This window comes from Rhizobium sp. GW821-FHT14E12 (genome assembly GCF_058803745.1).
Window position 1 is genome coordinate 1 of the sequence record NZ_JBXAPH010000001.1, and the last position, 55815, is coordinate 55815.

A 55815-nucleotide genomic window follows, 5' to 3' on the forward strand; every position below is an offset into this window, starting at 1 on the left:
GGACTACTCCTAGTGTTTGCACTAGGACTTCCGATGTTCGTCTCAACCTCGCAAGACGGCCCTCACCGGGAGCTTACTTTAGCGCCGACGTTTCGCCGAACTAAATAATCTCCGATGGGCCGCTTCTTCCATGTTGTCGGTCTGGTGAACCGCCTGGAAACGGAAACGCGTAGCGGAAAGCAAGGGCGAACGGCGGACTATCTCAATCGCCTGGAGAATGGCCGACGATATTCGGCGATGCAAAGATGACGACGGCGCCTCTCGACCGCCTGACCCATCACTGCGAGATCGTCAAGACCGGAAATGAATCTTGGCGCTCCAAGAACCGCTCTCAGAGCTAAAGGCCAAGCGATGATCTACCGCAAATGGGGCGCGAACTTGGATAAGCAAAAGGGGTCAATGTTCAGTGCTGATTGACAATCCGCTCTGCTGGCGCTGCAGATGGATTTCTACACTCGCACCACCGCCCGTCCGGTTCGCAAGCTCTAGATGTCCTCCATGAGCGATTGCTATTGCCCTTGCCACCGAGAGCCCAAGCCCTGTTCCGCCAGTTGCGCGCGAACGCGACGGATCGCCCCGCCAAAAGGGGTTGATCGCCACCGCCTGCATGTCCTCCGGAAAGCCCGGGCCACGGTCGAGAACGCGGATGACGGCGCTTCCATCCGCCAGTTGCTCCGTTTCGCAACGCAGCTGACCACCGCTTGCTGCATAGCGGCAGGCATTTTCCAAAAGAGCTAGCACAGCCTGACGGATACGGGACGAGTCCGCTGATATCCAGGCCGGCTGAAGATCGGTCTCGACTTGAAACTTGGATGCGTCGACTAAGGGTTTGGCCGATGCAAGAATGGCATTGACGACCTCGGCAACATCGAGCCTTTGACGCTGCATCACGAGTTTCTGGTCTATTGCCAACGAAAGCGTGCGCAAATCCTCGACAATTCTTGCCAAGCCTTCGACCTGAAGCAAAAGATCGGAAATGGTCTTCCGCCTCATGGGGAATACACCGTCGAGCATGCCCTGCAACGATCCCCGTAGAATCGTCAGTGGTGTGCGCAGTTCATGCGCGACCGCCATATTATTGAAACGCAATCTTTCTTCCATTGTCTCAAGACCCGTGGCAAGAGCATTGAAGCTCTCCACAAGGCTGGATACTTCACGGGTCCCGTTGAGAGACGCGGCGACCCGCACTGAAAAATCTCCCGTTTCCAGGGCTTTGGCGGCGGAGGTAAGCTCTTCCAGGGGACTTACGATCCGTCGTACCAGATATATCCCGATGACGGCGCATGTCAGAGCGGAAAACAGGCTGAAGATCACTATGGAAAGCTGAATTCTCAGATCTGTCTGCGTTTCGATGTGAGCGAGCAGAATCTTGAGCGCATCTCTGTCATCAACGGCACCCTCGTTCAAAGTCCTGAAGGCGGCCTCGGCACTCGGCGGCAGGTTGTCGGTTGCACTTTGCTCGATATAGGAGGCATACCAGCCGACCCCTAGACCAGTCATGCCGACGCTGAGAACGAGCATGGTTGCAATTACAGTCGCGGTGACCGTGGCCAATGACAGGTTGGAAAATCTGGGCATCTTCACTCGGGATCGAAGAAACGGTAGCCAACTCCGCGTACCGCAGGGAAAAAGCCCTTCTGCCCCATATCCTCCAGCTTGCGTCGAAGATTGGAAATATGCATGTCCACAGTGCGAACCAGGGCATCGCTGTCGGGCAGGCAGGCGTCGAGAATATCGGACCGCGCAAAAGCCCGGCCCGGATGGCGGATCATATGGGCGAGAATTCGGAACTCGCTTAACGTCAGAGACAGTGGCACGCGTTTTCCGTCCTTGTCGACGACTGCGGAGTAGCTGCCGAAATTCACTTCCAAGGCGCGAAACCTTTGGATTGTATCCTGTCTTTCTCCCAGGGTCCGACGCAGAACCGCCCTGACCCGGGCAACGACTTCCTGCGGGTTAAATGGTTTGACGACATAGTCGTCGGCACCAAGACGCAGGCCGCTCAGGCGGTCGAGGTCATCGGCGACAGCCGTCACCATAATGACAGGCGTAGAACTGGTCTGACGCAGGCGACTCAAAACGGCAAAACCGTCGAGTTTCGGGATACGCACATCCAGTAGCACGATATCGGGCTTCAGTTGAACATGATGCTGAAGGGCGGTTTCGCCATCGCTGGCCCGGACAGTACGAAAGCCATCTCGCGACAGATACCCTTCGAGTATTTCCGCGATTGCCGGTTCATCCTCAACGATCAGAACGAGACTGTTGTCCACGCTAATTCCCTGCAATTCTTTCGTCTGCCTCCGTCTCGACGCCGAAGGCAAAATTATGATGGACAACGAGGACGTCTGCAAATTCCAAACCGCGCTGCCACGACAATACCACCGTTTCCGGACAATATCTTGATCTCGTCTTGACCATTCCTTGATCGTCTCGCTGCAAACCGTTGGTATCGGAACTTTCGGAGACGTCGGCATGCGACTTGCATTTGATTACTTGAGCTCCGTCCTCGTCGAGGAGCAGCAGCCAGCCGCGCCGAGGGTCGCACGATTCGGCTCAATGAGAAGCTTACTGGGCGCAACATCCGGAATGTGGCCAACAAGATCTTCGCGCGTGAGCATCAAGCAAAAGTGGAAGAGAGCTATGCTACTTTCAACGGCGACCGCATTTTTTGGTGCGGCATCCTTTTCTGTCGCGCTTGAGAGCGCCGGGGCCGCCGCCGCCGAGCAACCGAAATCGATATCGGTGATAGCGTTTCCGAGCCCCCACAATTGGCCGATCTGGGCAGCGCAAGAGAAAGGCTATTTCGATCGCAACGGTATCGCGGTGACGCTGACGCCGACGCCGAACTCGGAGTTCCTGATGACCGGCCTTATCGACGGCAGGTTCGACATTGCCATGGCAGGGATCGACAATGTGGTCGCTTATATGGAAGGGCAGGGCGAAGCGCCGACAAAAGAGAAGCCCGACATCTTTGCCTTCATGGGCGCCGGCAACCACGGCTTTCTGCAGTTCGTAACTGTGCCGGAGGCGAAGAGCTACGCGGATCTCAAGGGAAAGCAGCTCTCCGTTGACGCCGTCACGACCGGTTATGCGTTCGTACTTCGCAAGCTGCTGGAGAAAGGCGGTCTCAAGGTCTCCGATGTGGAATTCGTCAGCGTCGGCGGGTTGCAGGAGCGTTTCCAGGCGCTAATGAAGAAACAGCAGGCTGGCACTCTCCTGATCTCGCCAATGCATGCGGCCGCGCAAGCCAGAGGCTTCAATCTGCTGGCCAATGCTGACGATGTTCTTGGCCGCTATCAGGGCACGGCTTTCTCCGTACGTCGAAGCTGGGCGAGAGACAATGAGGCGGCACTAGTCGGCTATATACGCGCATATCTTACCGCTCTCGACTGGCTCTATGAGCCGGCCAACAAGGCTGAGGCTATCGCAATCCTGCGCAGGAATATGCCGAATATGTCGGAGACGTTTGCCGATGTGAGCTACGAAATCCTTCTGCATTCCGAAACGGGGATCAACCGAACAGGTGATCTCGACATCGCGGGAATAAAAACCGTGCTGGCCTTGCGGAGCGAGTATGGGGAGCCACGCAAGGTGCTGACGAACGTCGAGAAATACTACGACCTTCAATACCTGGCAAAGGCTGCTGGTCCGTCAAGGCAGCCAACGAACCCGTAGATCGATTTGCAAGAGTGCAAAGCGTCATCATGCATGGCTGCGGCCGCGGAATCGCGCGTGCCAGCATCTGCGTCTCATTTGACCCCTATAGAGCTGAAAACAATGGCCATTTACATGACATCGTCTGATCGACCTTTCAAGCAAAAGTCGCGAATCTGGGCGCTTTGGGCACTCACTGCCGCGTTTATCACTTTCCATCTTGTCGTCGGCCCGGTCTTCCCCCTGGGAAGCGTCGCTCTGACGCTGTTCGCCCAGATTGGAACATTATTGATTGCGTTTGGCGTCATGGGGCGGATCTGGTCGATCGTCTATGTTGGCGGCCTGAAAAATTTGGAGCTTGTAACCGAGGGGCCATATTCGGTCACCCGCAATCCTCTCTATCTCTTTTCCCTGATTACGATCAGCGGCGTCTGCCTGGTGTTTGGAAGCCTGCTTGCCACGGCGATTTTCACACTGCTCGCCTACATCGTGTTCCGATATACGGCGAAGCGGGAAGCACTATATTTGGCGCATCTGTTCGGCGAACAATACGCAGAATATGCCCGTCGCACACCATTGCTCTGGCCCGATCTCTCAATGTTCAAGTGGGGACAGGCCCACGCCATTTCTCGAAAAGCGCTGCTGGCGACAGCCCGAGACGCACTTTTCATTTTGGCCATGATTCCCTTTTCCGAATTGGTCGAATATCTCCGCGAAAGCCGCCTCCTTCCGCTGTCGATTATCCTCCCCTAAACGCAATCAGGCGGATCGCCACGCTATCTGAGCGCCGCATCTCAAGGCGTATCGCGGATGTCACGACGTCTTTCCCCTTCGTCTGGCCGCGCAAGTTTTTGCGCCCAGGTGCCGCCAAAACTGCTTCGTTGTCCCACTAGGAGTTTCTCATGCCAGTAAATTTTTTGGGTTTTTCCCGTACTGCTTTGGTTGCGCTAACGGCTATCGCGGCTGGCTGCGCTAGCACCGATCCGGTGGCCTACCAAGGCATCGCCTCTTCCAGACAACTATCTGTGAACACCCACAACAAGGATGGAAAAGTCCCACTGCTTTATTCCGGTGGCGGTGTGAATTTCAGGGCCTACTCCGCAGTGATCGTAGAGCCTGTTCAAATTTACAGAGACCGCGACCACCACTTTGTCAATATAAGCGACAAAGACAAGATCGCTCTTGCTTCCTATATGAAAGACACATTCGAAAATCGCTTGAAGTCAAAATACACGCTGACCTCAATACCAGGTCCTGCCACGTTAAGGCTCAGACTCACATTGACAGGCGCGAAGTCGAGTGCTCCTGTTCTCTCCACAGCAGCAAAACTTATGCCCCTCGGGCTGGCGGTCAACAGCGTTCAGGCCGCCCGTGGAAAAGAAGGCACACTCAGCGGTTCCATTAATTACTATGTCGAATTATACGATAGCGCCACCAACACACTGCTCTTAGCTTTCGTTTCGAAGCAGTATCCTGGGGCGCTCAATGTGGGAGCAAGCTTGGGACCGCTGGGGGCGTCCAAAGTCGGAATCCAAAAGGGTGCCGATGATCTCATTGTAAAACTGCAGCCCACCGTCGCCGCTTCGCTTCATTGATCACCGTTCGGTGCTTCTTGTTTCTATTCTCGGCCTTATGGCGCTCGACTGCGGATCGAATAGCAGCTTTCCGTCGAGCGCCAAATCGGTCTCTCCATAAGAATGGATGATCAACCAAACTCGGCGTTGGCCTGTTACATGCATCGAAGGGCGAAGTTGGCAACGGGCGTATGGCTGTCCAATCACGCGCAGCCATTCTCTTCCAGCCAGGAAAATACACCGGAAAACTCTAACCAAAATTGGCCCAGTTTGAAGGGTTCAGATCAATCACTTGCGGGATCGAACGCCAAAGTGACGCCTGCCTCCGGCACCTACCAAGTCGGTGACATCGGGGATGTAGATATTTGCTGATGATTCGAGGTGAAGAGTGGTGCGGACGACGGGAATCGAACCCGTACTCTCATAGAGAAGCAGATTTTCATACCACTTCGACTTTCGCCGCCGCCTTTCAGCGTTCGTGGTCTGGACTGTCCCTTCGCCGTGGCCCGTAAGCTTTAGGCGCCGCCCGTCCAGTCTCTACACCTTCCCTCGTGAGAGGGCTTGGCTCGGGATTGGCTTAGGGCATTTACCCGTTAGCGTTCCCCGACTTTGAGCGGTTCTACTCCGCAGATTTCCCTGCGGGCACTCCAATTTTAAAGTCTGCTGCGTCTACCGATTTCGCCACGTCCGCCTTTTTGTCGCCGATTCTACCCCTAGCTCTCTGCACCTATACTGCACCTAGCATGGAATCGGTCTTCTTCATCCTCCAAACCAACACCTTCCTAAGGCATTGAGAGAACTGCGTCTCTCGCCTTACGAACTTTTTTGCGGAATGGTAGAAGTAAGTCTTTTTAAGTCCCTTGCGTCTACCAGTTTCGCCACGTCCGCTCGCCTTTCCCCTTCAAGCACTTGAGCGATTCAGTCAAGGGAATGTTTGCGGCAAGGGGCAGAACTCAGCTCGGCTTGTTCTGGCGTTGAGCGGTTCCGACGCGATTGTCTCACCGCCCTCCGAGAGCGTTCACCAGCGCCGGTATAATCATTATAATTATGCCGCGCAGTGGGCGATCATATGCAAGCGAAGCCCGCTGGCACCGGATGAACCGGATTGAAGCGGGCCTCTAACCATCATCATGATGGCTGGCCGCATTGGAGACGGACGGTTCCACTGTGTCAATTCGAAGATTTTGGGGGTAGCTGTCGGCTGCAACGGCTGGTGCAAATCATGGCAGTTGCGTCTTTGCTGGTCGCAAGCCTTGGTTCCGCGAATACGGAATCTCGCTCGCACAGGTCGGAAACCGGGATAAACAGGCTTTCGTTACTCATGTTTCCTGTGTCATAGCGAAGGCGAATTGAACAAGGATGGACGACGCCCGTGGACAAGCAGAATGTTCTCGATGCCACCGAGGCCATGCGTGGCCTTTTTCCCGCAACGCCGCTGCAGCTGAACGAGCATCTTTCAGCTCGCTATGGCGCTGACATCTGGCTGAAGCGCGAGGATCTGACGCCGGTGCGTTCCTACAAGATCCGCGGCGCCTTCAATTTCTTCCGCAAGGTGATTGCCGCAGGCGGCACGGGCAAGACCTTCGTCTGCGCGTCGGCCGGCAATCATGCGCAGGGCTTTGCCTTCGTCTGCCGCCATTTCGGCGTACCGGGCGTGGTCTTCATGCCGGTGACGACGCCGCAGCAGAAGATCGACAAAACTCGCATGTTCGGTGGTGAATTCATCACCATCAAGCTCTTCGGTGACTTCTTCGACCAGTGCTATCAGGCGGCGCGCGAACATGTGCAGCATATCGATGGCGTCATGGTGCCGCCTTTCGATCATGTCGATATCATCGAGGGGCAGGCGACGGTCGCCGACGAAATCGCTGAGCAATTGCCAGACGGTGTCATGCCTGACCTCATCATTCTGCCTGTCGGCGGCGGTGGATTGGCGGCCGGCATCACCGGTTACTTTGCCGATCGGCTTGGCAAGGAGACATTCGTCTTTGCCGAGCCTGCGGGTGCGCCGAGTCTGCGGCGCAGTATCGAGGCGGGGCAGGTGGTGACGCTGACGAAGGTCGACAATTTCGTCGACGGCGCGGCTGTTGGCCGTATCGGCGACCTGAACTTCGCTGCCCTGAAGGGGTTCGCGCCGGAGCAGGTCAGGCTGATCGAAGAGAACGCCATCTGCGTGACGATCGCCGATATGCTGAACGTAGAGGGTGTCGTGCTTGAGCCGGCAGGCGCGCTGGCGATCACCGCACTGGAGACCATGGATCCAGATGCCATCCGTGGCAAGACGATCGTTGCGGTCGTCTCCGGCGGCAATTTCGATTTTGAGCGCCTGCCTGATGTCAAGGAGCGCGCCATGCGCTATGCCGGGTTGAAGAAGTACTTCATCCTGCGCCTTGCCCAGCGCCCCGGCGCGCTGCGCGATTTCCTCAACCTTCTCGGTCCAGACGACGATATCGCCCGCTTCGAATATCTGAAGAAGAGCGCCCGTAACTTCGGTTCCATCCTGATCGGCATTGAGACCAAGGATTCCGATAATTTCAAGCAGCTGGTCGAAAAGTTCGAGCACGCCGGCATGGGCTATGAGGACATCACCGAGAACGAGATCCTTGCGAACCTGATCATTTAACTTTGCGACCTCACGTCCTTCATGCTAAAGGCGATTCATGGCTTCGATCTTGTCCAATATTCTCTCGATCTTCACCGGCGGCGGCGCTTCGGCGACGAGCGCTGAAAAGGCCGGTGGCTCCACCATCAGCGCCGAACCGCAGACGCATGGCGACTGCACGATCCATGCGACGCCGCAGCGGGAAGGCAATCAGTTCCGCCTGATGGGCAGGATCGAGAAGGATGTGAACGGCGAGACGCTGGTGCGCAACTTCATCCGGGCCGATGTCTTCACATCCTCGGACGATGCTCTCGAATCCACCTTCCGCAAGGCGCGGCAGATCATCGACCAGAACGGCCCATCGCTGTTCGGCGACGGCGAAAAGGTTCGCCAAGTCTAATTTCCAAAACCGGCTGGCGACAAGCCGTAAACGGCAATTGCCATTGAAGGAACTGAATGTTCTTTCAATGGCTTGCAATTGTTATGCCGCCGTCGAGATCTGCGGCTCGTTGGTAACGGGAAAATTCACCGAGCGGGCGATGAAGCACATCTCGTGCGCCTTATGATGCAGCTCAAGCGCCGTTCTTGCGTCGGATGCCGCATCGATGACGATCCTGGGGCGCAGGACGACCGAGGTGAATTGCCCGGCGCTGCTACTCTCTTCCAGCATCGTTCCCTCCGCCGCGTCCTCATAGGACAGGACGATGACGCCGGCTTGCGCGCAAAGGCCGAGATACCAAAGCTTGTGGCAGGCCGACAGCGAAGCGACCAGCAGGTCCTCGGGGTTCCACCGGGTGGGATCGCCGCGGAAGCTCGGGTCGGAAGAGCCGGCGATCGTCGGTTTTCCCTCGGCACGTATCTCATGATCCCGTCGATAGCCGCGATAGCTCGACGTTCCCGTACCGTCATTGCCGGTCCAGACGACGTTGACATGATAGGTATGTTGCTTGTCTTTCACCGAAATCCTCCGACTGCTATGCCCTGGGTGAACCTCATCGACGCATCGCAGCTGCGTATATCGCAGGAGATTATCTGAAAGCTAAAGCCACTTTCGCGATAAATTGCAGACCGGTCTCGCGCAGTCGTCGACATTTGGCGATACGCCTGACACGCAAAGGCCGCCATCAGCATCCTGCATCAGGCGGCCTTTGCCGTCAGTTGGAAATCAGCCCACCCGGCTTCCCTATGCCTCTCAGGCAGACCGGAAAAGCTTGGCGCCCGACGGAGCGCTGGTGGCGCCGCCGTCGACGGTGATTTCGATGGCGGTGACGTTGCTCGAGTCGTCGGAAGCGAAATAGAGGGCCGCTTTGGCGATCTCTTCCGCCTCGCTCATGCGGCCAAGCGGGCTCAGGCTGCCGAAGCGGGCTTCCAGCGCATCCTTGGCGTCTTCGGTCATCGCCCGCGTGTTCCAAATCGGCGTCTTGGTGGCGCCCGGCGTCACCTGGTTGACGCGGATGCCGCGCGGCGCGAGTTCGGAGGCGAGGTTGCGGGTCATGGCACGCACGGCGCCCTTGGTGCCGGCATAGGCGGAGTAGCCTGGGATGCCGAGAACGGCATGCACGGAGCCGTTCAGGATTACCGACGCACCGTCGTTCAGATGCGGCAGCGCCGCCTGCACGGTAAAGAAGACGGCGGTGAAATTCGTGCGGACCACCGTCTCGAACTGTTCGAGCCTGGTCTTTCCAACGGCGGTTTCGCCGGCAATCCCGGCATTGGCGAAGAGGATATCGATATTGCCAAGCTTTTCAGCCACTTCCGCAAAGGCTTTCTCAGTCGCGGCAACGTCGGTGACATCAACCTGCAACGCTAGGACATCGCCGCCGAGCTCTTCGACGGCGGCGGCAAGGGTCTGCGGGTTGCGGCCGGTGATGGCGACCTTGGCGCCCTCGGCGAGGAAGACGCGGGCGGTGGCAAGGCCGATGCCGCTATTGCCGCCGGTGATGATGGCAACCTTGTTCTTGAGGCGCATGTTGGTAACTCCTATTGGCTTCAATCGCGATCTGGATTATGATCGTTCTCCATAAGGATTATGATGATAATCCACATTCGTCAAGCGGCTTGAGAGGATTCTTCGATGGGCCATTCGCAGCTGGAAAAACAGAAGACGCACGAGCGGATCGTCACGCTTGCGGCCAGGCGCCTGCGTGAAGAGGGGCTGGAAGGGATCGGTGTCGCCGATCTCATGAAGGAAGCGGGGCTGACGGTTGGCGGCTTCTACAAGCATTTCGCCTCAAGGGACGAGCTGGTGGCCGAGGCCGTTCAGGCGGCGGTGGAGGGGCAGCGGCGGCAGATGCAGGAGAGAGGGATCGATCCGGCCGATATCCCATTGGCGGACTATGCCGAGAACTATCTCAGCGCCTCCCATCGCGACCACTGCGGCGAAGGCTGCGCCTATGCGGCCCTAACCGCCGATATTGCACGCAGCGGCGAAGCCGTCCGGACGATCGCCACGGAAGGAATGCAGAAGAATATCGAAACGATGACGGCGCGGATGCCGCAAGCGGACGCCGCCGACGCCCGGCGCAGTGCCCTCATCGCCACTTGCCTGATGGCCGGCGCGGTCGGTCTTGCCCGCGTTGCGAACGACGAGGCGCTTTCCGACGAAATTCTGGAAGCCGCAAGGAGTTTCATGAGGGAGCTGGCGGAAGACGACGGAAAATAAAAAAGCGGCCGGTGAGAACCGGCCGCCGTGACGTGTCGTCGTACTTGCGAATTAGGCGGCAAGTGCCAGTTCGGCAGCGCGAGCCTGGGCAGCGCCGATTGCCTTTTCAGCAGCTTCCGGACCGAAGGCAAGGCCTTCGACATAGACCGTTTCGACATCGGTGATGCCGATGAAGCCGAGGACCGACTTCAGATAGGGAACGGCGTGGTTCAGCGGAGCGGCCGGGCCTTCCGAATAGACGCCGCCGGATGCGAGCACGATATAAGCCTTCTTGCCGGTGGCCAGGCCCTTCGGGCCGGTCTCGGTGTAGGTAAAAGTGCGGCCGGCGCGGGCGACGTTGTCGATCCAGGACTTCAGCGACGAATAGATGCTGAAGTTGATGAGGCCTGTGCCGATGACCAGCGTGTCGGCGGCGAGCAGCTCGTCCACCAGCGCTTCAGAAACCTTGATGGCTTCGTTCTGTTCAGCGGTGCGGGCGTCGGCCGGCGTACGAATGGCGGCGGTGAAGAATTCATCGATATGGGCCAACGGAGCGCCGGCCAGATTGCGATGAACGATCGTCTTGCCCGGATTCTGGGCCTTGATCTTGTCGGCAAGATCGCTGGCGATCTTGGTGGAGACTGAGTCCGAGCGCGGGCTGGATGTCAGAAGCAGAATGGAGGACATGCTATGTTCCTTATCAATGGGTTGCGATAGCCGGATGGGAGGTTCGGCCACGTTTCGCATCCATAGATAAGTCTTCAGTGCTATCGAGAAAAACTGTGATAATATGGATTGGAATGATCGATAAAATGGATAGCCCATGCTTCCCAACCCAACGCTTGACCAATTGCAGGTTTTTCTGACCGTTGCCGAATCCGGCAGCTTCTCCGCAGCCTCGCGCGTGCTCAACCGCGCGCAGTCGGTGATCAGTTATACGATCGCCAATCTCGAGGCGCAGCTGGAAATGCCGCTGTTCGAGCGTTCGGGCTCGCGCCAGCCGAAGCTGACGGATGCGGGCAGGGTGATGCTCGAGGATGCGCGCCGCATTCTCTCCGATCTCCAGGTGATGCGCGCCAGGGTCAAGGGCCTGAAGACCGGGCTCGAGGCGGAGGTGGCGGTCGCCATCAGCGTCATGGTGCCGACGAATGCCACGGTGGACGTCCTGAGAGAGTTCCGTGACCGCTTCCCGTCCGTCTCGCTGCGGCTTGATGCCGGCGAGCTCGGCACAATGATGGAGCTGGTCGCCAGCGGCAAATCGACGATCGGAATCGGCGGCGCGGTCATAAAACAGGATGATTCCATGGTGATCGAGCGCCTTGGTCACTCCTTCATGATGCCGGTCGCCTCACCACTCCATCCGCTTGCCCAGATCAAGCGGCCGCTGACCCTTGCCGACGTGCGCGAAGAGGTGCAACTGGTCGTCACCGATGCTTCAAACCTCACCAAGGGCCGGGATTTCAATGTCCTGTCCTACAAGATCTGGCACCTCAGCGATATCGCCACCAAGCATCAGCTGATCCGCGGCGGCCTCGGCTGGGGCGGCCTGCCGGCTTCGCTGATCTATGAAGATCTGCAGAAGGGCCGGCTCGTGCATCTTGATCTCGATGCCTATGAGCAGGGCGAATATCCGATCTATGCCGTGCGCAAACTCTCCAATCCCCCCGGTCCTGCGGCGGCCTGGATGATCGAGGCCTTCCGTGATCGCCTGTCGCAATGCCCGGACCGGGTGGATTTCAAGGCGGCCATGGACGTGTTCCGTCCTGACGAAAACCAGTTGGCGGCGGAATGAAAATGGGCGCCCTCTGAGGCGCCCATTTTCATTTTTGTAATTGTGTAGCCGACTACAGAACCAGCCGGAAATTATTGAACCCGTCCGTGCCTTCGCCGGCGTCCTCGATCTTGACGCTCTTCACCTCGGCAAGGAAGCCCTTGGCCTTGGGTGAGCTTGGGAACAGGACGGTGGTGCCCGGTAGTGGCTTGAAGGTCCAGTTGCCGTCGGCGGTCGGGTTGATCGTGCCCTGTTCGTGGACATAGCGGACGATGACGTCGCGGTTGGTGTCCGGGGCCTTGTAGATGACCTTGTCCGCTGCGATTTCCGGGAAGTTGCCGCCGCCGCCGGCGCGGTAGTTGTTGCTAACCACCACGAATTTCTGGGCGGGATCGATCGGCTTGCCGTTGAATTGCAGGTTCTGGATGCGATTTGCATCGGCATTCAAGAGCTTGCCGTCATCGCTGAAGCGGCGAGGCTGCGACACGTCGATCTGGTAGGTGACGCCGTCGATGATGTCGAAGTTGTAGGACGGGAAGCTGTCGTTGAGCAGAGCGACATCCTTGGCGCCCGGCTGCACCTGATTGAACATCGCCGCCGACATTTCCAGCCAGTTCTTCACCTGCGCGCCGTTGATGACGACCGCCTGAACTGTATTCGGATAGAGATAGAGATCAGCGACGTTCTTGATGGCGATATTGCCGGCGGGAACGTCGGTATAGTAGTCGACGCCGTTACGCCCACCGCATTTGAAGGGCGCGGCTGCCGAAAGCACCGGCAGATCCTTGTACTGCGTCTCTTTCAGCATGTCCTTGATGTACCAGATCTGCGCCTGGCTGACGATCTGCACCGAGGGATCGTCGGCGACGAGCGCGAAATAGGAGTAGAGCGGCGCCGAGGTCTTGCCGACGGGCGTGCGGACATAGGCGAGCGTCGCTTCGTGCTCGGCCTTGGCGGCTTCGACCACTTCCTTCTTGTCGGCGACATCGGCGATGACCTTCTTCTTGTCGTCGCGGTGATAGATCGGCCGCGCCTCGGCGGTGAAGTCGACGATCTTCCAGCTATTGCCGTCCTTTTCGAGCAGCAGATCGATCAGGCCGAGATGCGAGCCCCAGAAGCCGGCCATGACGGTAGGCTTGCCATGCAGCGTACCCTTGACCGGATCGGCGTCCTTGATGCCGTCCCAGGTCTTCGGACCGGGGAAGACGAGATGCTGGTGGCCGGTGAAGACGGCGTCGATGCCGGGAACGGCGGCGACATAGAGCGAGGCATTTTCCATCTTGTCGGAGGGCGCGCTGCCGTCGATACCGGAGTGCGAAAGCGCGATGATGATATCGGCGCCTTCTTCCTTCATGACCGGCACCCAGGCCTTTGCGGCTTCGACGATATCGCGCGTCTGCGCCTTGCCTTCGAGATTCTTGATATCCCAGAGCATGATCTGCGGCGGTACGAAGCCGATGAAGCCGATCTTGATCGGGCTTTCATTGCCGGCGCCGTCCTTGATCTTCTTTTCAAGGATCAGATAGGGCTTGAAGAACAGATCGTCCTTCTTCGGGTCTGAAGCGAGCTGGCCCTTGGTCAGGTTGGCGCAGACGAAGGGGAAGTTCGCGCCGCCGAGCACCTTGAACATGAAGTCGAGGCCGTAGTTGAACTCGTGGTTTCCGAGCGTGCCGACCTCGTAGCCAAGCGTATTCATCGCCTTGATGACCGGATGGACATCGCCCTCCTTCATGCCGTGCTGATAGGCCATGTAGTCGCCCATCGGATTGCCCTGCAGCACGTCGCCATTGTCGATCAAAAGCGAATTGGTGGCTTCGGCGCGGATGTTGTCGATGATCGTCGCCGTGCGCGACAGGCCCATCGTGTCGTTCGGCTTGTCGGCGTAGTAGTCATAAGGGAAGACGTTGACGTGAATGTCAGTCGTTTCCATGAGGCGCAAATGCGCCTGATTGCCAGCCGCGCGGGCAGCGAAGGGATGCAGCACGATGAGCGCGGCGGTGGCGCTCAGGCCCTGCAGCAGGGAACGGCGCGACATGCTGGGCAATTCCAGAATGGAAGACATGAAACACTCCTTCAACGATTATTATGGTTCTCGATCACCTCTGGGGGTGAGGGAGATTAGGACGAATTTTGAAGGTGTGCACCTGTATTATGACAGGCTTATTGTGGTTTCCGCGTCGAGTGAGGAAACAGGCCGTCAGCGCCGAAGAACTGGCTGTATGTCCTTGTGGAAAAAGCGGAAATAGGAGGCGACCAGAGCCGAAGCATTGGAGGAGGGATCGAATTCGATGCCGATTCGGCCGTTATGGACCCAGCGCACGATACCGTCCAACAGCCCGATCTCGCTGCACTCGACGCGAACCTTGCTGCCGGCGGCTGCATGGATCGGTGATTGCAAATCCAGCGCGATGCCGCTGGCGGAGAGATCGACCACGCGGCCGGTCACCGCCTTTGCGAGATACCATACCTGGCCCATCAACCGGACGCGGCGGCGCTGCGAACGCCTGGTCTTGATCTTCAGATTGTATTGGGCCGGCGGTTTTGAAAACGACTGCATGATTTCACCTCGACGCGTGCGTATCACTGATGTCACGGATAGCGGGCATGCATTGAAAGGTGTTTAGCGTGATCGGTAAAATTGCAATTATCCGTATCGATTCGAGACTTAAGAGCTTCAGCATCGGGCTCGCGCCATTGCCATAAAATTTCGAATGGAAGTGTTGGGAGCCAGACAAGGCTCCAAACTACTTCTGCTCCCACTTGTTGCGGCCTCTCTTCTTCTAGTGGTAGTTTCAATCTTCAGCCGAGCGTTCCGATTTGGTTGTCGCTCTGTGGGCTTATAATGATTTCCGGGAGGCAGATGGATGAAGACATCTATGCGATCGTTGGCGGCTATGGCGGTTTTTCTGGCAGTCGCAGCGGGCGGAACAAGCCCGGCTTTCTCCAAGGCTTCCGATCAGTGGGAAAAAGATTGGCAAACCTGCATGGACAAGTCGGATGGCAGCAACGCAGCCTGGGGTGGCTGCGGACAGCAATGGCTGAAGCGCGAAGATGACAAGTTGAATGCAACTTGGAAAAAGGTGTTTGAACAGGCGACAGGTCAGACCAAAACTGATCTTTTGGCGGAACAGCGTCTCTGGAACACCTACAAGGAAGGTTCCTGCCAATTATATGCAAACGGCGACTGGGGCGCGGAACGAGCGGTGTTGGACTATGTTTCGTGTCGGGCTGGCGTGATCGATAAGCGGATTACCGACCTCGAAAGCTATGGCGAGTTGTTCAAGGGCAACTAGCCACTTTCGCCGCGTGCTGAACCGTCGGGTCATGACAACCTCATTTCACGTTGTTCCGCCCGCGCCACGTCGCTCCGGGATTTTACAAAGACAATGACATTACGCATCGTTTCGCTGAATGCATGGGGTGGCAGGCTGCATGAGCCGCTGATGCGGTATCTGGTCGATGTCGACGCGGATGTCCTCTGCCTACAGGAAGTCGTGCGGACCCCCGGCGCTGAAGCTGATTGGCTGGTCTATCGCGGTCATGGCGTCGAGCTTTTGCAGCGGGCCAATCTCTTCGAGGAGATCAAGGCGGCTCTTCCGTCCCATGACGCCTTCTTCTGCCCGGTGGCGTGCGGTGAGCTCTTCGACGGCGATCGGCCGTTTGCCTCGGAGTTCGGTCTGGCGACGTTCGTTCGCAAGACATATCCGATCATCGGCCAGGCCCTGGGCTTCGTGCATGGAGAATTCTCCTCAGACGGCTGGGGTCCGCATCCGCGATCGCGCAACGCCCATTGCATTCGCCTGTTCAACTACGAAGCCGGCAATCCGATTACCATCGCCCAGATGCATGGCCTGCGCGATCCCGAAGGCAAAGGGGATACGCTGGCGCGTCAGCACCAGGCGAGGGCGCTGGTCGATCTGATCCGTCAAGTGTGGCCGGGAGAGGAGCGGCTGGTCGTTTGTGGCGATTTCAACGTCCTGCCGGGAAGCGTGACCTTTGAGGCTCTGGGGGAGTTGGGACTTTCCGATCTCATCACCTCGCGGGGACATAGCGACACGCGCACGTCTCATTACCGCAAGGAACCGCGCTTTGCCGACTATATGCTGGTGACGCCGACGGTGGAGGTGGTCGCATTCGATCCCGTTGCCGAGCCGGAAGTCTCCGATCATCGCGCCCTGCTGCTGGATCTGCGGTAGTCCAGCTCAAAGACCGACATTCGGCCGGTCGATGACCTCTCGTAGTGCAAAGCTGGAATTGATCTTCACCACATGCGGCAGGGCGGAGAGCCAGTCGCGGTGGATGCGTTCATAGTCTTCGAGATCGCGCGCGGCGATGCGCAGGATATAGTCGTATTCGCCGGACATCAGGTAGCAGCCGAGCACGTTCGGGCACAGTTTCACGGCCGCTTCGAATTCCGAAAGCGTCTTTGCGAACTGGCCGGACAGCGAGATATGCACCATGGCGATCATCTTGTAGTCCAGCGCCTTGTGCGACAGCCGCGCATGATAGCCGCCGATGACGCCATTCTTCTCCAGAATATCGAGCCGGCGCGAACAGGCGGACGGCGACAGGCCGACCTTTTCGGCAAGCTCGGCATTGGTGATCCTGGCGTTCTGTTGCAGCACCCGCAAGATCGAACGATCCATGGCGTCTAGGTCCGACATTCGAAGATCCTTCGAAGAATTTTCCTTCTGCGCAATAATCCACGAAAAATGACTGTCGGGCAAATTCTCTTTGCAAGGACATTTCAAAGCGGAGGTGGTCTCATTCGGATCAAGCATTCAGGGAGGAATGATATGCGTGTCGGTTGCCCGAAAGAGATCAAGAACCACGAATACCGCGTCGGCCTGACGCCCGCGTCGGTCCGCGAATATGTCGCCCACGGGCATGAAGTCTGGGTCGAAACGAGGGCCGGTGCCGGCATCGGCGCCGATGACCACGCCTATATCGCTGCCGGTGCGAAGATCGCCGCCAGCGCCAAGGACATCTTCGAAAAGTGCGACATGATCGTGAAGGTCAAGGAGCCGCAGCCGTCCGAATGGGCGCAACTGCGCGAAGGTCAGCTTCTCTACACCTACCTGCACCTCGCGCCGGACCCGGAGCAGACCAAGGGTCTGATCGCCTCGGGTGTCACCGCCATCGCCTATGAAACCGTCACTGACGAGCGCGGCGGTCTGCCGCTGCTGGCGCCGATGTCGGAAGTCGCCGGCCGCCTGTCGATACAGGCGGGTGCGACGGCGTTGCAAAAGGCCAATGGCGGCCTCGGCATCCTGCTGGGTGGAGTGCCTGGCGTGCTGCCGGCCAAGGTGGCGATTATCGGCGGTGGCGTCGTCGGCCTCCATGCCGCCAAGATGGCGGCTGGCCTCGGCGCTGATGTCAGCATCCTCGACCGTTCACTGCCGCGCCTGCGCCAGCTGGACGACATCTTCAACGGCCGTGTCCACACCCGCTATTCCAGCATCCAGGCGCTGGAAGAAGAGGTCTTTTCCGCCGATCTCGTCATCGGCGCAGTGCTGATCCCCGGTGCCGCCGCGCCGAAGCTCGTCACGCGTGAAATGCTGACCGGCATGAAGAAGGGCTCGGTCATCGTCGACGTCGCCATCGACCAGGGTGGCTGCTTCGAAACCTCGCATGCCACGACCCATTCCGAGCCGACCTACGAGGTGGACGGCGTCGTGCATTATTGCGTCGCCAACATGCCGGGCGCCGTTCCCGTCACCTCGGCACATGCGCTGAACAACGCCACGATCTATCACGGCCTGGCTTTGGCCGACCGCGGCCTGCGGGCAATTGCCGAGGACAAGCATCTGCGCAATGGTCTCAACGTCCACCGGGGCCGCGTCACCAACAAGCCGGTGGCGGAGGCGCTGGGCTATGAAGCCTTCGCACCGGAAAGCGTCTTGAACGTAGCGTAAAGCCCATCACGCTACGTCAGATGGAGGCGCCGGCATTCTCATATGCCGGCGTTTCTTTTTTATCTATTCTGCATTGATAGCAATTGTTGCGCGCCGAGCGGACATGCACATAGGCAATGCCATCGCGGCCAAGAAGCTCGGCCGCATAGGCGGGAATATTGCCGATCGGCGTCACGGCGCCGGTGCCATAGACGATACGGTTGTTGTCGCCATAGCCACGCACGATGAAATCGGGGCTGGTCGTCAGCATCGGCGGCAGGACTTCCTCGGTGGCATAACGTTCGCAAGGTTCCTTATGCAGGAAGACCGGCCCGGTCTCGGCATAGGGCTGCAACTCCGGAAACGGCCGATAGGCGAATACGAGAAACTTTTGGCCCGCATCGATATTGCGCAGGCAATGGCGGCAGGGATGGTCGGGGCCGTCGGAGGTCATTGTCTCCGGCTGGTGACCGTAAGCATCAGCGCCGCCGTTCCAGAGGTTTTCTGCATCGGGCGTGGGCATGGCGGCAAAAGCGATGGTGGACATGACAAATCTCCTTGTTGAGGTTCGTCATGTGATGCGCCGCAAGGGCAGCGGAAGCCACCCGATTCCTGCCGTCAGGTCCTTTTCATCAGTTCCAGCAATTCCTTGTCGCTGAGCGGCCGCACGATGCCTTCGCCGGTCGAGACCGGGGAGAAGCCGAACATCTGATAGAGCTGAAGCGCGCGCGGATGGTCGAGATTGTTGGTGGTCGTGGTGACGCGCTGCGGGTTCAAAGTCCATATGGCGTAGAGCGATTGCAGCAGGAACCATTTGCCGATGCCGAGGCCTAGCGCGTGTTCGATCAGGCCGAAATGGCTGAGCTCGATCGTCTCCTCGTCCTCGCGGAAATATTCGAAGAAGCCAGCCGGGGCGCCGTTGACATAGAGCACGCTGATATCGTTGCGTTGGTCGTTCAGGACAGCCGTCAGTTCTTCGTCGGACATGCGAAGCCGGTCGACCCAATGCCAGCGCGCGCCGACCTGGCGGTAGAGATAGCGGTAAAAGGGCAGCGGAATTTCCGGCGCGCGCATGATCGCTGTCTGGATGTTGACAGGCACAGCAAGGCTCGCCTTGGGCGGCGCCGTCATTTCCAGACGGGTGATATGAACCTTGAGCGACGAGGGCGTCTTCACGGGCCGCAACGCTCAATCTTTTCCGGTAACAATGGGCGTATCCGGCCGGCTGCCCCATTCCGACCACGAGCCGTCATAGAGACGGTTGCTGTCATGGCCGAGCGATTCAAGCGCAAGTGTAATGATGGCGGCGGTGATCCCGGAGCCGCAGGTGGTAACCACGGGCTTTTCGAGGTCGATACCAGCCTGCTGGATCGTCTCGCGCAGTTCCGGCAGGGATTTGAACTTGCCGTTCACGGCGAAGACGCCGGATGGCAGGTTCTTGGCACCCGGCATATGGCCGGAGCGCATGCCTTCGCGTGGTTCCGGCTCAGCGGCGGCGAAACGGCCGGCGCTGCGGGCATCGGCGATCTGCAGGGAGCCGCTATCGACAATGCCGCGCATCTCGTCGAAGGAGACGACGCGGGCTGCATTGAAATTCGGTTTGAAGGTCGTTGGCGCGAATGCGGGCAGGGCGGTTTCCAGCGGCCGTCCCTCGGCCTTCCAGCCATCCAGGCCGCCGTCGAGCACGAAGACGTTCTTTGCACCCATCACGGCGCGGAACAGCCACCAGACGCGCGGCGAGGCAAAGAGGCCGGGGCCGTCATAGACGACGATGCGATCGTTTTCGCTGATGCCGAGCTTGCCGACTTCGGCCGCGAAGAATTCCGATGATGGAACCGTATGCGGCAGGCCGGTGGAATGATCGGCAATCTTGTCCTGATCGAAGCGGATGGCGCCGGGAATATGGCCACTGGCATATTCGGCATCGGCATCGCGCTTCTGCGCAGGCAGATAGAAGGACGCATCAAGGATGCGCAGATCCTTGGCGCCCAATTCGTTCTGCAACCAATCGGCGGATACGACGAAACGGCTTTTCTCCGCTGTCATGATGATCTCTCCCTGCCTATTTTTGATTCTGGGGGTTGTGTCAGGATGTGGGACTTGGCCGGCTTTACGCGTCGTCCGTGGGCGTGCCGAAACGGATGCGGAATCGGCGGTTCTCCTTGCCCTTCTTCTCGATCTTGGCGATATGGATTGCCCCGACTTCCTGCGTCTCCGACACATGTGTGCCGCCGCAGGGCTGGCTGTCAACGGCGGAATTTTCGCCGATGCAGACAAGGCTGACGCGGCCAAGGCCAACCGGCGGGCGCACATTCTTGGATTTGACGATACCGGGATTGGCAGCCAGCTCCTCATCCGTGATCCATTGGACGAAGACGGGATGGTTTTCGTTGACGAGCGCCATCATCCTTGCCGTCACCTCGTCCTTGTCGATCGTCTCACTCATGTCGAAATCGACACGGCTTTCATCCTCGCCGACCGCCGCGCCGGTGATCGGAAACTGGCAGACGACGGAGAGCAGGTGACAGGCCGTGTGCATGCGCATCAATTTGTAGCGGCGCGGCCAGTCGACATGCAGCACCAGCTTTTCGCCGAGGATAGGTTGCGCCTCGCCCTCGAGCGGCACATGGATGATGATGTCCTTGATCGGCCCGTGCCTGGTCTGTCCCAGCATGATCTTCGAACCGTCGGCTCGCTCGAAGAAACCGGTGTCGCCCGGCTGTCCGCCCGAGGTGGCGTAGAAGCAGGTCTGGTCGAGCTCAATGCCCCCATCCTCGTGAATTGCTGTGACGACGGCTTCGGCGGTCGAAAGATAGAAGTCGTCACGGTAAAGGGCATTCACGGGCATGACGTCACGCTTGGTTTTCGTAAGGGATCGGAATATCGGAGCTTTTCGCAAGGTATGACGGCAACGGCAGACCCTTCGACTTCAGGAAGTCCGGGTTGAAAAGCTTGGACTGATAGCGATTGCCGTAGTCGCAAAGGATCGTCACGATCGTGTGGCCAGGGCCGAGATCCCTAGCCAGGCGTACCGCGCCGGCGATGTTGATGGCCGTCGAACCGCCCAAGCAGAGACCTTCATATTCGACGAGATCGAAGACATAGGGCAGGGCTTCGGCATCGGTGACCTGATAGACGTAATCGGGCGTGAAGCCTTCGAGGTTCGCCGTGACGCGGCCCTGGCCGATGCCTTCTGTGATCGAGGAGCCGGAGGATTTCAGCTCGCCATTCTTGTAGAATTCGTAAAGGGCTGCCCCTTCCGGATCGGCAATGCCGATCTTGATGTCCTTTTTGAAGGCGTGCAGGCCCATGGCCACGCCCGCCAGCGTGCCGCCGGAGCCGACCGAGCAGATGAAGCCGTCGATCTTGCCGTTGGTGTCGGCCCAGATTTCCTTGGCCGTCGTCTCGATATGCGCCTGCCGGTTGGCGACATTATCGAACTGGTTGGCCCAGATCGCACCGTTCGGCTCGGTCTTTGCCAATTGTTCGGCAAGCCGGCCGGAAAGCTTCACGTAATTGTTCGGGTTCTTGTAGGGAACCGCCGGCACTTCGACGAGCTCGGCGCCGAGCAGCTTCAGCGCGTCCTTCTTTTCCTGGCTCTGCGTTTCCGGAATGACGATGACGGTGCGGTAGCCCAGCGCCTTGGCGACGAGGGTCAGGCCGATGCCGGTATTGCCCGCCGTACCCTCGACGATGACGCCGCCGGGCTTCAGCAGGCCCTTCTTCTCGGCATCGCGGATGATGTAGAGCGCGGCGCGATCCTTGACCGACTGGCCGGGGTTCAAAAACTCCGCCTTGCCGAGAATGGTCGAGCCCGTCGCCTCGGAGGCTCCCTTGAGCTTGATCAATGGCGTGTTGCCGATTGCTTCTAGGACGGAGGGATGGACGGTCATGGAATCTCTGCCTTCTGTTCAGCACTACTGTAAGAACGGTCTTTTCCCTTCACAAGGCAGTCTAGGCAAGAAATTCTGTTCCACGCTCCCCGTTTGGGCCGCAAAATTCCACTTGGACGACAAAAGACTTGGAGGCTTGTCATCGGAAAGTCCGCTCCTACGTCCGACCGGCACGGATTTCGACCATGCCTGCCTCATGTTGGCCGAAAGCGGCCACAATGATGCGCTAGTCCTAAAATGCTGAGGAAGACCGCCTGAATGCGGCATCCGGGCAGGTCGCCAGTCGAGGAGAAAAGCCATGAACCCATTCATCGCCCGTCCCGAACATGGAGTGGCCTGGATCACCGGCGCGAGCTCCGGGATTGGCCGTGCGCTGGCGCTGAAGCTCGCTGGCGAGGGCTACAAGGTTGCCGTCACCGCGCGCCGTCACGACAAGCTGCTGGAGCTGCAGGCGGAAGCAAGCAAGCTCTCCGGCAGCATCGTCGTCCTCGACGGCGATGTCACCAGTGCCGAAGACATGGAGCACACCGTTGCTGCGATCGAATACCAGCACGGCCCGCTGGCACTGGTCGTTCTCAACGCCGGGATCTATCTGCCGGCGCGTGCCGAGGATTTGAACCATGATGTGTTCGACCGCAGCTTCGCCGTCAATCTGCACGGCGTCGTCAACTGTCTGGTGCCGGCGGTGCGTCATATGCGGGCGAGGGGGCACGGCCAGATCGCGATCGTCTCGTCGGCGGCAGGCTATGGCGGCTTGCCGGGAGGTGCTGCCTATGGTGCCACCAAGGCAGCGCTGATCAACATGGCCGAAAGCCTGAATTTCGACCTCGGCCGGGTCGGCATCCGCATCCAGCTGGTCACGCCGGGCTTCGTCGAGACGCCGCTGACGGCGAAGAACAAGTTTCCAATGCCGGGGCTGATGTCGATGGACGACGCGGCCACGGCGATTGCCGCCGGCCTGAAAGCGCCGTCATTCGAAATCACCTTCCCGAAGAGCTTCACCTACAAGATGAAACTCATGAGATTCCTGCCGTACAGCCTGTATTTCCGCCTTGTCCGACGCATCGTCAGCGGCGGCAAACGTCAGTCCGTCGGTGCACGGGCGACTCCGCATCCGGCTGAATAGCGCTCAGTTTTCGTTTCGCAGCGATGCGTGTGCGTCGAGGGCACGTCGCCGCGCTACGGCGTGATCAACGATCGGTAGGGGATAGTGTTTGCCAAGCGTTATGCTTGCGCGCTGAAGCACGCTTTCAGGCGCTTCAAATGGCCGATGGATATATTTGCTGTCGAGATCCGCCAGCTCCGGCACGAAGGTTCTGACATAGCCGCCATCCGGATCGAATTTTTCGCCCTGCAGCACAGGATTGAATATGCGGAAAAAGGGTGATGCATCGGCACCGGACCCTGCTACCCATTGCCAATTTGCAGCATTGCTTGCCGGGTCGGCATCGACAAGCGTATCGCGAAACCAGGCCTCGCCTTCGCGCCAGTCGATCAGCAGGTCTTTTATCAGGAACGAGGCGACGATCATGCGAACGCGATTGTGCATCCAGCCGTGACGCCAGAGCTGCCGCATGCCGGCATCGACGATCGGATACCCCGTTTGCCCGCGCCGCCACCTGTCGAACAACTCGCCATCCGAGCGCCAAGGAAAATCGTCATATCGATCGTTCCAGTTGGCGGAGTTGAGCTTGGGAAAGTGAAAAAGCTGGTGATAGCAAAATTCCCGCCAAGCGATCTCCTTGCGAAAGCGGACGATATTGTCCGTCGGGATTTTCTCGGGAAGACCTCGCGTGGCGTGCCAAATCCGGGCTGGGGAAATCTCGCCCAGCGCCAGATGCGGCGAAAGCATAGATGTCGCCGGCCTATCGGGAAAATCGCGATCGACAGCATAACCATCAAGAGCGGCTTCAATGAAGTCATCCAACCTCTCACGGGCGGCGGCTTCGCCCGGTGTCCAGATATCCGCGAAACTTGAGGCCCAGTTGGGTTTGGTGGGCAGCAATGACCATGACCCGAGCGAATCCGATTGAGGCCAGTGGCTGGGTGCGTCGAGTTTTGCGGGCGCATTGACGGGGAATGGCGGTTCGCCGGATTGCTCCAAGGCCCGCCAGAACGGCGTATAGGTTTTGTAGGGGGTGCCGGTGCCCGTGCGCAGGCGCGACGGCTCGTGCAGAAGCTGGCCGGCGAAACTGTTTGCCTCCATGCCGGCGTCGCGCAATGCTTTCTTGACCTGAATGTCCATCGCTATGCCGGCTGGGTCATAACGTCGGTTCCAGACGATGGCCTCGGCGCCCGTCTCTTCGATAAGCTTTTCAATTGCCGCGAGCGCGTCGCCCTTCCGGAGAACGAGCTTGCTGCCGAGCTCATGGAGACTGTTTTGCGAGGCGGCGAGGGAATGATGGAGCCACCACTCCTGCGCCGCACCGAGCGGTCCGCAGCCCTTCGCTTCCGGCTCTCGAATATAGACGGGGATGACGGGACGCCCTGATATCGCCGCCGCCTGCAGGGCATGATTGTCGTCGAGCCGTAGGTCCTTGCGAAACCACAAGAGGATGGGCTTTGGCTCGTTCTGCGATGATCTCATTGATTAGACCGATGGTTCTTTCGCTTTTTCGTCTTTTCCATTGCTGCCGCAACAACATATGGTTTCGGTGAAGATATAGTTCCTTGCCGCGCCTACAGCCATGGAATAACGCTCGCAACTCTCCTGAGAAAATCTCGATGCGTCCCATCATATAAGGATTGTTGTCACCGTTCTGTAATGCAAGTTCGCTAGCAGTCCAGCCAACTGGCAGGCCCAGAGATGACAGGCAGGGAAGAACACGATGGCAGAAATCCGGATCGAGCAGGTTCGCAAGGCTTATGGGCGCAATCCGGTCGTGCATGGCGTCGACCTGAATTTCCGTTCCGGCGAATTCGTCGTCATTCTCGGCCCATCCGGCTGCGGCAAGTCAACCCTGCTGCGCATGATCGCCGGGCTTGAGGATATCACCTCGGGCGAGATCGTCATTGACGACAAGGTCGTCAATCAGCTTGAGCCGCGTGAGCGCGGCTGCGCCATGGTCTTTCAGAACTACGCGCTTTATCCGCACATGAATGTCGCCGCCAATATGGGCTACGCCCTGAAGGTGGCAGGCGTGCCGCGTGAGGAGCGCGATCGCCGCATCAAGGAAACCGCTCGCATCGTCGGCCTGGAGGATTTCCTCGACCGCAAGCCGGCCGAGCTTTCCGGCGGCCAGCGCCAGCGCGTCGCCATGGGCCGCGCCATCATCCGCGAGCCGAAGGTCTTCCTCTTCGACGAGCCGCTCTCCAACCTCGACGCCAAGCTGCGCGTGCAGATGCGCGTTGAAATCCGCCGCCTGCACAAGCGTCTGTCCGCCACCTCCGTCTTCGTAACCCACGATCAAGTCGAGGCCATGACGCTCGCCGACAAGCTGGTGGTCATGTACAAGGGCAATGTCGAGCAGGTCGGCACGCCGCTTGAAGTCTACAACACGCCACGCACTCGTTTTGTTGGCTCCTTCATCGGCTCGCCGGCTATGAATTTCCTCGAAGGCACCTTCTCGGCGAATGGCGAGCAGTTCATTTTCGACGGATTGCCGTTTTCCATCGACGCCAATATCGGCAAGCGTCATGCGGGCCAGACGGTCGCTCTCGGCATCCGCCCGGAACATGTGCGTCTCGTGCCGGCCGGCACGCCCGGCGCCGTTCCTGCGACCGTGGATTTCGTCGAGGAACTCGGCGCTGGCCGTGTCATCCATTGCGATATCAACGGCTCCAGCTTTGCCGTCGCGGTCGCCGATCATACATCCGGTGAAACCGGCCAGGCCGTGGCGCTGGAGCTGCCGCAGCCGCACATCCATCTCTTCGCCCAGGATACCGGGCTCAGACTAGACGCCATTGCCACCGTCACGCCCCTCAAGGTGATGGCGAACTGATTTCAGATATCAATTTTCAGCAAGTGCGCCCGGAAATCCTCACCGATTTCCGGGTTTTTCTTTTTGCGGAGCTATCATCGACTGCGGCCGCGATCCGGACTCTAAACCTGGTCGAGGATCATTTCGTGCATTCGAAATTCTCCGCCTTGTTCATATCCGTCGCCCCCCGCTTGTATCTCGGATAGGATGGATATTCGCACATTGGCCGCGTGCGGCCGGCACCATCCTTGCCGGCATCGCTGACGATCAGATTCTCCGGCGCTTTTCCCTTTTCGGCCCAGTTCTCCAGCGCGGTCAGGGGATCCCAGGCGGCGATGAACTTGCCGCTGCCATGACCGAAACCCGGTACGAGATAGAAGCGCATGAAGCCATGGACATTCTCCGTCCCCATCGTTTTGACCACGCGCTGATAATAGGAAACCGTATTGTAGGGCGAGATGGCGAAATCGGTGGTGCCGTGCATCAGCAGCATTTTGCCACCGCGTTTCTCGAAGGCGGACAAGTCGGCGCTGTTTGCATCGGTCAGCCTGGAAACCTGTGCAATCCGCTTGGCATATTTCGCCGGGTCGAACGTCATCGTGTCAAATTTCGGATCGCGCACGATGGCGTAACGGATCAATGGATCAGCAAGGACGGCAAGGCCGAAATTGGCAACGGGGGTTGGCGGGTCAGTCAGGTCTGGCGATGAGCCGAATCCCCACAGGCCATAGAGATCGCCGCCTTGAAAGATCGGCCAGCGCGCGAAGCCATCGACACCGTCTTCGAGCTTTACCGGAGATTTGTAGGGCGTATTGATTGTCTTTAGGACCCCGATCTGGACGTCTGAAAGGCATGTGTCGCCTTCATCCTTTCCGCTTTCGCAGCGAAGGTCTTCCACCTTGAAGGTTGTGTCGCACGCTGCCGTATTCGAAATGAGGCCGTCTTCGACACCGTCGAGCTTGTCGCATGCCTTGGTGACGGCAGAATTGAGCAGCCCGACTTTGGCAGGGCTCAGATAGCCGCCCTTCCGATAGAATGCCTTCGCGAGATGATTGCCGGAAAGCTGCAAGGCCGAAAAGGGGTTGGCTGGATGAGTAACGATGGCGCCATCGTAGTCGGCTGGCCAGCGCTGGATCGCAATCAGGGATTCGTGTCCGCCTTGCGAATTGCCTTGAATATATGTCTTCTGCGGCTTCCTGCCATAATAGTCGGTGACCACTGCCATTGCGACATCGTGGGTCTTCTTGATTTGGAGGCCGCCGAAATTGGCCAGGGCCTCATCGTTCAAGAGGAATTTGCCGTCGAGCACCGACGGCGTGGTGGCCGCTGTCGCTGCCGAAGGTAACATAGCCGCGCTGCAGAGGCGTCTGGACCGCGTCGGATCCGAAGGAAACGTTCTTGACCGCTTCGATCAAGGTTCCGTCATAGCCTCCGCCGCCATACTGGATGATTTTGTCGTTCCAGGTTAGCGGCAGATTGATCTGAAAGTTGATGTTCGGTGCTTTGGGATCAACGGGCTCGATCCCGCCAAGCACCTTGCAGAAACCATTGCCGGCGGCTTGGTCGCCTTTGACAAGATCGGCGGAGTAGACGACAGCACGACGAGCCGGCTCGCCGATCTTGTCCGGAGAAATCAACACCCCGCGCAGAGCCATGCAATGCGCGTCTTCCGGTGTCGGTATGTCTTGAGCAGCGCTGACCCCCGCGCTCAAAACAAGCACTGCATTCGCCGCCATCAATTGCCAAAGTCTCATTGCATCCTCCTCCTTGCAATTTCGATACGCTCGCACCGTCGCATTTGTCGTCCCTGCGAATTCCGGTATTCGCTCCGGAAATTTCGTCCATGCCGCAACGTTTCGTCCCGTAAGCTCGGGGGTATGGCGAGATCACGACGAAAAACATGCAGCAGGCGGACGCTTGACGACTCCCGTAATCAGTCCCTCCAACCGATTAGGCTAGAGAAAAATGCAGGCAACGGAGGAGCGTCACAATGCATTTTTCGAGCAAATAATTGTATTAATCGAACATCGCCAGGGGCACCCGCCGCCGGCTGCCCGGCGAAATGCAAATGCCCTTAAGCCGGTGCCTCCATCTGAGGCGCGGATAGGGCCGGGACATGCAGCGAACGGGTGACGAAAGCGCCGATGTCGATAAGGCGGCGGACTTGATGTCGTCAACACCGGCTGCGTGGGTAACTGCCGCGCCTACGAATGAGGCACGGCAGGCTTCGATCACTTCTCGGTGGAGATGAGGCCGCGAACGAACCAGCGCTGCATTAGCGCCACGACGAGGAGCGGCGGCAGCATGACGATCAGCGTGCCGGCCATGGCGATATGCCACTCGGGCAGGCCGCCGACGTTCGGGATGAGCTGCTTGAGTTCGGTTACCGCGGTTGCGTGCGACGGATCGGTGGTAATCAGCAGCGGCCACAGATACTGGTTCCAGGCCCAGAGGAACATGATGGTGCCGAGCGCTGCCATATTGGTGCGCGACAGCGGCATCAGGATGTCGACGAAGAAACGCAATGATCCGGCGCCGTCCATGCGCGCTGCCTCGGTCAGTTCGTCCGGTATCGTCAGGAAGAACTGACGGTAGAGGAACGTACCGGTCGCCGTGGCGACGAGCGGCAGGATCAGGCCGGGATAGGAATTGAGCAGTCCCAGGTTCAGCTCGACATGAATGCCCGAAACCTTTTCGATGAGCCAGCTAATACCGGTGACGTCGAGGATCGCCTGGTAGGGGGACAGCACATTGGCGACGACCGCATAGGTCGGCACGACACGCACTTCCAGCGGCAGCATCAGGGTTATGAAGATCAGCCAGAAGATGAGGTGACGGCCGGGATAGCGGAAATAGACCAGCGAAAAGGCGGTGAGGGCCGAAAGGATCACCTTGCCCACCGCCACGCCGCCGGCGAAGATCAGGCTGTTCAGCAGCTTGGGACCAAGATCGGCGGTCGTCCAGGCCGTCTTTATGTTGACCCAGAAATCGGTGCCGGGGATCAACGACATCGGTACCTGATTGACGTCGGTCATATTATGGGATGCGGCGATGGCCACAATGGCCAGCGGCGTCATCGCCGCGACGAAGCCGAGGAACAGGATCACATGCGTGAAGAAATTCAGAATTGGGGTGCGCTCGACCATGTCAGCCTCAACGGTAATGCACGCGCCGCTCGATGAAGCGGAACTGGAAAAAGGTGAGCACGATGATCAGCAACATCAGAATGATGCTCTGCGCCGCGGCGCCGGAATAATCGAGACCTCTGAAGCCGTCGAAGACGATCTTGTAGACCATGAGGTTGGTCGAGTTGTGCGGGCCGCCGCCGGTCATGATGTCGACGATGGGGTAGGAATCCTGGAAGCTCTCGGTGATGTTGATCACTAGCAGGAAGAAGATCGTTGGCGTGATCAGGGGGAACTGGATATCCCTGAAGCGCCGGAGCACACTGGAGCCGTCCATCGCGGCTGCTTCGATTAGCGAGCGCGGAATGGCCTGGAAGGCGGCCAGGAAGAAGATGAAGCTGTAGCCGATGTACTTCCACGAGAAGGCGGCAATGATGGAAGCCATCGCGGCATTGCCGTTGAGGCCCGGATCCCAAAATCCCGGCCAATAGTGATTGACGACCGACATGAAACCGGCTTCCGGTGCCAGGATGAAACGGAAGGCCATCGCCGATGCCGGGGCCGCGACGCCATAAGGCCAGATCAGTACGACGCTGTAGAATTTGGACCCCCGGAGCTGCCGGTCGGTCAGCGCTGCGAGGACCAGTGCTGCGCCCATGGAGATGGCGGTGCTGACGGCGGCGAAGATGATGCTGATCGTCACCGAGTTCCAGTAGTCGGCACTGGCGAGAATCGATTTGAAATTGTCGAGCCCGACCCAGATATTGCCGCCGCCCCAGGGCTGTTGGAGCGTCAGCGACCAGTAGATCGCTTGGCCCGCCGGCCAATAGAAGAAGGTGAAGATAAGGAGGAGCTGCGGCACTGCGAACAGGATGCCAACACTCCACTTGCTGAAAGTCGTACGCTTTTCCATTGCTTCTTCCGGCTTTGGTCTGATGCCATACTCGGTCATGACAAACGTCCGCCGGGGAAATCCCGGCGGACGCTGTCTGTCTTGGCTTGCGGCTTACGGGAGCTGCTTGCCCTTGTAGGTGGCTTCGAAGCGCTCGAGGACGGCATTGCCGTTCTTGGCGAGATTGTCGATGCCTTCCTGGACGCTGACCTTGTTGGCGAAGATGGCCTGCATCTGGTTGCCGAATTCAGCGCGGATCTGCGTGAAGTTGCCGAGACGGATGCCGCGGGTGATCGCGGTCGGTTCGGAGGCGGTCAGGCTGGCGATGGCAACTTCGCGGCCCTTGTAGGGAGCCTTGTCGTAGAAGCCGGAGGACTTCATGAATTCAAAGCCGGAATTCGTGACCGGGATGTAGCCGGTGTTGGTCGACCAGAAGAGAGCGGTCTTGGGGTCGTGGATGAAGTTCAGGAACGCAGCGGCGCCCTTGTATTCATCGGCGGACTTGCCGGAGAGAACCCAGAGCGAAGCGCCGCCAACCAGCGAGTTCTTGCGCTCGGTACCGGCGTAGACCGGAAGCTCGGCAACATCCCAGTTCATGCCGGCCTTTTGCGTCTTGCCGACCGTGCCGTGGTCGCCGACGGAGGTCATGATCATCTGGCAATCGCCCGATGCGAAGGCCTGAACCATATCCTGGCCGAGTTCCTTCGACTTGATCTTGATGAGGCCCTGATCGTACCAGCTCTTGAGGTCGGTCACGTATTTGACGAACTTGGTCTTGTTGACCTCGAGACGGGCATCGAGGCCGTCATAGCCGTTGTTCTTGGTGGCAATCGGCTGATTGTGGAGCGCGGAGAACTGCTCCATCAGCTGCCAGCTTTCGTTGCCGGAGATGTTGATTGCCATTGGGCAATCATAGCCAGCGCCCTTCAGCGCCTTCATGTCTTCGGCGGCTTCTTCCCAGGTCTTCGGAGCGGCAGTCTTGCCGATCTTCGCGAAGGCGTCCTTGTTCCAGTAGAGCAGGGCGGTTGAGGAGTTGAACGGGAAGGAGAGCAGCTCGCCCTTCGACGTTGCGTAGTAGCGTGCGATGCCGGGGAAGTAATCGTTCCAGTCGATCTTGTAACCGTTCTCGGACATCAGCTTGCCGGCGGGATAATAGGCGCCGGAGAGCATCATGGTCGCGGTGCCGGCGTCGTAAACCTGAACGACTGCCGGCTGCTTGCCGGCGCGGAAGGCGGCAATGGTGTTCTGCAGGGTCGCGTCGTAATTGCCCTGGCTGGTGCAGACGACTTCATAGTCCTTCTGCGACTCGTTGAAGTTCTTGCACATCGTCTGAACGACGCGCTCCAGATCGCCCGATAGGCCGAACCAGAAATCGAACTTGGTCGGAGCGGCAGCAGCAGGCAGGGCCAGCGCTAAGCTCATGACGCCGGCGGCGGCAGCCGAAATGCAGTTTTTAAGTGTCGACATAATCCCTATTTCCCTCTTGAAAGCTCGGAACCGGTGGTCTTGGGCAAGCCCGCGGTAGCGGCGTTATAGACATGCTGTGTGACAGTTTGTTGTGGGTACGAATCTCCCGCTCAGAGGCGGTTTTTCGTCTCTACAAGCGCTTTCAAAGACCTGTTGCGGATGAACTGGAAGGACAGGACAGTTGCCACGGCAAGCGTAACTTGATGTTCGTCTAATATTGATGATTTCAGGAAGGATGCACATGCGTCGCCGATCCCGTGTCTTATCGGGATGGAGCGCTATATGATGAAGGGGTCGTTTCCGATCATGGCTATACTTGCCTGATCACGCGTGGCCCGTTGATATGGATGATTGGGGAGCGTCTATAGAGCCGGCGGGCTTTCCTTGCCGCGGACCCGCGCCTTGATGCATGATCACATAGACATAACGACGGAAGCATTGGGGAGCGAATCCATGGCGCAGAGCGAACGGCAGAAGATGGCGGCGGGCGAATGGTATTGCTGCCTCGACTCCGAGCTGGACGCCCTGCGTGTGGCGGCTCGCAATGCCGTGCATCAGCACAACACGATGCCGCCCCTCCAGCGCGGCAATTTCGGCCCGGCACTGTCTATGCTTTTTGCCGGCGCCGGCGAGGGGGTGTTCATCGAGGCACCGTTTCACTGCTCTTACGGCATCAATATCTGGCTTGGTCCCAGGGTCTATTTGAATGCCGGCTGCACCATTCTCGACAGCGCCCCTGTGCGGATCGGCGAAGGCAGCATGCTGGGACCGGGCGTCCAGATCTATTGTCCGGAACATCACAGAGATCCGGCACTGCGTTGCGCTGGGCAGGAAATCGCGCGGCCGGTCGAGATCGGCAAGGCTGTCTGGATCGGTGGCGGTGCCATCATCCTCGGCGGTGTGACGATCGGCGACGGCGCGATCGTCGGAGCCGGGGCAGTGGTTACGAAAAGCGTGCAGGCGGGCACGGCCGTGGCCGGTAACCCGGCCAGGGCTCTGCCTTCAAAGTAAGGAATCGAGGAATCAGTTCGCCGGGCGACGCCGTTTCGTCCACCACACGGCAAAACGACGGCGCCAGCGCCGCACCAGCGGCAGGTCATGCGACAGGACGACGAAGCCGAGCGGCAGCATCCAGAAGCCGAGGATGGGCAGGAAGCCGAGAAGGCCGCCGAAAATCAACGCAATGCCGAGACCAACGCGAGCAAGCCGCGATCTCGGGAGCGGAATGCGGATGGAGCCTATGACAAGCTCACCTGTGCCGGGGTCTATGCCGAAACGACGGGCCTTTTCGCTCGCTTTGCGACCGCTATTTTCTGTGGTTCTGTCTGGATTGGTCATCCACAGGAGATGGTAAAGCGACAAAATAATACAAGGGAAATGAACTTTTTTGAAAAAATCGCTTGGCAAATCGGGAAAGCATTTGTATTAGCCCACTCACACCGCGCCAAGCGGTATTCCCTGGTAGCTCAGCGGTAGAGCATTCGACTGTTAATCGACAGGTCGCCGGTTCGAATCCGGCCCGGGGAGCCATTTTTAGACTTAGGTGCCTGTTATCTTGATCTTTTCGGTAGCAGGCACTTATTTGTCCTCTTTCTCTCCCTACTTTTAGACTTCCTTTTGGCCCTTGGATAATTGACGTTCGGCCAGATCTATGGCGGCCCGTCGCTCCACCATAACAAGAGGAAGCCAGCGGTTTCGTCCGCGGTAGCCAACGAACTACCAACGGTGTAAAGCTCTCGGCATGGCCCTAGACCCACTCAAAGCCCTCTCAGACTATGGTGAAGCGACATGCACCGTGCAGTTCTGGATTGCTGGCGCTCCTGCAGTTGAATTCAATTCCCTGAAAGCCGCCGTTCGCTATGCAAAAGATCAAGGCGGGCGATGGCAGGAGATCGAAATCACCGTGCATCTGCCCAGGGAAGATATCGTTTACGCGACCGAGAAGGTGCACCGATTAATCGATGCATTGCCGGATCGCCGCCGGAAGTAGATTTCCATATTTCAGAGATCTCCAGATGGAGATCACATGGGCGCAAAGAAAACCGTCGGCATTCCCGCCGACGGCCGCGGTCTCCATCACTCCGTCACCTTCGATCTCAAGGCATCATCGCTCTCGAAAACGTGAGGATGCATTCATGTAACGTTAAGGTGAATCAGCGCATCAAAAGCGGGCGCAATCGCGCAGCATAGTCCCCCAATGCTTTAGAGGTTCGACATGAAAAATCTGATTCTCGCTTCCGCCGTTGCCCTGGCATCCGTCGTCGCCGTCAGCGCGCCGTCGCAGGCTGCTCCGTTCCATCGCCATCATCATGATTGCTTCGTGAAGACCGTGAAGCACAAGGTTCATGGCCATTGGGTCATTCGCAAGGAACGCGTCTGCCGTTAATTCGGCATCAGTGTTTACGCCGGTGGCGCTTACCGGCGGCAAATGAAACCGGCCGCTGTCGAGTTCTTTCGACAGCGGCCGGAATGTTTTGTGGGGTATGCAAGCAGGCTGGATCGGTGATCGATCGTCTGATCGATCAATCGCTAGCGAAATTCATCGCGCCGACCATCCAGAATTACGGACGGATTTCAAAGATGACGCCGCCGCGACGCGGACGATAGTCGCGTCGGTCATAATAGCGACGGTCGTCACCCCAATAGCGGCGACGGTCCGAACGGCGATCCCAGCGACGGTCGCGGCTCTCGCGCCAATGGCGGCGATCATGGTGACGCTCGCGCCAATCCCGCCGTCCACGATCGAAATCCTGGTTACGCCGAGATCCGCGTTCCTGCACCAGAACGATGTCGGAAACGCTGGTCGACGGTGAGTTAGTCACCGGCATCGCTCTTGCCGGAACCGCGGCGGCCAGCATTGTTCCCATGGTCAGCGAAGCTGCCAGGGCAATCGCAGCAAATTTTCTCAAAGCACCGACTCCTTTATGTAAACCATGTCCCTTTTCGGTGAGTAAACGCCGCGAGCGCGGTAATGTTCCACTTTAAAGTTGATATAGTTTCGACGGAGACACGCAATACGATTGTGATGCGCAGATTTGCGGGGGGACGTGAAGTGACGCAGTCGGCCGCAGCGGGGTGCCGGGTCCGGATCAGGCATAGAAAAGGGGCCTGGCAGGGAAAGCCAGGCCCCTCTCTTCTCTGATCGGAGGTCAAGTCAGATCAGGTCAGAAGTTGCGTTCGAAGCGGAGGATACCGGCGACGGTATCGTCCTTGACGTAGTCGTAGTGAACGTAGGTCAGTTCCGGCTCGACGAGCAGGTCCTTGACCGGGTTGAACTTCAGGTTCGTCGTTGCTTCGAAGATCTTCGAGTCGGTGTAGGCAAGCTGCAGGTTCCACTTCAGCTTTTCGTTGACCGGTACGCCAACGCCGCCCCAGACGGCCCAGTCACCCCAACCGCATTTGGAGGCATTGACGGTGCCGCTCGACGTGGTGCAGGCGGAGACATCCTGGTTGGTGCCGGCATACTTGTTCAGCTTGTCGCCGTCCGTATTGTAGCCGCCCATCAAGAAGGCCGTGAAGGCACCGAAGTCGGCATCGACGCGAGCCTTGACGGCACCTTCTTCGACGATGGAGTCATAACCACCGACGACCTTGAAGGACCATGCGCCAGCCTTGTAGCCCGCACCGGCGACAACGTCAGGAGCGTAGTGGTTTGTCTTGTCGTCCGTCCACCAGCTTGCGCCATAGGAGGAGGAGCCGGTGCCGCTGGAATTGCTGTCTTCGAGCGAGATGACAGCCGTGAAGCCGTTGCCGGCATCATAGTTGTAGGTCAACTGGTTGAGTTCGTACGGGCCGTCATAGATCACGTCGTCGTTGATGACGTCGCCGGCGTAGCCGATATAAAGGTTATAGGCCGAGTCTTTCTTACCAACGGTGAAGCCGCCGAGGCTGATATACGACCACAGCAGGTTCGTGCTCGTCGAGCCGCCGTCGTTCCAGTCCCAGCGAACGATGGTTTCGGTCTTCAGCGGGCCGTATTCGGTGTCGGTCGCGGTGTCGACGTTCAACTCGGCGCGGGTATGCCAGAGAGTGCCTTGCTTGCTGTCACGGTTATAAGCATTGTACCATTCACCTTCGGTACGAACCTTGCCGCCGACTTTGAGGCAGGTTTCGGTGCCCGGGATGAAGAAATATCCAGGACCGTAGGCGTCGCAGATGCGAACGTATTCGAGCGGCTCCGGCTCGGCGGCGACGATAGCGTCAGCCGCGTGAGCACCGGTTGCTGCTGCGAGCGCGGCAGCGGAGCCAAGAAGAAGGCTCTTGATGTTCATAATAACTCCAATCTGTTCCCGATTGGGCATGAGATATCGCGCCAAAAAATGACGTGCCCAACCCATCCCGTTCATGTTCCCTATCAGTAGGTGCGAAGTAGTAAGCTTCACGAACTATTTGGTGAACCTGCTTCGCTGATTTGGCAAGTTACTAAGATTGGCGAACTATATGTACGCTACTCGAAAAAAATCTTTGTTGCAAAAATGACGCAAATCGCTGGTTCGCCTTGTATTGCAGGCTTTCCAGGGGTTGCGGAGAGGGTGTGTCTGTAACCTGAAGGAGGGTAAGGGAAGGGGAATGCCGTGGAATCAGCAATTTCATGCGTTCAGCATTGTGGGTGATATCCGCTGCGAACACCTCAAGGATACTGCTGACTGGTAGGGCGCCAATGAACGGCGAGCGCTAAGAGACTACGTGGCTTTGATGTCTCGCCACCACTTGTCGCCTCGACGAGAAGCGAGGGCGCGAGCCGTTGCAGCTGCCAAATTCGATCCTGAACGACAGGTCGAGAGCTATAGTCCGCCGACAGTCAGAAATTTCGCCGGCGTCGGGAGTGCTCCGCAAAGAATGAGGACCTCACCCCTCCTTCATCGGTATCTTGGCCTCTTTCACTGCGGCGATGAACGCCTTCCGTGCGTCCTCGGGAGTACGCTTGCCGCTGATCACGTCGGCACAGACGGACAATGCCCGGTCCAAGGCGGGGGCTTCCTCAATAGGCCAATCCTCGATCAGCGCCCAGGAGGCCGCTTGGGTCGTATCGATGATCACCCACTCTTCGGGTTTCTCAAGAGCGATCGTGACCGCCTTGCTCCATTTTCTTTCCGTCATCGGAAACTCTCAAATTTGCGGATGCTTATAGCCTGTCTCATAGGCCGATTCATGTCGTCTGGCGAGGCGGTTTCGTCCGGGATCGACGCTCGCTGGAATGTTTCAGGGCCGCCGGGATGACGAGACAAAACGGAATCAATGTCCATCATCCAGACGAGCCTCCCGGCACGCTTCGATGACATCACAGCCTGCTCGCTATGCTGCTTTGCCGTGCGCTGTTGGAAACGCCTGAAAACCAAGGGGAACAGCGCGCAGCATGAAGCCAGAAATTTCCAGCTTGATTATTGCGTATCTAATTGATTTTATTAGGAAAATAAATGGAGGCCTCGCCCGGAATCGAACCGGGATGCAAGGATTTGCAGTCCTCTGCGTAACCACTCCGCCACGAGGCCATCCGATTTAGTAAAGGCGAGTGATGGCGGGCGTTTAGAACGAATCTCAGGAGAGTGCAAGACCTATCGCGGCCGATGATTAAATAACTTGTCGATTGGCGTCTACAGGGTGTGTTTCAGGGGCCGAACGTCGCGACAACGCATTTGCGGAAATGTTGCTGCATTGCAAAAATAGATTCCTCCTCTATTTCCGACCGAACATTCGGATAAGCTGGTGGAGCAGTTTATGAAATATGTCAGGGAATTCGAGGCCCTCAGGGGCATGCTGGCGATCTGGGTCCTTGTCGGCCATGTCGCCTCCGCCGTCGCGATCCACGGACGGTTGTTTCAGGAGCGGTTCTATAATGAGCATGCGGTCGATGTGTTCATCATCCTCAGCGGCTTCGCCATCACCGCATTGATCGACAAACGGCCGGAGTCCTATCATCTCTATATCGCGCGGCGCGCGCTCAGGATTTTCCCCGCTTACCTGTTTTATCTGGCCATTTCCGTGGCAGTCGCAGGAGTGGCGGTGCAGATATGGGCGGCTTCCCCCGACGGCTCTATGAAAGTGGCGCGTATCGGTATTGCCGCGGATACGCTTGCCTATTGGCCCTGGCACCTGCTGGCGCATGTCACGGGCCTGCATGGGCTGGTGCCGCCGCGCTTCCTGCCGTTCACTGACTATGCCTTTCTTGGTCAGGCCTGGAGCATCTCGCTCGAATGGCAGTTTTATCTGATGGCGCCGCTCTTGATTGGATTGATCATGAAACCGGTGTCGTGGTCGCGAATCGCCATTCTTATTCTTCTTGCCTTCGCCGTTGCCGCAGTGTCGCCGGCGCTGCCGCAAAGCTTTCTCGGCAAGTGGCTGGTCGATTTCGGCATCGGCATCACCAGCTTCTATTTCATGAAGCTCCGTGCCTTAGGCGAACCCTTCCTAAAGTCATTACCGTTGCCGCAGCTTTGGCTGGTTGGGGTCGGCCTGTGCATATTGCAGCATTCCGTCGACTATCTGCCGCTCGTCATCTGGCTGACGGCGATCCTGATCATCGTTTCGGCGCGCGAGGGCAGGGGCACCGTCTATGAACGAATGTCCGCTCTCGCCTGCAGCCGGCCGCTGCAATGGCTGGGCGGCATGGCCTATTCGCTCTATCTCTCGCATATGCTGGTTCTGCTCCTGGCGCTTGCCACGCTGCCAAGCCTCGGGATCTCGTCGCCCTGGGCGCACGCCGGTTACCTGCTGGCGGTGACGCTCATCGGATCGCTGATCGTTTCGCGGCTGTCTTATCTCTATATAGAGAAACCGTTTCATGAGTTCGGCCGCAATCTCGGTAGGCGCGAACCGGCTGCGATGGAACCTGCGGCGATCAGTAAAAAGAGAGCGGTTTGATCCGTGCTTCACGAAAGCCGCTGTTGTCGCGGCGCGACGCATCGTGATGAATCTCTGCGTCCGCCGCAGCAACGCCTTGAAAGCGCAGCCGCACGCGATTAAGACACGCTAAGCATAGAAGCAAAACCGGCTTAGCCTTCGGGCGCGAGAGGATATGATGGATTTCGAAGCAGCACGCGTGAAGATGGTCGAGAACCAGATCCGCACGACGGATGTCACCTCCCATTCCGTGTTGAACGCGTTTCTGACGGTGCCGCGCGAGAATTTCGTGCCGGAGAAGTCGAAGCTCCTGGCCTATATCGACAATGATATCGAGGTCTGTCCGGCGGCTGCAGGCACGCCGGCGCGCTTCCTGATGGAAGCTTCGCCTTTGGCAAAGCTCCTGCAGCTCGGCGCGATCACCAAGGAAGACAAGGTTCTCGATGTCGGTTGCGGCACCGGTTACGTTTCGGCACTCTTGTCGATCCTGGGCGGCAAGGTTGTTGCGCTCGAATCCGACGAGGCGCTGGCTGCTACGGCCAAGGTCAATCTCGCAGCGCTCGGCCATGACAACGTCACCGTCGTTACCGGTGAGCTGGAAAAAGGCTATGCCGCCAGCGGCGCTTATGATGTGATTTTCGTCGATGGTTCGGTTCAGGAAGTGCCGCAAGCACTTCTCGATCAGCTCGGCGAAGGCGGTCGTTTGATCGTGGTGCTGGGTTACGGCCACGCCGCCCGCGCCACCGTATTCATGCGCGAGCGCGGCGCCCTTTCGGAAAACGTCTTCTTCAATGCGTCGATCAAGCCGCTGCCGGGCTTTGCCAAGGCCAAGGAATTCGTGTTCTGATCGGCAGCACAGCCGAATGATCCTTTTGAGACGGGCGCTTCAGGCGCCCGTTTTTCGTTGGGCTTACCCGCGACAAAATCGGCAATCGCATGCGATTCGCTCCGGCCGTAACAAAACTGTGCATCAGCGGGCTTAGTGCTTTCGCGGTGATTTTTTTCCCAAGGGTAGTATTCTAGGGTGGCGCTGATTCGGGCGCTCCTTTGACGGGATTCCGGTCGTTGTATCTGGGAAAACGGGGATGAATATGGCTCAGCCAAGTGTCGTGCGTGAACCGTCCATGGAGGAGATTCTGGCGTCCATCCGCCGGATCATCGAAAGCAACGAGCCCGGCGCCGCCCATTCCATTTCGCCGTCCCTGCCAGCCGTCTACACCACTGCCGACGATGAGCGCGATGACGATATCCACCTGACGGTCGATGAGGAATTCGCCGCCGCGGACTTGGCAAACGCATCGCCGTCCCCATCCGCAGACTCCGAACCGCGTTTCGTTGCCGCCAATTCGCAGGTGCCGCTGCGTGAGCCGGAAGTGCCTGGCCGCACCCTGTCGCTTGCCGATGTAGCCGCGCGTGTCCGTGCCGCTTCCGAGCGCAATGCCGCGCAACTGAACCCGGCCCGTGAAGCACCACAGCTGCGCGAATTGCCGCCGGCCATGGTTGCGCGCCTTGCCGAAGCCCGCGTCGAACCGCTTGCCGGTGTGCCGCTGCGCAATACCGTCACTGAAGCGCCGGTGTCGGCTGTAACCGCGCCGACAGCCGCACTTCTCGCCGAGGCTGCGCTTCATGCGGCCAAGGTCGAAGCGCAAGCCGAACCGAAACAGGCGGAACAGCGCCCGGCCTCCGTCGCCCCCATGGCCACGCCGATCGAAGCCCCCGTTTTCAATCCGCCGCCACAACAGCCGGCAGCCGCTACCGCCGATCGTTTCCTGCCGCAGGTGCAGGCCGAACTCTCGTCTTCATTGATGTCCGAGGCTGCCGGTGCGCAGGTCGCACGGTCCTTCGGAGAGCTCGCCGCCGCGATCGACGGCAGTGAGCGCCGGTCGTTGGATGAGATTGCTGAGGAGATGCTGCGGCCGATGCTGCAGGATTGGCTCGACGACAACCTGCCGACGCTGGTCGAGCGTCTCGTGCGTGAAGAAATCGAACGAGTGGCCCGCGGCCCGCGCCGCTGACAGCCTGAGCTTCGGGTAGACGATCAGCCGCTCCGGCTTCCGGGGCGGCTTTTTTATTGACTTGCCCGCGACCATCCTATTTACAACCCGCATCACCGAACCCTCTAGATCCGGTCCCAAAATGCTCGACAAAACCTATGATTCCGCCGCCGTCGAACCGAAGATCGCCCAGAAATGGGAAGAGGCCGACGCCTTTCGCGCCGGTGTGAACGCCAAGCCTGGCGCCGAAACCTTCACGATCGTCATCCCGCCGCCGAATGTCACCGGCTCGCTGCACATGGGCCATGCGCTGAACAACACGCTGCAGGACATCATGGTGCGCTTCGAGCGCATGCGCGGCAAGGATGTGCTGTGGCAGCCCGGCATGGACCATGCCGGCATCGCGACGCAGATGGTCGTCGAGCGCCGCTTGGCCGAGAGACAGCAGCCTAGTCGTCATGTCATGGGTCGCGAGGCCTTTATCGACAAGGTCTGGGAATGGAAAGAAGAGTCCGGCGGGCTGATCTTCAATCAGCTTAAGCGTCTCGGTGCATCCTGCGACTGGTCGCGCGAACGCTTCACCATGGACGAAGGTCTGTCAAAGGCCGTTCTTGAGGTCTTCGTTACGCTCTACAAGGAAGGCCTGATCTATCGCGACAAGCGGCTGGTCAACTGGGATCCGAAGATGCTGACGGCGATTTCGGATATCGAAGTCGAGCAGCATGAGATCAACGGCCATCTCTGGCATCTGCGCTACCCGCTGGAAGAAGGCGTAACCTATCAGCATCCGACCGCCTTCGACGAGGAAGGCAAGGCGACGGAATGGGAAACGCGCGACTATCTCGTCGTTGCCACCACCCGCCCGGAAACAATGCTCGGCGACACCGGCATTGCCGTTAACCCGGACGACGAACGCTACAAGGCGATCGTCGGCAAGCATGTCATCCTGCCGATCGTCGGCCGCCGCATCCCGATCGTCGCCGACGAATATCCGGACCCGACCGCGGGTACCGGTGCCGTCAAGATGACGCCGGCGCATGATTTCAATGACTTCGATGTCGGCAAGCGCCGTGGCCTGCGCGTCGTCAACATTCTGACGCCGGAAGCGTCCATCACCATCAAGGACAACGAGGATTTCCTCGAGGGCCTTGATAACCCCGCAGCGCTGCACGGCGCCTGGGATGAGCTGGAAGGCGCGGATCGTTTCGAGGCGCGCAAGATCATCGTCCGCATCTTCGAAGAGGCCGGCCTGCTCGACAAGATCGAGCCGCATAAGCACATGGTTCCGCATGGCGATCGTGGCGGCGTTCCGATCGAGCCACGCCTGACCGAGCAGTGGTATGTCGATGCCAAGACGCTGGCCGAACCGGCGATCGCTTCCGTTCGCGAGGGTCGCACCAAGCTCGTTCCGAAGAGCTGGGACAAGACCTATTACGACTGGATGGAAAACATCCAGCCCTGGTGCGTTTCCCGTCAGCTCTGGTGGGGTCATCAGATCCCGGCCTGGTATGGCCCGGATGGTCAGGTCTTCGTCGAGAAGACTGAGGAAGAGGCGCTGCAGGCGGCGATCCAGCACTATCTCTCGCATGAAGGCCCGATGAAAGCCTATGTCGAGGACCTGCTGGAAAACTTCAAGCCGGGTGAAATCCTGACGCGCGACGAAGACGTTCTCGATACCTGGTTCTCGTCGGCGCTCTGGCCGTTCTCGACGCTCGGCTGGCCGGATGAGACGCCGGAACTGGCGCGCTACTATCCAACTAACGTGCTCGTCACCGGTTTTGATATCATCTTCTTCTGGGTTGCCCGCATGATGATGATGGGCTTGCATTTCATGAAGGACAAGAACGGCGATCCGGTCGAGCCCTTCAATACGGTCTATGTTCACGCCCTGGTGCGCGACAAGAACGGGCAGAAGATGTCGAAGTCCAAGGGCAACGTCATCGATCCGCTCGAACTGATCGACCAGTACGGCGCCGATTCCCTGCGTTTCACGCTGGCGATCATGGCCGCACAGGGGCGCGACGTGAAGCTCGATCCATCCCGCATCGCCGGCTACCGCAACTTCGGCACCAAGCTTTGGAATGCCACGCGCTTTGCCGAGATGAACGGTGCCAAGAGCGATCCGCATTTCGTGCCGGAAGCCGCCGAGCTCACCATCAACCGCTGGATCCTGACCGAGCTTGCCAGGACGGAACGCGACGTCACCGAAGCGATCGAAGCCTATCGCTTCAACGATGCCGCCGGCACGCTTTACCGCTTCATCTGGAACCAGTTCTGCGACTGGTATCTCGAACTCCTGAAGCCCGTCTTCAGCGGCGATGACGAAAATGCCAAGGCGGAGGCGCAGTCCTGCGCGGCCTACGTTCTCGAAGAGACCTACAAGCTGCTGCACCCCTTCATGCCCTTCATGACAGAAGAGCTGTGGGCGCATACGGCGGGCGAGGGCAAGGAGCGTGACGGCCTGATCTGCCACGCCGAGTGGCCGGTTCCCTCCTATGCCGATGATGTCGCGGCCGACGAGATCAACTGGCTGATCGACCTTGTTTCGGGCCTGCGCTCCGTCCGCTCCGAAATGAACGTACCGCCGGCCGCCACCGCGCCGCTGGTGATCGTTGGCGCCAACAGCCTGACCCGCGAACGTCTGTTCCGCCATGACGCAGCGATCAAGCGGCTGGCCCGTGTCGAGGCAATTTCACTCGCCGATACCGCTCCGAAGGGTGCGGCGCAGATCGTTGTCGGCGAGGCCACCGCCTGCCTGCCGCTCGGCAGCCTGATCGACCTTTCGGTCGAAAAGGCTCGTCTGGAGAAGGGGATCGCCAAGAACGAGCAGGAAATGGCCCGCATCGTCGGCAAGCTGTCGAACGAGAAGTTCGTCGCCAATGCCAATCCGGATGTGGTTGCCGCCGAGCGCGAGCGCCTGGACGAACTCCAGGGGCAACTCGCCAGCCTGAAGGTCGCTCTTGCGAGAGTCAGCGAAGCCGGCTGAGGCCGCAGATAATCCAAGTAAAAAGGGCACGCTGACGAAGGTCGCGTGCCCTTATTTGTTTGCGCCATCGATTCGACGGAATCACCAAAAAAGGCCGATCTTGCCCATCGCCAGCTTCGCGCAGGTAAAAACAATTACCCCTAAATTGATAGCTTTCTCGAAAAGCGAAACTGTTGTCGGATTGTAACAGAATTGTTTCAGTAGAGAATATTAATCTATGTGGGGCATCAAATGTTTTTGAAGAAGAAAAAAATATCTAACGCGAACCGTAATGGAGCATGTAGCTCACTTTCTTACGTAAATCAGTCACTATGTCGCGAGCAGCTGGAGCATCAGCAGTGCATTGCCAATTCATGTGATCGTCGCAACAATCAGACACATAGATGCACAAGTGGGGGAGACACAATGGCATTTCGTATTGCGTTGAAGGGTGCGTTCGCACTCGTTATCACGTCGTCATTTGCAAGCGCCGCATTCGCGGGTGGGCTTGATCGCGGCGGTTACGATATCGATCTACTCTTCGACAAGGGTCGTTACGCTTTCGAATCCGGTGTGACTTATGTCATGCCCGGTCGCAAGTTCAAGAATGCCAAGGATACCAATCCGGCTGACGGCAATCTCAACGGGCGCAGTAGTTCCACGGATGTCACCGAGAATTATGCCATCCCGTATATCGGCTTCAAGGTCGGCATCACCGATGACCTCGATTGCATGGCCGACTATTCCGAACCGTTCGGCGGCCATAGCAATCCGGGCCTGAACTGGGCCGGCGCCAACAATGAAATCGAGACCAAGCTGCGCACGCATAATTATGGGGCGACGTGCTCCTACAAGTTCGATGCCGGTCCGGGTCAACTGCGTTTGATCGGTGGCGGCTTCTACCAGGAGGTCACCGGCTACAAGTCCCGCCTGGTCTCGGCCATTCCCGCTCCGCTTTCCGCCGTCTATGACGGTGTGGGCTCGCTGGACGTCGATGGTCATGGCTGGGGCTGGCGCGCTGGTCTTGCCTATGAGATCGAGGAATACGCTTTCCGCACCAGCCTCGTCTATAACAGCCGCGTCAAGTACGACAACCTCAAGGGCACGGTCGATCTGACGGAGCTGCCGCCGATCCGTGCGTTCTTCGGCAAGACCACGTCCGTCTTCGGCTCGGCCGATGCACCGGATTCGCTGGAATGGAAAGTGCAGACCGGTATCGCTCCGGACTGGCTTGCCTTCGGCTCGGTCAAGTGGACCAACTGGAGCCTTCTGCAGAGCATCGCGCTTTGCCCGACCTCCACGCGCGGCATTTCGTGCCGTCCGGGTGGAGCGACCGAGCTCACATCGCTCGACCTGCTCTATCAAGACGGCTGGACGATTTCCGGCGGTATCGGTCATAAGTTCAATGACAAATGGAGCGGCGCGCTCAGCCTGACCTGGGATCGCGGCACCAGCCAGGGTTATGGCATGAACTCGGATACTTGGACGCTCGGCGCCGGCGTCAACTACAAGGCAACCGAACATGTCCAGTTCACCTTCGGCGGCGCGCTTGGCCTGCTGACCAGCGGCAAATCCGGCCAGGTGACTTATAACGGCCTTACGTTCGGCAATGACGTCAACTACAGCTACGGCAACGACCTCGTTGCTGCGCTTTCGACGTCGATGAAGGTGAGCTTCTGAGTCTAACCCATTGAATTGAAGTAACTTCCGAGAAATCTGGTTATTACATCAAGTGATTCCCGCGCCGCGAGCCCCATTCGGTCTCGCGGCGTTTCAGTATCAAGTTCAGGGCGAAGTCATCTTCAGATAAGGCATGCAAAATAGTCCCGAATAGCCACTTTATGGTTAATAAAACGGGAAGATCGGCGATCTCTTTGTGATGAATCGGCAACACTTTATTTCAACCGGTTATAGGTGCGTGTCCGCCGCCCAATTTGTCCATTTCCCGCCACAAATGAGGAGCAGCGATTATACGGGCACAGGGGCAGGCCTTGTAGAGAGTGCGTAAACGGTTGATGGGTCAGTTTCCACTTTGGCAGAATGAGCAATCCTGGATCGGAACGGTGACGTTTCCGATGCGGTCGGAAATGCTTTATTTCTCGCGGGAATCCAGAAATCGTCCGATCTCAGGTCTCTCCTTTGGGGCAGTTGAATGGTGTGCTGTTTCGGCAGCGACGCGTGAACGCGGCGGCAGGAATGCTCGTTTGGACATAATTTCGAATTATGCTCGGAAATGTGGCAAACGACCTCCGGCTGGTGCCATGCGAACCTTCTTGACGGGAGGTTTCGCTGGTTCGCGCGCGGGTAGGGAATACATTCGCAAACCTTGCGGCGCAGATGGGGTTGCCGTGATGAATGCGGATGGAGCGAGAGAAGTCGACTGTTATGTTTAAGTCCGAGTTCATATCAGCGAGAGTGATGTTGCTCAGCCTGTCGCTTGCCACCTTCGTGGTCCTGACAGGCCAGTGCCGGGCATTCGATATCAATGCCGGCGTCACCAAGGAATCCGGTCCTTTCGATCTCTTCAAATTCGGTTTTCGAGCCTACAAGAACGGCCAGAAGGAAGAGGCCGTCGAAGCCTATCGTTACGCGGCCGAAAAGGGCCATACCGGTTCGCGCTGGGCGCTGGCCAATATGTATGCCGACGGCGACGGCGTGACGCAGGATGATTTTGAGGCCTTCAAGATCTATAGCGAGATCGCCCAGCAGGGTGTGGAGCCCGGCTCCGAGGACACTGGCTTCTTCATCAATGCGCTGCTTGCGCTTGCCAATTATTACAAGACCGGCATTCAGAACAGCCCGGTCAAGACCGACCTCAATCAGGCGCGTCAGCTCTATTTCCAGGTTGCTTCGACCTTCGGCGTTCCCGAGGCGCAGTTCCAGCTCGCGCAGATGATGCTGTCGGGCGAGGGCGGTGCCCCCAACGTGCAGCAGGCCAAGAAGTGGCTGAACCAGGCCCGCAAGAGCGGCCATCCCGGCGCCATGGCCGTTTTCGGCAATATTTTATTCCAGGAAGGCCAGACCGTCCGTGGCCTTGCCTTCATGACGGCGGCGCTCGACAAGTGCAAGCCAAAGGACTGCGGCTGGATGGAAGACTTGCAGGAGCAGGCTTTCTCGGTCGCCAATGAGAACGACCGCCGCGTTGCCGTCTCCATGTCGCATCAACTGGATGTCGCCGGCGCCGAGTAATGGGGCTGTTTCTTCTTCAGAGCGCGATGTTGGCCCTGCGCTAATTCTGAAAATCGAGATGCGCGATCACCGGAACGTGGTCCGACGGCTTTTCCCAGGCACGCACATGTTTCTCGATGGCCGTGGAGGTCAGCCGATCGGCCGCTTCGGGCGACAGCATCAAATGGTCGATGCGGATGCCGTTGTTCTTCGGCCAGGCGCCGGCCTGATAATCCCAGAACGAATATAATTTGACCGCATCCGTCGTGGCGCGCACCGCATCGGTGAAGCCGAGATTTTCGAGCCGGCGGAAGGCCTGGCGGGTCTGCGGCAGGAACAGCGCGTCATTCTCCCAGACCTTCGGATCGAAGCAGTCATGGGGCTCCGGGATGACATTGTAGTCGCCGGCAAGAATGATAGGCTCTTCCAGGGCGAGCCTATCGGCCGCGAATTTCCGCAGGCGTTCCATCCAGGCGAGCTTGTAGGGATATTTTTCGGTGTCGACGGGATTGCCGTTCGGCAAATAGAGGCAGCAGACGCGCAATGCGCCATGGTCCGGCACGGAGAACACCGCTTCGATGAAGCGCGCCTGTTCGTCGCTGTCGTCGCCGGGAAGGCCGCGCGTCACTTCGTCGGGCTTCATCTTGGAAAGGATCGCCACGCCGTTGAAACCCTTCTGCCCGTGCGTCTCGACATGATAGCCGAGTGCCTCGATCTCCAGGCGCGGAAAGCCTTCGTCCACCGTCTTGATTTCTTGCAGGCAGGCGATATCCGGATCGGAGTCCTTCAGCCACTGGCAGAGGTTTTCAATACGCGCTTTGACGCCGTTGATATTCCAGGTGGCGATCTTCATGACGGGGCGGCTCCTCTGCTTCGCCTTCTTTTATCCGCAGCAATCGGCCTTGACCACGCCCAAATGAAAACCGGCCGGGAGCGAGGGCTTCCGGCCGGTGATCAATCTGTGGAAAAACGGGAGCGTCAGATCGAAAAACTTGTTCCGCATCCGCAGCTTGCGACCGCATTCGGATTCTTTATCTGAAAGGACTGGCCGAGCAGATTGTCGACGAAATCGATCTCGGACCCGGCCATATAGACCAGCGACAATTGATCGATCAGAACGGTGGCATTGCCTTTTTCGACAATGATATCATCGTCTTGCGGGCCGTCGGCCAGATCGAACTTATAAGAGAAGCCCGAACATCCACCGCCTTCGACCGCAACGCGAAGCGCTCGCTTGCCGGCTTCGGCGCTAACGATCGCGGCGATTCGCTTTGCCGCTGCGTCCGATAGGGTTACACTCGTCTCAGTCATGCTTTCCTCCTGCCGGGGTCAAGATCCGGAGAGAACCAATGGGCCGTCCGACTTTCAAACGGCTGATATCAATAGCCTTTATCATGAAAGCGCGGCGGGTGACAGCTATGGTTTCATGGTTGAGCCATGTGCCATTTTGCTGTTTGTATTCGATATAGGTATGAAGGCCGCGAGGCGGCGTCAATGGGCTGGCGCCTGAATGGATGGATGATGACGATCGACAGGCATGCATTGGGTTTCGGTTATGGCGAAAAGGCGGTCTATGCGACCGACCCCTGGACTTCGCGCGGGCGGCTTTACGAAGAAGGGTCGAGCCCGACGCGCTCCGATTTCCAGCGCGACCGCGACCGCATCGTGCATACGACCGCTTTCCGGCGGCTGAAGCATAAGACGCAGGTTTTCATCGCGCAGGACGGTGATCATTACCGCACACGTCTGACACATACGATCGAAGTGGCGCAGGTCGCCCGCGCCCTGGCGCGCGCCTTGAAGCTCGACGAAGATCTTGCCGAGGGTGTGGCGCTCGTTCACGACTTCGGCCACACCCCATTCGGCCATACCGGCGAGGATGCGCTGCACGAGATGTTGCAGCCCTATGGCGGCTTCGATCACAATGCGCAATCCTTGCGTATCGTCACGAAACTCGAGCGGCGCTATGCCGAATTCGATGGCCTGAACCTCACCTGGGAAACGCTGGAGGGTCTGGTCAAGCACAATGGCCCGCTGCTGACGCCGGATGGCAAGGATACGCGCGGCCCCGTGCCGCAGCCGATTCTCGACTATTGCGAAATCCATGATCTTGAGATCGCCACCTATGCCAGCCTGGAGGCGCAGGTCGCGGCGATCGCCGACGACATCGCCTACAACACCCATGATATCGATGACGGCCTACGCTCGGGCTATCTGACCTTCGACATGCTGGAGGAAATACCATTTCTCTCCGAGCTGATGGCCGAGGTGAGGGCGCGTTATCCGAATTTGGAGGCAAGCCGCTTCACGCATGAAATCATGCGCCGGCAGATCACACGCATGGTGGAGGACGTGATCTCCGTTGCGCAGCAGGCGCTAAGCGAGGTCAGGCCGGGCAGCGTTGCCGACATCCGCGCTGCCGGCCGCGTCATCGCCACTTTCTCTCCCGAGATGGCGGAAACGGACAAACGGATCAAGCAGATGCTGTTCAAGCGCATCTACCGCCATCCGGATATCATGCGTATCCGCACCGGCGCCGCGCAGATCGTCACGGATCTGTTCCGGGCCTATATGGACAATCCCAAGGAGATGCAGAGCCATTATTGGGTTGACCATATCGCAGGCCTTGCCGTCACCGCCAAGGCGCGTCATGTGGGGGACTATCTGGCCGGCATGACCGATACCTATGCCATCAGCGCCCACAGGCGTCTGTTTGACCAGACTCCCGATTTGCGGTAGGCAGCGGCGGCGTCGGGCCGAAAGAGCCCGCCCAAGCTATGCGTGGACACTATGATGAACCTTTTCACCGACTTCGAAGTAAGAATTAAGAACGCTCTCGAGCAAATTGATATTGTGAGGGAAAAGCGATCCGAACTCGACTTCGGCCGCATCGGCGTCGAGCCGCCGCGAGACGCCAGCCACGGCGATGTCGCCACCAATGCGGCCATGGTACTGTCGAAGCCGCTGGGCATGAACCCGCGCGCTCTTGCCGAGATCATCATTGCGAAATTGCAGGAAGATACCGATGTTGCCGAGGTTTCGGCGGCCGGTCCGGGCTTCATCAATATTCGCCTGTCTGTCGGTTATTGGCAGCGTCTGCTGGCGACGATGATCGCCGAAGGCGAGAAATTCGGCCGCTCGACGGTCGGCGCTGGCCAGAAGGTCAATGTCGAATATGTCTCCGCCAATCCGACGGGGCCGATGCATGTCGGCCATTGCCGTGGCGCCGTCGTCGGCGACGCGCTGGCGAACCTGCTCGGCTTTGCCGGCTATGAGGTTACCAAGGAATATTACATCAACGACGCTGGCTCGCAGATCGACGTGCTGGCGCGGTCCGTCTTCATCCGCTACCGCGAGGCGCTTGGCGAACAGGTTGGTGATATCCCGGCTGGTCTCTATCCTGGCGACTATCTGGTTCCGGTCGGCGAGGCGCTGGCCAAGGAATTTGGCACCAAGCTTCGCGGCATGCCGGAGGAACATTGGCTGCCGATCATCAAGGAACGTGCCATCGACGCGATGATGGTCATGATCCGCGCCGATCTGGAGGCGCTGAACGTCCATCACGACGTCTTCTTCTCGGAGCGGACCCTGCACGCCAACGGCGCCGCGCTGATCCGCACCGCCATCAACGACCTGACCTTCAAGGGCTATGTCTACAAGGGCGCTCTGCCGCCGCCGAAGGGGCAGTTGCCGGAGGATTGGGAGGATCGCGAGCAGACGCTCTTCCGTTCGACGGAAGTGGGTGATGATATCGACCGCCCGCTGATCAAGTCGGACGGCTCCTATACCTACTTCGCCGCTGACGTCGCCTACTTCAAGAACAAGTTCGACCGGGGCTTCAACGAGATGATCTATATTCTCGGTGCGGACCATGGCGGCTACGTCAAGCGCCTGGAAGCCGTTGCGCGCGGCGTCTCGGAAGGCAAGGCGAAGCTCACGGTGCTGCTGTGCCAGCTGGTCAAGCTGTTCCGCAATGGTGAACCGGTGAAGATGTCGAAGCGTTCCGGCGATTTCGTCACGCTGCGCGAAGTGGTCGATGAGGTCGGCCGCGATTCCGTGCGGTTCATGATGCTCTATCGCAAGAGCTCCGAGCCGCTGGATTTCGATTTTGCCAAGGTGACAGAGCAGTCCAAGGACAATCCGGTCTTCTATGTGCAATATGCACATGCGCGCTGCATGTCGATCTTCCGGCAGGCCCAGGAAGCCTTCCCGGATCTCGACATCGCCTCGCTTGATCTGGCGAAGGCGGTGGGCGGCGTGATCTCCGATCCGGCCGAGTTGCAGCTCGTCGCGAAGATTGCGGAATTCCCGCGAATCATTGAAGCTGCGGCACAGGCTCAGGAGCCTCATCGCATCGCCTTTTATCTTTACGATCTGGCAAGTTCGTTCCACGGACATTGGAACAAAGGTAAAGATTTACCTGAATTACGATTTGTTAACGATAAGAACCGAGAATTGAGCATTGCCAGACTTGGGCTGGTGCACGCTGTCGCGTCGGTTTTGAAGTCGGGTCTTGGTATAACCGGGACCGCCGCACCGGATGAAATGCGATAAACGTCACCGTTTGCCCACATTGCACTGGCATTTAACTGTAGCGTTTGCGAGTGGATTGGGTGATGGCAGAAAAACAGTTGGCGTATCGCGCAAGCGGAAACGACGGGTTCTTTGCGGATGATGATCCGCTTGCCGAACTCGCCCGCATCGTCGGTTTCGAGCCGCGGCCTGCCGCCCAGGCGGCACCTGCGGCTCAACGGCAAGAGCCGGCCTTCGATCTCGAAGACGAGCTCCTGCGGGAATTCGAGCGCTATGATGCGCCACGTTTGAGTCCAGCGAATGACATTCCGGTCTTGCCGGAAGATCAGCCCTTCGCTGGTGAAGCTGAACTGTCGCGTCCCGCCGAGCCGGCAATCGCCGAACCTCAGCCTGCCGAATTGCAGCAGCAGCCCGCGCCGGCGATCAAGCCGACCGTCGGTGCACGCGATCTGATCGACGAACTCGAAATGTCGATTGCGCCCGCATTGCAGGCCGCCCCGGCTCCACAGCCGGCCCCGGTCCCGCAACCTGTTGCTCCGCCGGTCGTCAAGCCGACGCCGCAGCACGCCGCGGCCACCGTGCGTTTGCCGATTGCCAATTTCACCGTGGCGCCTCCTTCCACGCAGGCAACGCCCGTCGTCCCGGCTCCCGTTGTTGCCCCGGTCGCTCAAGCGCAGCCCATCATCGAGGCGCTCGATTTTGAATTGCCGACGATGGGGGATGCCCGGAGCGTCGAGCCCATCGCTGCTCAGCCGGTCGTCAAGGCGCCGGAACCGGTCAAGCCGGCAAGCTTTGATGCGGCGGCTCTTTCCGCCGAGATCGACGACCTGCTGGCTGATGTCAACCGCTATCCCGTTCCCGCCAGAGGCAGTGAGCCGGCGGCAAGGGTCGAGCCGGACTTCGATATTTTCGCCTCGCAGCCCACAACACCGGCAGTTTCTGCCGTAGAAGCTTTTGTCGCTCCTGTGGCCTCCGTCGCCCCGCAGCGCGAAGAGCCGAAGCCGATCGTGCTGGAGGATGAAGACCCCTTCGCCGGCGAGGACTTCGAATTCGATCTCGCTGATATCGAGATGGAACTTGCCGAACTCGATTTTGCGGAAGCGAACAAGTCTGCTCCCGTGACGCCGCCGACGCCCGCACCGGCCGTTGCGCCGCAGCCTGCGCCGATCGTTTCGAGAGCCACGCCTGTCGTGCCGGCTCCCGTGGTTGCCGTTGCCACGCCATTCGTTGCGGAAGCCCAGCGGCCGGAACCGGTTCAGCCGCCCGTCGTTGCCGCCGCGCCGGTCGTCGCAAAGGCAGTGCCGACGCTCGATATCGATCAGGCTTTGCCTTTCGACCCGTCGGAAATCTCCGATACGGAAGACCGTGTCGAGACCTTCGAGGGCTCGCATGTTCCGAACCTGCCGCCTGTCGAGCCGGAAGCGCCGATCGCGGTTCCCTCGGAATATGATTTCGATATCGATGCCGAGATGGCGAGCCTGTTCGGCACGCCCGCCAAGGAAGCTGCTCCTGAGCCGATCAAGCCGGCTGCTGCCGCTCTCGGCGGTGCAATGGCTGCTGCCTCCTGGTCGAAGAATGCGACGGCACAGCCTGTTGCCGCAGCCGCCAAGCAGCCTGTCGAGGAGTTCGACGAGTTCGAGCGGGCTCTGGAAGAGGACTTCCGCCGCAGCTACCGCGAAGCATCCACTCCGGTCGAGAATGTCGCCCGCATGACGCTGAACCCGGCCGTGCAGGCCATCCGGCGTCCGGCCCGTTCGTTCCGTGGCATTGCAACCGCTGCCGCGCTCATCGCGGTTCTCGGCCTCGGCGCCTATGGTGTTTATGGTTGGGTCCGTCACGGCTCGCCGATTTCGAGCTTCTCCGGTGAGCCGCGTGTGATTACGGCCGATGCCGAACCGATCAAGGTCGCTCCGGAAAATCCGGGCGGAACGGTTGTCCCGAATCAGGACAAGGCCGTCTACGACCGCGTCGCCGGTGATGGCGCCGCCGCGCCGAAGCAGAAGCAGCTTGTGTCCTCCAACGAGCAGCCGGTGGATGTCGTCCAGAAGACGTTGATCCCTGAAGCTGTTTCGCCCGATGACGGCAGTGCCGATCAGGTCACGCCGACGCCGGTTGGTGAAACTCAGGATCCGCGGCTGTTGCCGAGCCAGAGCGGCGATAATGCCGACATGGCCGCCAACGATGACGGGCAGGTTCCGTCGGTCTCGCCGCGCAAGGTTCGCACGATGATCGTCAAGCCTGACGGTTCGCTGGTTGCTCGCGAAGAGCCGGCCGTCGACAAGACCACGACGGCAGCAGCTCCGGCTTTGGCGCCGAAGACCGCAGCGGCCAAGCCGGCCACCGACAGTCAGGTAGCCTCTGCCGACCTTCGTCCGGCCAGCACGGATACGCAGGCATCGCAGCCGGCTGATGCCAATGATGCTGCCAGCGCCGAGAGCACGCCGATCCGCGTCGTCAAGACCACTCCGCTTCCGACCGCGCGTCCGGCACAGCAGCCGGCCAAGACGGTGGCTGCGGCTACCCAGAACGTCGCTGCCCATACGGCACAGGCCCAGCCGAAGCCGCAGCAGGTTGCTTCGGTAAGCCCGGCCGCAACGCAGGCAGCTCCGGTCGCGTCGGCAAGTGCCGGCGGCGCCTATGGAGTGCAGATCGCCTCGCTGCCTTCCGAGGCGGAAGCGCAGCGGTCGCAGGCGAACCTGAAGACCAAGTTCGCCAGTGTCATCGGTGGTCACCAGCTTGAAATCCGCAAGGCCGATATCGCCGGCAAGGGCACCTATTATCGCGTCCGTGTCGTCGCCGGCTCCAAGGACGATGCCGCCGACCTCTGCGTACGCCTACGTGCCGCGGGCGGCACCTGCCTGATCTCGAAATAAGAGATCAGAGCACCGGGCATCAGCTGAAAACGGCGGGCGAGAGCCCGCCGTTGTCCTTTGAACCAGCTTCTTTTTATGTATCTCGCCTTGACGTGCTTCGCATTTCACGAAGCGGCCGCTATGATTCGGACATGACCGAATCAAAATCCATGATCCTCGGCTGTAGCGGCCATTCCATCACACCCGAAGAGCGTTCCTTCTATCAGGCGGAACAGCCATGGGGCTTCATCCTTTTCGGACGCAACATTTCCGAGCCGGCGCAGATCGCCGATCTCGTCGCGTCCCTGCGCGATAGCGTCGGTCGCGATGCGCCTGTTTTCATCGACCAGGAGGGGGGCAGGGTGCAGCGCATTCGTCCGCCGATCCTGCCGCATTACCCTTCCGGCCAGGCGCTAGGCGATATCTATCGCCAGAACCGTGAGCAGGGTCTGCGCGCCGCTTGGCTGATGTCGCGGCTCCATGCCTTCGACCTTCTGAAGTTCGGCATCAATGCCGATTGCCTGCCGGTGCTCGACGTGCCGGTCGAAGGATCGAGCAATGTTATCGGTAACCGCGCCTATGGCGGCGATCCGGTGACGGTGACCGAGATGGGCCGCGCCGCCTCGGAGGGGCTTAAGGCCGGCGGTGTCCTGCCGGTGATGAAGCACATGCCTGGCCACGGCCGCGGCTTTGCCGATTCGCATCATGAATTGCCGGTCGTCACGGTGTCCCGCGCCGAGCTGGAAGCGCATGATTTTCCACCTTTCGTCGCGCTCAAGGACGAACTGATGGCGATGACCTGCCACGTCGTCTTTACCGATATCGATCCCGCCAATCCGGCGACGACCTCGCGCAAGGTCATCGAGGAGATCATCCGCGGCCATATCGGCTTCAAGGGCTTGCTTCTCTCCGACGATAGCTCGATGAATGCGCTGGCCGGCACGATCGGCGAGCGGGCTGCGAATATTGTTGCCGGCGGATGCGATATCGTGCTGCATTGCAACGGTATTATGGACGAGATGCAGCAGGTGGTGCGCAACGTGCCGGTGCTCAGCGGCGGCGCGCTTGAGCGGGCCAAGGCGGTGGAAGCGGCTTTCGGCTATAATGACGGTGTGGATGAAGCGTCGATTCGCGCTGAATTCGATGCGATGTTTGCGGTGGCTTAAGACCGAACTCCGGGGATCTGACGGGTGAACAAGGTGAGCGGCACGGAAAAGAGCCAACAGGCGGCAGCGCCGATGGACAAGCTGTGGCAGGACAGCAATGGCGAGCGCGGCATGCACGAGCCCACCATGCTTGTCGATATCGCCGGCTTCGAAGGTCCGCTTGACCTGTTGCTGCATCTTGCCCGCACCCAGAAGGTCGATCTGTCGCGCATCTCCGTGCTGGCGCTGGTTGAGCAATATCTGTTGTTCATCGATACCGCCCGGCGAATCCGCATCGAGCTTGCGGCCGATTATCTCGTTATGGCCGCTTGGCTTGCCTACCTCAAGTCGAAGCTGCTCATTCCGCAGCAGAGCAAGGAAGACGGCCCGAGCGGCGAGGAAATGGCGGCGACGCTCGCCTTCCGCCTGAAGCGCCTTGAAGCCATGCGCGATGCGGCGACGGGTCTCGTCAACCGCAATCGTCTCGGCCGCGACATCTTCGTGCGCGGCGCGCCGGAGCATATTCCGGACCGGCGGCGGTCCGCCTATGACGCCAGCCTCTACGATCTTCTGACCGCCTATGCCGGTCTGCGCCAACGTCAGGCGGTCACGCAGGTGACGATTGAGCGACGCCAGGTCTGGTCCTTGGGCGATGCCCGTACGATCCTCAACCGGATGATCGGCGAGATCACCGACTGGACGGCCCTGGAACACTATCTGCTGCGCTATATGACCAGTCCCAGCGAGCGCGTCACCGCCATCGCCAGCGCCTTTGCGGCCTCGCTGGAGCTCGCGCGGGAAGGCAAGCTGGAAATTCGCCAGGAGGGCGCGTTCCAACCGCTCTACATGCGGCGCGGGCCGAAGCATGATGTCGATGAGCTT

General features: G+C 59.1%; 51 protein-coding genes, 2 tRNA genes and 1 pseudogene (1 of these 54 only partly in view). 28 read left to right on the forward strand and 26 right to left on the reverse strand.

Annotated features, from left to right (window positions below; all coding sequences use genetic code 11):
* Positions 1-117: 117 nt before the first annotated feature.
* Positions 118-341: pseudogene (locus AC1RO0_RS00005) on the forward strand (ATP-binding protein); the annotation flags it as partial.
* 55 nt (positions 342-396) lie between these two features.
* Here AC1RO0_RS00005 and AC1RO0_RS00010 read toward each other — a convergent pair.
* Both AC1RO0_RS00010 and AC1RO0_RS00015 read right to left on the reverse strand, forming a co-directional pair.
* Complete coding sequence (locus tag AC1RO0_RS00010) at positions 397-1578, reverse strand: ATP-binding protein (protein ID WP_498590967.1); 1182 nt, start codon at positions 1576-1578, stop codon at positions 397-399.
* Between the two features lie 2 nt (positions 1579-1580).
* Positions 1581-2273 (reverse strand): response regulator, encoded by a 693-nt coding sequence (locus tag AC1RO0_RS00015; protein ID WP_498590968.1) that lies wholly within the window; start codon positions 2271-2273, stop codon positions 1581-1583.
* Positions 2274-2424: 151 nt separating this feature from the next.
* Here AC1RO0_RS00015 and AC1RO0_RS00020 point away from each other — a divergent pair, with 151 nt between their 5' ends.
* From AC1RO0_RS00020 to AC1RO0_RS00040, 5 genes are all read left to right on the forward strand, one after another.
* Complete coding sequence (locus AC1RO0_RS00020; protein WP_498590969.1) at positions 2425-3678, forward strand: ABC transporter substrate-binding protein; 1254 nt, start codon at positions 2425-2427, stop codon at positions 3676-3678.
* A gap of 102 nt (positions 3679-3780) precedes the next feature.
* Positions 3781-4410: a methyltransferase family protein gene (locus tag AC1RO0_RS00025; RefSeq protein WP_498590970.1), complete on the forward strand. Its 630-nt coding sequence runs from the start codon at positions 3781-3783 to the stop codon at positions 4408-4410.
* A gap of 149 nt (positions 4411-4559) precedes the next feature.
* The gene (locus AC1RO0_RS00030; RefSeq protein WP_498590971.1) at positions 4560-5252 is read left to right on the forward strand and encodes a DUF3313 domain-containing protein; all 693 of its coding nucleotides are present in this window, start codon (positions 4560-4562) and stop codon (positions 5250-5252) included.
* A gap of 1351 nt (positions 5253-6603) precedes the next feature.
* Positions 6604-7854, forward strand: coding sequence for a threonine ammonia-lyase (ilvA, locus tag AC1RO0_RS00035; RefSeq protein WP_498590972.1), 1251 nt, complete (start codon positions 6604-6606; stop codon positions 7852-7854).
* A gap of 37 nt (positions 7855-7891) precedes the next feature.
* The gene (locus tag AC1RO0_RS00040; protein WP_498590973.1) at positions 7892-8233 is read left to right on the forward strand and encodes an HlyU family transcriptional regulator; all 342 of its coding nucleotides are present in this window, start codon (positions 7892-7894) and stop codon (positions 8231-8233) included.
* Positions 8234-8314: 81 nt separating this feature from the next.
* Here AC1RO0_RS00040 and AC1RO0_RS00045 read toward each other — a convergent pair whose 3' ends face one another.
* Both AC1RO0_RS00045 and AC1RO0_RS00050 read right to left on the reverse strand, forming a co-directional pair.
* Positions 8315-8791 carry an OsmC family protein gene (locus AC1RO0_RS00045; RefSeq protein ID WP_498590974.1) on the reverse strand — a complete coding sequence of 159 codons (477 nt, stop codon included), beginning with the start codon at positions 8789-8791 and terminating at the stop codon, positions 8315-8317.
* Positions 8792-9025: 234 nt separating this feature from the next.
* A complete protein-coding gene (locus AC1RO0_RS00050) occupies positions 9026-9802 on the reverse strand; it encodes an SDR family NAD(P)-dependent oxidoreductase (RefSeq protein ID WP_498590975.1) in 777 nt (258 codons plus the stop codon).
* 105 nt (positions 9803-9907) lie between these two features.
* Here AC1RO0_RS00050 and AC1RO0_RS00055 point away from each other — a divergent pair, with 105 nt between their 5' ends.
* The gene (locus AC1RO0_RS00055) at positions 9908-10495 is read left to right on the forward strand and encodes a TetR/AcrR family transcriptional regulator (protein ID WP_498590976.1); all 588 of its coding nucleotides are present in this window, start codon (positions 9908-9910) and stop codon (positions 10493-10495) included.
* A 51-nt stretch (positions 10496-10546) separates the two neighbouring features.
* On the opposite strand, the gene AC1RO0_RS00060 is transcribed toward AC1RO0_RS00055, so the two are convergent.
* The gene (locus AC1RO0_RS00060; RefSeq protein WP_498590977.1) at positions 10547-11161 is read right to left on the reverse strand and encodes an FMN-dependent NADH-azoreductase; all 615 of its coding nucleotides are present in this window, start codon (positions 11159-11161) and stop codon (positions 10547-10549) included.
* Between the two features lie 136 nt (positions 11162-11297).
* Here AC1RO0_RS00060 and AC1RO0_RS00065 point away from each other — a divergent pair, with 136 nt between their 5' ends.
* Positions 11298-12266 (forward strand): LysR family transcriptional regulator, encoded by a 969-nt coding sequence (locus tag AC1RO0_RS00065; protein ID WP_498590978.1) that lies wholly within the window; start codon positions 11298-11300, stop codon positions 12264-12266.
* 52 nt (positions 12267-12318) lie between these two features.
* On the opposite strand, the gene AC1RO0_RS00070 is transcribed toward AC1RO0_RS00065, so the two are convergent.
* Together AC1RO0_RS00070 and AC1RO0_RS00075 are read right to left on the reverse strand one after the other, a co-directional pair.
* Positions 12319-14307: a bifunctional 2',3'-cyclic-nucleotide 2'-phosphodiesterase/3'-nucleotidase gene (locus AC1RO0_RS00070; RefSeq protein ID WP_498590979.1), complete on the reverse strand. Its 1989-nt coding sequence runs from the start codon at positions 14305-14307 to the stop codon at positions 12319-12321.
* 135 nt (positions 14308-14442) lie between these two features.
* Positions 14443-14802, reverse strand: a complete 360-nt coding sequence (locus AC1RO0_RS00075) for a PilZ domain-containing protein (RefSeq protein WP_153365801.1) — start codon at positions 14800-14802, stop codon at positions 14443-14445.
* Positions 14803-15109: 307 nt separating this feature from the next.
* On the opposite strand from AC1RO0_RS00075, the gene AC1RO0_RS00080 reads away from it, so the two are divergent.
* A complete protein-coding gene (locus AC1RO0_RS00080) occupies positions 15110-15538 on the forward strand; it encodes a lysozyme inhibitor LprI family protein (RefSeq protein ID WP_498590980.1) in 429 nt (142 codons plus the stop codon).
* 93 nt (positions 15539-15631) lie between these two features.
* The gene (locus tag AC1RO0_RS00085) at positions 15632-16441 is read left to right on the forward strand and encodes an endonuclease/exonuclease/phosphatase family protein (protein ID WP_498590981.1); all 810 of its coding nucleotides are present in this window, start codon (positions 15632-15634) and stop codon (positions 16439-16441) included.
* A 6-nt stretch (positions 16442-16447) separates the two neighbouring features.
* Here the strand turns inward: AC1RO0_RS00085 and AC1RO0_RS00090 are convergent, their stop codons facing one another.
* Positions 16448-16909 (reverse strand): Lrp/AsnC family transcriptional regulator, encoded by a 462-nt coding sequence (locus AC1RO0_RS00090; RefSeq protein WP_498590982.1) that lies wholly within the window; start codon positions 16907-16909, stop codon positions 16448-16450.
* Between the two features lie 132 nt (positions 16910-17041).
* On the opposite strand from AC1RO0_RS00090, the gene ald reads away from it, so the two are divergent.
* Positions 17042-18160, forward strand: a complete 1119-nt coding sequence (gene ald / locus AC1RO0_RS00095) for an alanine dehydrogenase (RefSeq protein ID WP_498590983.1) — start codon at positions 17042-17044, stop codon at positions 18158-18160.
* Positions 18161-18176: 16 nt separating this feature from the next.
* On the opposite strand, the gene AC1RO0_RS00100 is transcribed toward ald, so the two are convergent.
* The 5 genes from AC1RO0_RS00100 to AC1RO0_RS00120 form a co-directional block, all read right to left on the reverse strand.
* Positions 18177-18686, reverse strand: coding sequence for a DUF1203 domain-containing protein (locus AC1RO0_RS00100; RefSeq protein WP_498590984.1), 510 nt, complete (start codon positions 18684-18686; stop codon positions 18177-18179).
* A 71-nt stretch (positions 18687-18757) separates the two neighbouring features.
* On the reverse strand, positions 18758-19270 hold the full coding sequence (locus tag AC1RO0_RS00105; RefSeq protein WP_498592349.1) for a GNAT family N-acetyltransferase: 513 nt from the start codon (positions 19268-19270) through the stop codon (positions 18758-18760).
* Positions 19271-19327: 57 nt separating this feature from the next.
* Complete coding sequence (gene sseA / locus AC1RO0_RS00110; RefSeq protein ID WP_498590985.1) at positions 19328-20185, reverse strand: 3-mercaptopyruvate sulfurtransferase; 858 nt, start codon at positions 20183-20185, stop codon at positions 19328-19330.
* A gap of 64 nt (positions 20186-20249) precedes the next feature.
* Complete coding sequence (locus tag AC1RO0_RS00115) at positions 20250-20987, reverse strand: alanyl-tRNA editing protein (protein ID WP_498590986.1); 738 nt, start codon at positions 20985-20987, stop codon at positions 20250-20252.
* A 4-nt stretch (positions 20988-20991) separates the two neighbouring features.
* Positions 20992-22032 (reverse strand): cysteine synthase A, encoded by a 1041-nt coding sequence (locus AC1RO0_RS00120; protein WP_498590987.1) that lies wholly within the window; start codon positions 22030-22032, stop codon positions 20992-20994.
* 298 nt (positions 22033-22330) lie between these two features.
* Here AC1RO0_RS00120 and AC1RO0_RS00125 point away from each other — a divergent pair, with 298 nt between their 5' ends.
* Positions 22331-23158: an SDR family NAD(P)-dependent oxidoreductase gene (locus AC1RO0_RS00125; protein ID WP_498590988.1), complete on the forward strand. Its 828-nt coding sequence runs from the start codon at positions 22331-22333 to the stop codon at positions 23156-23158.
* 3 nt (positions 23159-23161) lie between these two features.
* Here the strand turns inward: AC1RO0_RS00125 and AC1RO0_RS00130 are convergent, their stop codons facing one another.
* Positions 23162-24619, reverse strand: a complete 1458-nt coding sequence (locus AC1RO0_RS00130) for a cryptochrome/photolyase family protein (RefSeq protein ID WP_498590989.1) — start codon at positions 24617-24619, stop codon at positions 23162-23164.
* Between the two features lie 241 nt (positions 24620-24860).
* On the opposite strand from AC1RO0_RS00130, the gene AC1RO0_RS00135 reads away from it, so the two are divergent.
* On the forward strand, positions 24861-25973 hold the full coding sequence (locus tag AC1RO0_RS00135; RefSeq protein WP_498590990.1) for a sn-glycerol-3-phosphate import ATP-binding protein UgpC: 1113 nt from the start codon (positions 24861-24863) through the stop codon (positions 25971-25973).
* Between the two features lie 118 nt (positions 25974-26091).
* On the opposite strand, the gene AC1RO0_RS00140 is transcribed toward AC1RO0_RS00135, so the two are convergent.
* The 5 genes from AC1RO0_RS00140 to AC1RO0_RS00160 form a co-directional block, all read right to left on the reverse strand.
* A complete protein-coding gene (locus tag AC1RO0_RS00140) occupies positions 26092-27300 on the reverse strand; it encodes a tannase/feruloyl esterase family alpha/beta hydrolase (RefSeq protein ID WP_498590991.1) in 1209 nt (402 codons plus the stop codon).
* Positions 27230-27706 carry a tannase/feruloyl esterase family alpha/beta hydrolase gene (locus tag AC1RO0_RS00145; protein ID WP_498590992.1) on the reverse strand — a complete coding sequence of 159 codons (477 nt, stop codon included), beginning with the start codon at positions 27704-27706 and terminating at the stop codon, positions 27230-27232. The genes AC1RO0_RS00140 and AC1RO0_RS00145 overlap by 71 nt, the downstream gene beginning before the upstream one ends.
* A gap of 477 nt (positions 27707-28183) precedes the next feature.
* Positions 28184-29098 carry an ABC transporter permease subunit gene (locus AC1RO0_RS00150; RefSeq protein WP_498590993.1) on the reverse strand — a complete coding sequence of 305 codons (915 nt, stop codon included), beginning with the start codon at positions 29096-29098 and terminating at the stop codon, positions 28184-28186.
* Between the two features lie 7 nt (positions 29099-29105).
* Entirely contained in the window at positions 29106-29990 is an 885-nt protein-coding gene (locus AC1RO0_RS00155; RefSeq protein WP_498590994.1) for an ABC transporter permease subunit, read from the reverse strand.
* A gap of 93 nt (positions 29991-30083) precedes the next feature.
* Positions 30084-31436, reverse strand: coding sequence for an extracellular solute-binding protein (locus tag AC1RO0_RS00160; protein ID WP_498590995.1), 1353 nt, complete (start codon positions 31434-31436; stop codon positions 30084-30086).
* A 453-nt stretch (positions 31437-31889) separates the two neighbouring features.
* On the opposite strand from AC1RO0_RS00160, the gene AC1RO0_RS00165 reads away from it, so the two are divergent.
* Positions 31890-32447 (forward strand): sugar O-acetyltransferase, encoded by a 558-nt coding sequence (locus AC1RO0_RS00165; RefSeq protein WP_498590996.1) that lies wholly within the window; start codon positions 31890-31892, stop codon positions 32445-32447.
* Between the two features lie 12 nt (positions 32448-32459).
* On the opposite strand, the gene AC1RO0_RS00170 is transcribed toward AC1RO0_RS00165, so the two are convergent.
* A complete protein-coding gene (locus tag AC1RO0_RS00170) occupies positions 32460-32774 on the reverse strand; it encodes a hypothetical protein (RefSeq protein ID WP_498590997.1) in 315 nt (104 codons plus the stop codon).
* Between the two features lie 117 nt (positions 32775-32891).
* On the opposite strand from AC1RO0_RS00170, the gene AC1RO0_RS00175 reads away from it, so the two are divergent.
* The 3 genes from AC1RO0_RS00175 (at position 32892) to AC1RO0_RS00185 (ending at position 33822) form a co-directional block, all read left to right on the forward strand.
* Positions 32892-32966 (forward strand) — tRNA-Asn (locus AC1RO0_RS00175).
* A gap of 211 nt (positions 32967-33177) precedes the next feature.
* Positions 33178-33426 carry a hypothetical protein gene (locus tag AC1RO0_RS00180; RefSeq protein ID WP_498590998.1) on the forward strand — a complete coding sequence of 83 codons (249 nt, stop codon included), beginning with the start codon at positions 33178-33180 and terminating at the stop codon, positions 33424-33426.
* Between the two features lie 225 nt (positions 33427-33651).
* Positions 33652-33822, forward strand: coding sequence for a hypothetical protein (locus AC1RO0_RS00185; protein ID WP_184355585.1), 171 nt, complete (start codon positions 33652-33654; stop codon positions 33820-33822).
* Positions 33823-33997: 175 nt separating this feature from the next.
* On the opposite strand, the gene AC1RO0_RS00190 is transcribed toward AC1RO0_RS00185, so the two are convergent.
* From AC1RO0_RS00190 to AC1RO0_RS00205, 4 genes are all read right to left on the reverse strand, one after another.
* Positions 33998-34345 (reverse strand): hypothetical protein, encoded by a 348-nt coding sequence (locus AC1RO0_RS00190; RefSeq protein ID WP_498590999.1) that lies wholly within the window; start codon positions 34343-34345, stop codon positions 33998-34000.
* A 255-nt stretch (positions 34346-34600) separates the two neighbouring features.
* Positions 34601-35707: a porin gene (locus AC1RO0_RS00195; RefSeq protein WP_498591000.1), complete on the reverse strand. Its 1107-nt coding sequence runs from the start codon at positions 35705-35707 to the stop codon at positions 34601-34603.
* 577 nt (positions 35708-36284) lie between these two features.
* Complete coding sequence (locus AC1RO0_RS00200; protein ID WP_498591001.1) at positions 36285-36536, reverse strand: DUF982 domain-containing protein; 252 nt, start codon at positions 36534-36536, stop codon at positions 36285-36287.
* A 318-nt stretch (positions 36537-36854) separates the two neighbouring features.
* A tRNA-Cys gene (locus AC1RO0_RS00205) sits at positions 36855-36928 on the reverse strand.
* A gap of 226 nt (positions 36929-37154) precedes the next feature.
* Here AC1RO0_RS00205 and AC1RO0_RS00210 point away from each other — a divergent pair.
* From AC1RO0_RS00210 to exoR, 6 genes are all read left to right on the forward strand, one after another.
* On the forward strand, positions 37155-38297 hold the full coding sequence (locus AC1RO0_RS00210) for an acyltransferase family protein (RefSeq protein ID WP_498591002.1): 1143 nt from the start codon (positions 37155-37157) through the stop codon (positions 38295-38297).
* A 154-nt stretch (positions 38298-38451) separates the two neighbouring features.
* On the forward strand, positions 38452-39123 hold the full coding sequence (locus AC1RO0_RS00215) for a protein-L-isoaspartate O-methyltransferase family protein (protein WP_498591003.1): 672 nt from the start codon (positions 38452-38454) through the stop codon (positions 39121-39123).
* A gap of 244 nt (positions 39124-39367) precedes the next feature.
* Positions 39368-40291, forward strand: coding sequence for a PopZ family protein (locus AC1RO0_RS00220; protein WP_498591004.1), 924 nt, complete (start codon positions 39368-39370; stop codon positions 40289-40291).
* A gap of 121 nt (positions 40292-40412) precedes the next feature.
* Positions 40413-43256 (forward strand): valine--tRNA ligase, encoded by a 2844-nt coding sequence (locus tag AC1RO0_RS00225; RefSeq protein WP_498591005.1) that lies wholly within the window; start codon positions 40413-40415, stop codon positions 43254-43256.
* Positions 43257-43661: 405 nt separating this feature from the next.
* Entirely contained in the window at positions 43662-44915 is a 1254-nt protein-coding gene (locus AC1RO0_RS00230; protein ID WP_498591006.1) for an OmpP1/FadL family transporter, read from the forward strand.
* A gap of 705 nt (positions 44916-45620) precedes the next feature.
* Positions 45621-46424: an exopolysaccharide production regulator ExoR gene (gene exoR, locus AC1RO0_RS00235; protein ID WP_153365778.1), complete on the forward strand. Its 804-nt coding sequence runs from the start codon at positions 45621-45623 to the stop codon at positions 46422-46424.
* A gap of 40 nt (positions 46425-46464) precedes the next feature.
* On the opposite strand, the gene xth is transcribed toward exoR, so the two are convergent.
* A complete protein-coding gene (xth, locus tag AC1RO0_RS00240; protein WP_498591007.1) occupies positions 46465-47256 on the reverse strand; it encodes an exodeoxyribonuclease III in 792 nt (263 codons plus the stop codon).
* A 125-nt stretch (positions 47257-47381) separates the two neighbouring features.
* Positions 47382-47714 carry an iron-sulfur cluster insertion protein ErpA gene (gene erpA / locus AC1RO0_RS00245; protein ID WP_047454555.1) on the reverse strand — a complete coding sequence of 111 codons (333 nt, stop codon included), beginning with the start codon at positions 47712-47714 and terminating at the stop codon, positions 47382-47384.
* A 210-nt stretch (positions 47715-47924) separates the two neighbouring features.
* On the opposite strand from erpA, the gene AC1RO0_RS00250 reads away from it, so the two are divergent.
* The 5 genes from AC1RO0_RS00250 to AC1RO0_RS00270 form a co-directional block, all read left to right on the forward strand.
* A complete protein-coding gene (locus tag AC1RO0_RS00250; protein WP_498592350.1) occupies positions 47925-49142 on the forward strand; it encodes a deoxyguanosinetriphosphate triphosphohydrolase in 1218 nt (405 codons plus the stop codon).
* A 54-nt stretch (positions 49143-49196) separates the two neighbouring features.
* Positions 49197-50957, forward strand: coding sequence for an arginine--tRNA ligase (gene argS / locus AC1RO0_RS00255; RefSeq protein ID WP_498591008.1), 1761 nt, complete (start codon positions 49197-49199; stop codon positions 50955-50957).
* A 62-nt stretch (positions 50958-51019) separates the two neighbouring features.
* Entirely contained in the window at positions 51020-53809 is a 2790-nt protein-coding gene (locus AC1RO0_RS00260; protein WP_498591009.1) for an SPOR domain-containing protein, read from the forward strand.
* A gap of 131 nt (positions 53810-53940) precedes the next feature.
* A complete protein-coding gene (gene nagZ / locus AC1RO0_RS00265) occupies positions 53941-54954 on the forward strand; it encodes a beta-N-acetylhexosaminidase (protein WP_498591010.1) in 1014 nt (337 codons plus the stop codon).
* 24 nt (positions 54955-54978) lie between these two features.
* Positions 54979-55815: the 5' portion of a segregation and condensation protein A gene (locus tag AC1RO0_RS00270; RefSeq protein WP_498591011.1), read on the forward strand. Its footprint extends 15 nt past the window's final position; 837 of the gene's 852 nt are visible here — the first part of the coding sequence; its start codon is at positions 54979-54981; its stop codon lies beyond the right edge, outside the window.

What these genes read in the sequence shown, in the direction of transcription:
- AC1RO0_RS00010 (WP_498590967.1), bottom strand. Translation starts at nt 1,578, where the DNA reads ATGCCCAGATTTTCCAACCTGTCATTGGCCACGGTCACCGCGACTGTA.
- AC1RO0_RS00025 (WP_498590970.1), top strand. Translation starts at nt 3,781, where the DNA reads ATGGCCATTTACATGACATCGTCTGATCGACCTTTCAAGCAAAAGTCG.
- AC1RO0_RS00030 (WP_498590971.1), top strand. Translation starts at nt 4,560, where the DNA reads ATGCCAGTAAATTTTTTGGGTTTTTCCCGTACTGCTTTGGTTGCGCTA.
- AC1RO0_RS00040 (WP_498590973.1), top strand. Translation starts at nt 7,892, where the DNA reads ATGGCTTCGATCTTGTCCAATATTCTCTCGATCTTCACCGGCGGCGGC.
- AC1RO0_RS00050 (WP_498590975.1), bottom strand. Translation starts at nt 9,802, where the DNA reads ATGCGCCTCAAGAACAAGGTTGCCATCATCACCGGCGGCAATAGCGGC.
- AC1RO0_RS00055 (WP_498590976.1), top strand. Translation starts at nt 9,908, where the DNA reads ATGGGCCATTCGCAGCTGGAAAAACAGAAGACGCACGAGCGGATCGTC.
- AC1RO0_RS00060 (WP_498590977.1), bottom strand. Translation starts at nt 11,161, where the DNA reads ATGTCCTCCATTCTGCTTCTGACATCCAGCCCGCGCTCGGACTCAGTC.
- AC1RO0_RS00065 (WP_498590978.1), top strand. Translation starts at nt 11,298, where the DNA reads ATGCTTCCCAACCCAACGCTTGACCAATTGCAGGTTTTTCTGACCGTT.
- AC1RO0_RS00070 (WP_498590979.1), bottom strand. Translation starts at nt 14,307, where the DNA reads ATGTCTTCCATTCTGGAATTGCCCAGCATGTCGCGCCGTTCCCTGCTG.
- AC1RO0_RS00075 (WP_153365801.1), bottom strand. Translation starts at nt 14,802, where the DNA reads ATGCAGTCGTTTTCAAAACCGCCGGCCCAATACAATCTGAAGATCAAG.
- AC1RO0_RS00080 (WP_498590980.1), top strand. Translation starts at nt 15,110, where the DNA reads ATGAAGACATCTATGCGATCGTTGGCGGCTATGGCGGTTTTTCTGGCA.
- AC1RO0_RS00085 (WP_498590981.1), top strand. Translation starts at nt 15,632, where the DNA reads ATGACATTACGCATCGTTTCGCTGAATGCATGGGGTGGCAGGCTGCAT.
- AC1RO0_RS00090 (WP_498590982.1), bottom strand. Translation starts at nt 16,909, where the DNA reads ATGTCGGACCTAGACGCCATGGATCGTTCGATCTTGCGGGTGCTGCAA.
- ald (WP_498590983.1), top strand. Translation starts at nt 17,042, where the DNA reads ATGCGTGTCGGTTGCCCGAAAGAGATCAAGAACCACGAATACCGCGTC.
- AC1RO0_RS00100 (WP_498590984.1), bottom strand. Translation starts at nt 18,686, where the DNA reads ATGTCCACCATCGCTTTTGCCGCCATGCCCACGCCCGATGCAGAAAAC.
- AC1RO0_RS00105 (WP_498592349.1), bottom strand. Translation starts at nt 19,270, where the DNA reads ATGACGGCGCCGCCCAAGGCGAGCCTTGCTGTGCCTGTCAACATCCAG.
- sseA (WP_498590985.1), bottom strand. Translation starts at nt 20,185, where the DNA reads ATGACAGCGGAGAAAAGCCGTTTCGTCGTATCCGCCGATTGGTTGCAG.
- AC1RO0_RS00115 (WP_498590986.1), bottom strand. Translation starts at nt 20,987, where the DNA reads ATGCCCGTGAATGCCCTTTACCGTGACGACTTCTATCTTTCGACCGCC.
- AC1RO0_RS00120 (WP_498590987.1), bottom strand. Translation starts at nt 22,032, where the DNA reads ATGACCGTCCATCCCTCCGTCCTAGAAGCAATCGGCAACACGCCATTG.
- AC1RO0_RS00125 (WP_498590988.1), top strand. Translation starts at nt 22,331, where the DNA reads ATGAACCCATTCATCGCCCGTCCCGAACATGGAGTGGCCTGGATCACC.
- AC1RO0_RS00130 (WP_498590989.1), bottom strand. Translation starts at nt 24,619, where the DNA reads ATGAGATCATCGCAGAACGAGCCAAAGCCCATCCTCTTGTGGTTTCGC.
- AC1RO0_RS00135 (WP_498590990.1), top strand. Translation starts at nt 24,861, where the DNA reads ATGGCAGAAATCCGGATCGAGCAGGTTCGCAAGGCTTATGGGCGCAAT.
- AC1RO0_RS00140 (WP_498590991.1), bottom strand. Translation starts at nt 27,300, where the DNA reads ATGTTACCTTCGGCAGCGACAGCGGCCACCACGCCGTCGGTGCTCGAC.
- AC1RO0_RS00145 (WP_498590992.1), bottom strand. Translation starts at nt 27,706, where the DNA reads ATGAGACTTTGGCAATTGATGGCGGCGAATGCAGTGCTTGTTTTGAGC.
- AC1RO0_RS00150 (WP_498590993.1), bottom strand. Translation starts at nt 29,098, where the DNA reads ATGGTCGAGCGCACCCCAATTCTGAATTTCTTCACGCATGTGATCCTG.
- AC1RO0_RS00155 (WP_498590994.1), bottom strand. Translation starts at nt 29,990, where the DNA reads ATGGAAAAGCGTACGACTTTCAGCAAGTGGAGTGTTGGCATCCTGTTC.
- AC1RO0_RS00160 (WP_498590995.1), bottom strand. Translation starts at nt 31,436, where the DNA reads ATGTCGACACTTAAAAACTGCATTTCGGCTGCCGCCGCCGGCGTCATG.
- AC1RO0_RS00165 (WP_498590996.1), top strand. Translation starts at nt 31,890, where the DNA reads ATGGCGCAGAGCGAACGGCAGAAGATGGCGGCGGGCGAATGGTATTGC.
- AC1RO0_RS00170 (WP_498590997.1), bottom strand. Translation starts at nt 32,774, where the DNA reads ATGACCAATCCAGACAGAACCACAGAAAATAGCGGTCGCAAAGCGAGC.
- AC1RO0_RS00180 (WP_498590998.1), top strand. Translation starts at nt 33,178, where the DNA reads ATGGCCCTAGACCCACTCAAAGCCCTCTCAGACTATGGTGAAGCGACA.
- AC1RO0_RS00185 (WP_184355585.1), top strand. Translation starts at nt 33,652, where the DNA reads ATGAAAAATCTGATTCTCGCTTCCGCCGTTGCCCTGGCATCCGTCGTC.
- AC1RO0_RS00195 (WP_498591000.1), bottom strand. Translation starts at nt 35,707, where the DNA reads ATGAACATCAAGAGCCTTCTTCTTGGCTCCGCTGCCGCGCTCGCAGCA.
- AC1RO0_RS00200 (WP_498591001.1), bottom strand. Translation starts at nt 36,536, where the DNA reads ATGACGGAAAGAAAATGGAGCAAGGCGGTCACGATCGCTCTTGAGAAA.
- AC1RO0_RS00210 (WP_498591002.1), top strand. Translation starts at nt 37,155, where the DNA reads ATGAAATATGTCAGGGAATTCGAGGCCCTCAGGGGCATGCTGGCGATC.
- AC1RO0_RS00215 (WP_498591003.1), top strand. Translation starts at nt 38,452, where the DNA reads ATGATGGATTTCGAAGCAGCACGCGTGAAGATGGTCGAGAACCAGATC.
- AC1RO0_RS00220 (WP_498591004.1), top strand. Translation starts at nt 39,368, where the DNA reads ATGGCTCAGCCAAGTGTCGTGCGTGAACCGTCCATGGAGGAGATTCTG.
- AC1RO0_RS00225 (WP_498591005.1), top strand. Translation starts at nt 40,413, where the DNA reads ATGCTCGACAAAACCTATGATTCCGCCGCCGTCGAACCGAAGATCGCC.
- AC1RO0_RS00230 (WP_498591006.1), top strand. Translation starts at nt 43,662, where the DNA reads ATGGCATTTCGTATTGCGTTGAAGGGTGCGTTCGCACTCGTTATCACG.
- exoR (WP_153365778.1), top strand. Translation starts at nt 45,621, where the DNA reads ATGTTTAAGTCCGAGTTCATATCAGCGAGAGTGATGTTGCTCAGCCTG.
- xth (WP_498591007.1), bottom strand. Translation starts at nt 47,256, where the DNA reads ATGAAGATCGCCACCTGGAATATCAACGGCGTCAAAGCGCGTATTGAA.
- erpA (WP_047454555.1), bottom strand. Translation starts at nt 47,714, where the DNA reads ATGACTGAGACGAGTGTAACCCTATCGGACGCAGCGGCAAAGCGAATC.
- AC1RO0_RS00250 (WP_498592350.1), top strand. Translation starts at nt 47,925, where the DNA reads ATGACGATCGACAGGCATGCATTGGGTTTCGGTTATGGCGAAAAGGCG.
- argS (WP_498591008.1), top strand. Translation starts at nt 49,197, where the DNA reads ATGAACCTTTTCACCGACTTCGAAGTAAGAATTAAGAACGCTCTCGAG.
- AC1RO0_RS00260 (WP_498591009.1), top strand. Translation starts at nt 51,020, where the DNA reads ATGGCAGAAAAACAGTTGGCGTATCGCGCAAGCGGAAACGACGGGTTC.
- nagZ (WP_498591010.1), top strand. Translation starts at nt 53,941, where the DNA reads ATGACCGAATCAAAATCCATGATCCTCGGCTGTAGCGGCCATTCCATC.